Raw genomic sequence first — 57671 nt, 5'->3', positions numbered from 1 at the left:
AGAGTATCTTGGCCTTTTCTTCCTGAATCTCGTTGCTAACGGTGCGGCCGCAGTTATCTGTAGTAAGGCGGTAATGATCCAATGGGTATTTAAACCCCTTCAAAGTAAGACCTTCAACCGTTTCACCGGCTGCGAAAAAGGAAACATATTTTCCGAATTGACTGTCTTTTCGAATAATATGGCCATTTTCCACAAGACAGATGTAATTCTGAGCATCTGCCAGGATCACATTGACACCCTTTTGTCTGCCATATCCCAAAAGTCCCATGTTTCCAATAAAATGATCCAGTCTTCCACCAGTTGCGCCAAGAATAAGAATATTCTTTGCCCCTCTTCTTATTGCCAGATTTAAAGTAGACTGGGTATCTGTATCATCCTTTTCAGGATTCAGTCTGACAATTTCTGTATGGTCAAGACTCTCCAGATATGCCTTTCCAGCACCTGATAAACTGTCAAAATCACCGTCCACAATATCCGGGACAAGACCTGTTTCCAGAAAGAAATCCAGTCCTCTGTCAGCCGCCAGCAAAAGCAGCTTCTTTCCTTTTCGCTCTTCTTCTATTTTTCTTATAAAATCGAGGGCAAAATCTTTCTGGATCATGCCCCCGCTTACGATTACTGTATCTATCATTCTATCTCTCACTCAATCCTGTCACCAATCTCTTCGATCTGTTTCTGAATATGGCGGACATTCTGGGCAATATCACCGCCGAATACCCAGGATCCGGCAACAAAGATATTGGCACCAGCTTTCATAACAGTCTCTATGGTACCTTCATTGATTCCACCGTCAACCTCAATATCCACATTCAGATTCTCTTTGTCGATCAGTTCTCTCAGTTCCTGAATCTTCTCTGTACACTCGTCCATATATTTCTGTCCGCCAAAGCCAGGCTGAACAGTCATTACCAAAACCATATCCACATCCTCAAGCATATGGCTGATATCATTTACCGGAGTTGCAGGCTTGATGGAAACACCAACTTTCACTCCTGCATCCTTGATACGCTCTATAGTACGTTCCAGATCCTCACATGCCTCAGCATGAACGGTGATGGAATCCGCACCACAATTTACAAAATCCTGAATGTATCTTTCCGGCTCTGTCACCATAAGATGAACATCAAAAAACATCTTGGATTCTTTACGGATGGATTTGATCACCGGCATACCAAAGGAAATGCTCGGTACAAAATCTCCATCCATAACATCAATATGGAGCCATTCAACTCCTTCGTTTTCAAGAATTTTAATCTGTTCGCCCAGACGGTTAAAATCCGCTGATAAAATGGAAGGGCATAGCTGATACATAGTTTTAGTATCTCCTTTTCTCTTTTAATTCCTCATATAAAGCCAGATAGTTGTCATACCGCTGCTGACTAATTTTACCTTCAGACAGAGCTTTCTTCACTGCACAGCCCGGTTCATGAATGTGCATACACCCCTGAAACCGGCATTGCGGCTCATACATTACAAATTCCGGGAAGTAATCCCGAAGCTCCTCTTCCTTCATATCGGTAAGATACAAAGAAGAAAATCCCGGAGTATCCACCAGGAAAGTATTCTTCTCCACCGGGATTACCTGGGAATGTCTGGTGGTATGCTTGCCGCGCTTCAGTTTTTTGCTGATCTCGCCAGTCTCCATCTGCACTTCACCCTGCATACAGTTGGTAATGGAAGATTTCCCCACACCGGAAGGTCCTGCAACTACTGTTGTTTTTCCCTTCAGTATCTCGCGGATCTCGTCCATTCCCTCTCCCTCATAGGTACTGGAAAGCACTACACAATATCCACATCCAGTGTATATTTCGTAAAGCTTTTCCATTTCTTTCTTCTCTCCCACATCTTTCTTATTGAAGCAGATAACCACGGGAATTTTCTGCTGCTCCATCATGATCAGAAAGCGGTCCAGAAGAAGGAAATTAGGCTTTGGATTCTCCATGGCAAAAATCAAAAACGCCTGATCTACATTGGCTACAGCAGGACGGATAAGCGAATTGCGGCGGGGAAGAATGGAAGTTACACTGCCTTCCTTCTCCTCCTCATTCAAAACGGTAATCTCCACATTATCACCTACCAGAGGCTTGAAATTATCCTTTCGAAAAATTCCTTTTGCCTTACATTCGTAAATATTGCCGTCTTCCGCATAGATATAATAGAAACCTGCAATTCCTTTAATGATCTTTCCCTGCATGGATTACTCAACCTTCTCAAAAGTAAGAGGATAATGGCCAAGTTCCTGATAGCTTCCATCAGATTGCTGCTCAGACAGATATAAAGTACCCTCAGCAACTCCTGGTGCACCTGTAATATCCAGCTGATATGGGAAAGTAAGCTGCTGTCCTTCTACCACAGAGCTTGCTTTTGGAGCGCCGCCTACATTCTGAACAAGCTCCAGTCTGATCAGACCTCCATTATATCCGATAGGCGTCTTCAGTTTCTGTGTACATTTCCATACTTCGCCATTTGCTACTGCTGCAGTAGTATCAGAGGAACTCTGATCCTCAGTATTCTGTGAAGAAGTATCCTGACTTCCACTGCTTACAATAAGAGTGATCGTATCGTTATCCGGATCTGCATATACCGGGTTGTCATCTGTATATCCTATAGGATCCTGAGAGATAACAGTTCCCTCTGCAACGTCTGTGCTCATCTGCATTTCCACATCAATATTAATGAATTTGCCAAGCTTGGCAATTGCATCATTCTTCTCCATTCCGGTTACATCTGGCACCTGTACACTGTCACCATAATTAATACCACGGCTGATGGTAAGAGTAACTGTATCGCCTGCCTTGACAGTAGTTCCTGCTGCAGGCTCAGTATCAAGGACACATCCAATGTCTACCATAGAAGACTGACTTTCATCCGGGTAAATCTTATTGATCTGAACCGTTAAGCCCTGGCTTTCCAGAGTTTCCTGCGCCAAAGCGCCATTCTGACCGAACATATCTGTAAGGGTAACGGACTCAGAACCTTTACTTAAATAATAGTTAACAGTTGAATTTTTAGCTACCTTTGTTCCCTGTACAGGATCCTGTGAAGAAATCTTGCCTTTTTCCTGTGTGGAAGCCTCTTCACCTTTGTAGGTCATTCCGATATTTACAGAAGCGCAAAGTTCCTGTGCCTCAGCCTCTGTCTTACCGATAAGATCAGGTACTGGTACCATACCATCATCTTCGTCAGCAGCCTGGGTAACCTGTGCCTGCTGATTCTGCTGATCCAAAGAAGAATCCTTGCTGTCTCCGATCAGACCTGCTGCCTTTCCCACAACAAGAATTACCGCGATCAGAACTGCGGCACCTATGATCAAAGCAATAATACTTCCAGCTACACTGACGCCTCTTTTCTGCTTTTTGATACGTCTTTCTCTCTCTTCCCGCTCTCTGCTTCGTTCACGATCCCGGTTCTTTCTGGAGCCTTTCGAGCTCTCTTCCTTATTATCATACTCGAAATCGTCATCATCATCGTAGTTTGTCTCATTCAGTTCTTTTTCCAGAGTTTCTATATCCGGCTTAAGAGTCTGCTTCGGAGTATGCTTGATCTCTCCAAGCTCTTCATCAGAAATTACAACCGTCTTAGCATCTGTATCTACAGATGTAAGCTTCACAAAATCTCCCTGCGGGTCAATAAGAGAATGCTTCAGATCCTCGATCACATCCTCCATCTTATTATATCTGCGATCCACACTCTTCTGGGTACATTTCATAATGATCTGTTCCAGACTGTACGGCAGATCCGGGGAATAAACACTTGGCGGTACCATCTCTTCCTGAAGATGTTTGATTGCAATGGCAACTGTAGTATCTCCGTCAAAAGGGACACGTCCTGTTACCATTTCATATAAGGTGATACCAAGTGAGTAGATATCACTCTTCTCATCGCTGTAGCCGCCTCGTACCTGCTCCGGTGAGCTGTAATGTACAGACCCCATAACATTGGAGCTGATGGTATTGGAAGAAGCAGCTCTTGCAATTCCAAAGTCTGTTACCTTTACTTTGCCGTCTGTGGAAATAATAATATTCTGAGGCTTCACATCACGATGTACAATGCCGTGGCTGTGTGCTGCCTCAAGTCCCATAGATACCTGAATGGCAATACTGGTAGCTTCCTTTACCGAAAGCTTACCTTTCTTGGAAATATACTCCTTAAGAGTGATTCCCTCGATCAGCTCCATTACGATATAATAAACACCCTCATCATCGCCTACATCAAATACATTTACTATGTTTGGATGGGTAAGACCTGCTGCTGCCTGCGCTTCACTTCTGAATTTCTTTACAAAAGTTGCATCTTCCCTGAATTCCGGCTTCAGAACCTTAACTGCCACAAAACGGTTCAGTTTATGGTCCATTGCCTTATATACGTCCGCCATTCCGCCGGTACCGATTTTACTTACAATTTCATAGCGTTCTGCTATAATCATACCTGTCTTTAACATGTTTCCACCTCATTCGTGAATGGTTCTATCAATATGATTGCAATGTTATCCTTGCCGCCGTTGTTGTTGGCTTCCTGGATAAGAGTATTTCCCTTCCAGGTGATATCCTCATCAGAATTCAATATGATTTCTTCCATTTTTTTGTCTTCCACCATATTGCTGAGACCATCGGAACACATCAGGATCGTACTTCCCGGTTCCAGACGCATATCAAAGAAATCCACGTCTACAGTTTTTTCTGCTCCCAGAGCTCTGGTGATAATGTTTTTATCCGGATGATTTCTTGCCTCCTCAGCAGTGATTTCACCCATTCTTACCATTTCCTGAACCAGTGAATGATCCCTGGTAATCTGCCTCAGCTGTTTATCCACCACATATAGTCTGCTGTCTCCCACATTGGCAACATAAGCATACTGACCTACAATGGTGGCTACTACCATAGTAGTTCCCATTCCACGAAGCTTCTCATCCTTCTGCGCCTGTTCTATAATTTCTGTGTTCGCAGTCTCAATGGCATGACGGATTACCTTTACAGGATTATAATCCGTATCCTCCCTGATTTCATCTACCAGTATCCTGACCGCGTGAGAGGACGCATAATCACCTGCATTGTGTCCTCCCATTCCATCAGCAACAGCAAAGAGGTTCGGGAGATTTCCAACTGTGTCCTGGGAAGCGAACACATAATCCTGGTTCATCTTCCGCTTCATTCCTATATTCGTAGCTGAATATACCCTCATGTCACTTCTCGCTTTCTGTCCTTTTCGTACTGTTGTTCAACATAGAAACACCAGTTTTTCGTTACTGCGGATCGTAACTTTTTTCTATATAACTTTTTCGTAATTGTCCACAGGCACCGTCTATGTCACTGCCCATTTCCCTTCTAATAGTAACATTAATTCCGCATTTTTCAAGTTTTATTTTAAAATTCTCTACAGCCTGATGCGTAGAACGCCTGTAAGAACGCTCCTTAATAGGGTTTACCGGAATTAGATTTACATGACAGTTAATATCATGGATTCTGCTGCTCAGCTCTCTTGCATCTTCGTCACTGTCATTAACACCAGCCACAAGACTGTATTCAAAAGTAATTCTCCTGCCAGTCTCCTGAAAATAATTGCGGCATGCATCCAGGACTTCGTCCATACTGTACCGCTGTGCAATAGGCATAAGTTCCTGTCTTTTTTCATCATTTGGTGCATGCAGAGACAGGGCAAGGGTAATCTGCAGTTTTTCCTTTGCAAGCTCATAAATTTTTGGAACAATTCCGCAGGTCGATACGGTGATATTCCTCTGGCTGATGTTAAGACCATTTTCATCGGAAAGCAGATGTACAAAGCGTACAATATGATCATAATTATCCATAGGTTCGCCAGTTCCCATTACTACTACATTAGATACCCGCTCTCCCGTTATGCTCTGGATCCTGTAAATCTGATCCAGCATTTCCGAAGGAAGAAGGTTTCTTGTCCAGCCTCCAATAGTGGAAGCACAAAAACGGCACCCCATTTTACAGCCTACCTGTGACGAAATACATACGGAATTTCCATGCTTATAACGCATAAGAACACTCTCGATCACATTTCCATCAGAAAGGCGGAACAGATATTTTCTTGTGCCGTCAATGGCAGAAACCTGTTCATCCACCATTTCCAATGCCGCTATGGGATAGTCTTTCAGTTTTTCTTTTAGTTTTCCTGGTATGTTTCCCATCTCATCATAAGAGGTTACCAGATGTTCATGTAACCAGCTGTAGATCTGCTTTGCCCGAAAGGGTTTCTCTCCCAGTTCGGTCATCAGATTTTTCAGTTCGTCTTTCGTCATCGACTTAATGTCTGTCATATTTATATTCCTATTTTCTTCTGAATTTCGCAATAAAGAAACCGTCTGTCTTATGTACTCCCGGGAGCAGCTGCAGATATCCAAGTGCAGTTGTCTCTGAGTGCAGCTCCTCTGGAAGATAAGGATCCAGGCTCTCCAGCTTAAACGGATAATTATTCAAAAACCACATCATGTTCTCTTCGTTTTCTTCTTTTGCAATGGTACAGGTACTGAAGATCAGCTCTCCTCTTGGCTTCACATAGTTTGCTGCGCGATCCAGAATGGTTCTCTGCAGAATCACTATTTCATCCTGTTTCTGTGGCGTAACACGGTATTTGATTTCCGGCTTCTTGCCGATCACTCCATACCCGGAACAAGGTACATCTGCAATTACAACATCTGCAAGCAGTTCTGAATCCTGATCAAAAATAGTAGCATCCTGCACTCTTGCCTGTACATTAATAGAATTGGTACGTTGGATATTTTCCTCGATCAGATTGACTTTATACTGGCTTACATCTCTTGCATCTACCGTTCCATATCCCTCCATCTTGTCTCCCATATGAAGACTCTTTCCACCTGGCGCAGCACACACGTCAATAACGTAATCGCCCTTCTTCGGATCTGCAACCTCCGCAACCAGCATGGAACTTACATCCTGCACGACAATTTTTCCTTTGATAAAAGCATCCAGCGCAAGAATATGGTTAAATTCAGAAATGCTGTATGCATAAGACAGATATGGTGCAGGTGCTACATGAACGCCCTGACTTTCCAGGCTTTTTATAATCTCTTCCTTGGAATTCAGATAAGTCCGGCATCTGATGGTAAGAGGATGTTCCGTAAGAAAATCCGCCAGTATCTTCTCTGTTGTTTCTTCTCCATAGGCTTCCAGCCACCTGGTTACCAGTACCTCTGGCATGGAATACTTTACGGAAAGATATTTCAACAGATCATCTTCTTTTTGAGGGAACCGGACCTGATCCATTTCCCGGGCTATAGTACGAAGAACACCATTTACAAAAGGCTTCAGATTATAAAAACCTTTTCTTTGTGCCAGCTTCACAGCCTCATTGCACACTGCGCTGTCTGGCACACTATCCATGTATTTCAGCTGATATACTGCACTTCTTAAAATTTCCCGGATTGCAGGCTTCATCTTATCAACTGTCACCTTGGAAAAAGAATTGATAATGTAATCAATCTGGATCCGGTATTCCAGCGTTCCTTCACAGACACGGGTGATAAATGCCCGGTCCTGTTTGGGAAGGAACTGATATTTGGAAAGGGCATTCCGAATTGCCACGTGACTGTGCTCGCCCTCTTCGATTTCAAGTAAAATTTCCAGGATCATCTCCCTGGAATTGATTCCGTTAATCATCCCGTCTTCTACCTCCGGAAAGTATGATCAGTCTCAGAAGCTGTAAAATGGAAGAAGCAAGAGCTGCTACATAAGTAAGGGCTGCCGCTGTAAGAACCTTCTTCGCACCTTTGTTTTCCTCGTGGCTTAAAATTCCTGTGCTTTCCAGCATTTTTAAAGCTCTTGAGGAAGCATTGAATTCTACCGGAAGTGTTACAAGCTGAAACAGTACCGCCAGTGAAAACAGCACAATTCCTACAGTTGTAAGTGCCGGTATGGAAAAGATCAGTCCCAGAAGAAAAATCGGCCAGGAAAGGGAAGATCCGATATTTGCCACCGGAACAATAGCTGAACGGATATTCAGCGGTGCATAATTTATATTGTGCTGAATGGCATGACCACACTCATGGGCAGCGACACATACAGCTGCCACAGAAGTTCTTCCATATACGTCCTGTGAAAGTGCCAGCCTCTTTGTTCTCGGATCATAATGATCTGTAAGGCTTCCGGAAATTGGAACAATCGTTACGTCGTAAATTCCGGCTGCATTTAAAATCCTCTGGGCAGTCTGAGCTCCTGTAAGACCTGAATGGCTGCGCACCTGCTGATAACGTGCAAAAGTGCTTTTCATCTTTCCAGATGCAGCCAGTGCCAGCACCATTCCAATGATCAGCAATACATAAGTAGGATCAACATAAAATCCATAAGGATATCCATATCCGTACATAAGATCACTCCTTTTTATCTGTGAATCTGCTTCCGGTTTCTATATGACATCCTCGAAGGAATGCATCCGCATCCATTCTCTTTTTTCCTTCTAACTGTACCTGTGAAAGTACCAGAACATCCTCACCGCAAGCCACGTAAATTCCTTTTTTGTCCGTTTTTACTACTGTTCCAGGTTCTGGCTTTTCTGTGCCAGCTTCTTCACTTTTTACTACAAAGCTTTCCCATACCTTCAAAGTTTTTCCATTCCAGAAGGTAAATGCGCTTGGCCACGGGTTTAAACCTCGCACCAGTCTTTCCAGTTCCGCGGCTGATTTCCCAAAATTGATCAATCCCATCTGTTTGGTGATCATACCGGCATATGGAGTAGGGCTTTCCTCCGGCTGTTTCTCGTAAACAGCTGTGCCATCAAAAATGTGAGGCAATGTCTCAACAAGAAGCTTCGCTCCTGCTTCTGCAAGCTTATCAAACAGAGTTCCGCCCGTCTCATCTTTTGCAATCGGCACTACGATCCTTGAGATCATATCTCCTGTATCAAGACCTGTTCCCATTCTCATGATCGTAACACCTGACTCCTTTTCCCCATCAATAACTGCCTGCTGAATAGGAGCTGCACCGCGGTATTTCGGAAGCAGGGATGCATGGATGTTAATACATCCGTATTTCGGAAGCTCCAGAATGCTTTTGGGAATGATCTGTCCAAAGGCAGCTACCACAATAATATCGGGATCCAGTTTCTCAAGAACCTGTAAAAATTCCGGATCGCGTACCTTCACAGGCTGGTAAACCGGGAACCCATGTTTCAATGCCTCTTCCTTTACAGGAGTGGGAAGCATGCTCTTTCCCCTTCCCTTCGGCTTATCCGGCTGGGTCACAACACCTGTCACCTCATAGCCAGCTTCAGCCAGTGCATGAAGGGGATTAACTGCAAAATCCGGCGTTCCCATATAAACAATTTTCATTTATTCCTCTTCCTCCTCATTGTCATAACTTACATGATGTAATTCACCTTCAACCAGACGTGTGTACATTTTTCCGTCAAGATGATCCAGCTCATGACAAAATGCACGGGCAAGGAGTCCTTCTCCTTCATATATCTGCTCATTCATATCCATATCAAGAGCTTTTACCTTCACATAATTTGGGCGGGTAACCTGACCGGACATTCCCGGAACACTTAAACATCCCTCCTCGCCTGTCTGCTCACCGGATGTCATAAGAATTTCCGGATTGATAAGAATAATTGGACCATCTCCAATATCGATCACTACGATTCTCTTTAATATACCCACCTGGGGAGCTGCAAGGCCAACACCGCATGCGTCATACATGGTTTCCAGCATGTCTCCTACCAGATCCTTTGTACGTTTGTCGATTTTCTCTACTGGTCTGCAGATTTTTTCCAAAACGGAATCTCCCTCTGTTCTGATTGTTCTAAGTGCCATCTCTGTGTTATCTCCTTTATCTTTGAATTTGGAAATACCCGTTGTTTCAAAGCCCTGCACCTTAACGCAGCCCTTTATTTCCGGTATTTCGCCTTATGAAAAATCAAATTGTATATTAACTTTTCTGAAGCCGGAATTGATTTCTATATATTCCTCCAGCCTGTCCTTTATTCGGACAAGCAGATCATAATTCTCATGTTTCAGATAAAGTACTCTTCTGTATACATCCTTTACTTTCCCTACAGACGCAGGGGCGGGACCGATCACATGAAGATCTTTTCCCGCATATATTTTTCCTGTAAACAGACCAAGATAGTGCATGGCTGTCTCAAGAAGCTTCTCATCCTCCGAAGAACCAAGCACTGCCATCATATGGGCAGCCGGGGGATAATCCATAAGAAGACGGTATCCCATCTCTTCCTGGTAAAATTCTTCGTAATCCTGCTTTGCAGCTGTCTGTATGCTGTAATGATCCGGACTATAAGTCTGGATCAAGGCATGGCCTTCTTTCCTTCCTCTTCCTGCTCGTCCCACCGCCTGGGTAAGAAGCTGAAAAGTGCGCTCACCACTGCGATAATCATCAGCATTCAGGGATAAATCTGCAGCAAGGATCCCCACAAGAGTAACATCCGGGAAATCATGTCCCTTGACGATCATCTGGGTTCCAATCAAAATATCGGCCTCATGCCTGGAAAAAGCAGACAGAATTTTTTCATAGCTTCCCTTAGCTCTTGTAGTGTCGTAATCCATTCGAAGAACTCTTGCCTCTGGAAATTCTTTTTCTACCACCTGCTGGATCTGCTGGGTTCCCGCTTTAAAACCGCCTATATATGGGGAAGAACAGACTGGACATTTGTCCGGTTTCACAGTTTCATAACCACAATAATGACAGATCAGCTTTCTGCCATTATGCTCACTTAAGGAAACGTCACAGTGAGGACATTTCATTACATGACCGCAGGAACGGCATGAAACAAACCCTGCGTAGCCACGGCGGTTGAGAAACAACATGGCCTGCTCCCCTTTTTTCAGGCACTGGCTCAGGTCTTCTCTCAGTTCCAGACTGAGGGCAAGGCGGTTTCCTTTTTTTAGTTGTTCCCTCATGTCAATAATTGATACCCTGGGAAGAGGTCTTTCTTCAAATCTGGCTTCCAGCTTTACAAGGACATATTCTCCTTCTTTCGCCCTGTAATACGCTTCCATAGATGGAGTTGCAGAACCAAGAATTACTCTTGCGCCTTCCAGCTTTGCTCTGTGGATAGCCGTTTCCCGGGCGTGATACCTTGGACTGTTTTCACTTTTATAAGAAGATTCATGCTCCTCATCAATAATGATCAGCCTCAGCTTTCCAAAAGGAGTAAAAAGTGCTGAACGGGGTCCCACCATAACCTGCAGTTCTCCCTGTTTGGCTCTTTTAAACTGGTCATAACGCTCTCCCAGGGAAAGTCTGGAGTTAATTACCGACACCTTATCACCAAAACGACCATAAAATCGCCGTACAGTCTGATAAGTCAGCGCAATTTCCGGAATCAGCACGATTGCCTGACCGCCTTCCTTTATCACCTTATCGATCAGCTCCATATATACTTCCGTTTTTCCACTGCCGGTAACTCCGTGAAGAAGAACCGGTCTCGGATCCGGGTGTTCCCATTCTGATAAGATCTGATTCACAGCCATTTGCTGGGATATACTTAATACTGCTGGTGCCACATGCGGAATATTCTCTGCATCTGCAACTGCATTTCTATACACTTCATCTGACTCCACAGAAGCAATCCCCTGTTCTTCAAAATATCTCAGGACAGAAGCCGTAGTGCCAAGCTCCTTTGAAGCCCAGGCAGTCTCAATTTTCCCATTTTCATTCTGCAAGAGTGCTTCCAGAAGGCGGATACGTGCTTTAAATCTGGTCATGCTAAGCTCTTCCAGAAGCTTTTCCCCATCTTCTCTGGAAATCAGAAGGGTTATCCACCTTTTTTCCTGGGCTTTCATCTTTTTCTGAATAGGAAGAACTGTTTTCAGAGCCTGGATCATGGTAGAGCCGTAATTTTCTTTCATCCACCCTGCCAGCGCGATCAGCCTGGATTCTGTGGTTTCCTGATCATTTTCAATACCGGCAACAGATTTGAGCTGGATTCCCTTTACTTTAGGCTCACCAGAAATCCCCACTACATATCCCTTGCGCACATGATTTCCTCTTCCAAATGGAATGGAAACCACCATTCCCACCTGTATCTCTTCCTTCAGTTTCTCCGGAACCAGATATTGAAAGCTTTTATCCAGCTTCTCATGGGAAATGTCTACAATAATATCTGCATATGTCATGTTTTACTTTCCAGCAAGAATATCAGCGATCAACACACGCTCATCCATAGGATATTTTTTGCCTTTGATTTCCTGGTAATCTTCATGACCTTTACCAGCCAGCACCACAATATCCCCTGGTTCTCCGTGATGGATGGCATAAGCGATTGCTTCCTTGCGGTCTGGAATCTCCACATATTTACCTTCTGTCTTCGCCATGCCAACCTTGATGTCATCAATAATAGCCTGAGGCTCCTCATCTCGCGGATTATCAGAAGTAATGATGGTCAGATCTGCCAGACGACCGGAAACTTCTCCCATCTCATAACGGCGAAGCCTGGAGCGGTTTCCGCCACAACCAAACAGGCAGACCAGTCTGTGTGGATGATACTCACGCAATGTAGTAAGAAGACTTTCCAAAGCCATTGCATTATGTGCATAATCAATCATCAGAGTAAATTCATCAGATACTTTCACCATCTCAATACGGCCTTTTACTTTTGCTACCTTCAGAGCCTTCAGGATATTTTCCTGGGAAACCTTAAAATGACGGCAGATTGCAATAGCGGTAAGAGAGTTGTAAATACTGAATTTACCTGGGATGTCGATTTCAACAGGGAAATCCATAAGCCCCTTCAGCTGATAGGAAATTCCAAGATAACCTTTTCCGCCAATCAGTCTGGCATCCTCAGCGCGAAGGTCTGCTTCTTTTGAAAAGCCATAGGTTTCCAGAGTACAGGTATGTCCCTCTACAATTCTGTCAAAATGCTCATCATCACGGTTTACAATTCCTACGCGGCACTGCTTGAGAAGCATAGCTTTACAAGACAGATAATGGTCAAAGTCCTTGTGCTCGTTTGGACCAATATGATCTGGTTCAATATTTGTAAAAATTCCAAAATCAAACACAAATCCCTGAGTACGATGCAGCATCAGCCCCTGTGAGGAAACTTCCATAACCACACAATCACAGCCAGCTTCCACCATTTCGTGAAAATACTCCTGAACTACATAGGATTCTGGTGTGGTATTAGAAGCAGGTATTATCTTATTTCCGATAATTGCCTCAATAGTACCGATCAGACCAACCTTGTATCCGGCATTTTCCAGAATGGATTTTACCATATAGGTAGTGGTAGTTTTTCCCTTAGTTCCGGTAATTCCGATTGTTTTCAGCTTCTCTGCCGGATGTCCGAACCAGGCTGCTGAAATAAATGCCATAGCATATCTGGTGTCTGTCACCTGGATAACCGTAACATCCGACGGTGCAGAAACCTCCTCTTCTACTACCAGAACTTTAGCCCCTTTTGCTGTCACATCCGGGATAAATTTATGTCCATCTACAACAGCACCTCTGATACAGATAAACAGAGAGCCGTCTGTTACCTTTCTGGAATCATAAACAACACCAGTGACTTCCTGCTCTGTGCTCCCCTGCACGCAGGTGTATTCTAACTTCTCTAATAAGGATGATAATTTCATAATATATGCCTCCCTATATTGACGTTGCTTTAAAATCACGCCAGAGCTTGTTTGAAAAAGACTTTCTGCAAGATTTGTGTCACAATTTGCGGGAATGATTTTTCAAACACGCTCTAATCTAATGACATCATACAGCAACGCATACTCTTTTATAGAATATCACACACAGAATTTGTTTTCAATCTTTCCTGTTAAAAAACAGTAACCGTTCACCTCACATTATAGTTTCCATTCACGGGTCATCTGTGAGCATTGTCTCCAAACATTCTTCTGGCGGCTACAGCGGAAAAAAGAAACGAAAGCAGAATCAGTACCTGAAACAGCTCTTTGTGGGAAGTATCCCCTGTTTTTGGAGAGGTGGACGCAGCCATTGTGCTGCCATCATTATTCCCACTGCCTATGCCAGTTCCATCTCCATTTCCACCCCCATTTCCGTTTCCGCTTCCATTTCCATCCTTCTCCTTATCTTCCACACGGATGGTTGCCTGATCCCGCACTGCGCTTTCCTCACCAGTCTCGTCAGTAACTACAATAATCTGATTCATCAGATTCTGGTCTTTCAGATCTTTTGGAAGTACAACTTTTGCCTTTAAATTCACACAGCCACCAGGTGCGATTTCCTGGATTTTCGCCTGAGTCCTGCTTTTATTCAGGGTTATACCTCTCTGTTCCTGAAAAGTAGCTGTTACTCCGGCAAGCCCGAAACGTTCTGTAGTAACTACGGAATGCAGAGTCACCTCCCCGGTATTGTGAATACTGATCTGATAAGTCACAGTCTCCCCAGGGCTGGCGTTGTCGCAGTCAGCTGTTTTCTTTACCGTAAAAGAGGCTTTTCCCTGCTGTAATGTTAACTGTTTTTCTGCTGCTTTCTCCAACGAAACCGGATTTTCTGTTTTTGCAAAAAGCTCCAGCTCCAGATTACTTTTCTGATCCATGTCCGGATCTATATAAAAAGACAGGATTCGTGTTTCCCCTGCGGAAAGGCTTTCCAGCACTGCACCACTTTCCGAAACTTCAAGGCCAGGCTCCTTTTCCCACACAGGTACCAGTTCCTGTTCTTTTACTTTGGCCTGAAGGGAAATTTTATAAAAAGGTACCTGACCATTATTTGTCAGATTCACTGCCATATGAATGCGTTTTCCAGTATAAAGCGCCTTTTCCTTGGCTTCCATCTCCACTGAAAAATCCATGTGTGCAGCTGGTATCTCCAAACTCTTAGATAAGGCTTTACACAAAATGTTTTTTTCATTTTCCACTTTTTTTACAATGTAAACTCCGCCTCCATTTTCTTCTCCGCTTATAGCACCATTTGCATGCAAAATATCCTGACAGGTAGGAACTGTATGTTTTTCTGCTGGAAAACGATATTCATCCCGCAAGGTAACCGGAATTTTCAGCTGTTTGCCCTGTTCTCCCGAATTTATTTTCCAGCGGAATCCGGTTATACTGCTGGATCTTCCGTCAGCAGTCTCGATAGGAAGCTCCTCTTTCAGGCAGCCTTCAGGTGCCATAAACGAAGCATCTGGCTGAAAATATTCAGAAAGCCAGACTACCAGTTCGTAAGATGTTGGATGAGATATTGTTTCATCCGAAAAATCATATTGATCATTTTCCAGGCTCCCGTCCTGATTTCCACTGCTGAATAAATTTTCATCGCCACTTTCATATTCCTGGTTTTCATTTTCCCACGTAAGTGACGCCAGCCCATCTGCCTTTACAGAAATCACCGCCTGAAATTTCTGTAAATCTGTCCATGCCGCATCTTGGACAACAGATAACCCGCCTTCCATTTCTGCTCCATATGCCACTGCCGGCTGCGCCGTGCATCCAACCAGCATCCCAGCTTCTGCAAGCAGACTTACTCCCACTGCCAGTATCTTTTTCCATATTCTGTTTTTCATTATAACTTCTCCTTTTCTACCCCTATTTTTCACTAATCTCTGTTATTAAACTACTATTTTACAAAACGGACTTGCCGCCTACTGGCGACATCACCATATAAATGAGTCACTGACAGCACATGGGAATCACACCTTTCTCACTTAAACAGATCCTATTCACAGCATTCCGAAGCAAATTTGCCTTGCCATTGTATGCATCCATTTTCAAAAAAGCGTATAAAACGCCCAGGTTAACAGGTTTCCTTCAAAAAACGGGTTATCTTGCGCCGAACCGGCGCGGTAGAAATTCTTTTCTGCAGAATGCAGAAACAAGATAGGTTTACTTTACCACACTTGGTCTTTAAATGCAATAAAGGGTCGGATTTTATTTTCATTTCATATTTTTTCGATTTCTTTTAGATTTGAGACACATTTTCCTCACAAATTGCCGATATAATGAATTTCGGATAGATGAAAAACCACTCTCTATCTCCCCCCTCAAAAATATAGGAAATGAGCCATCTGCCTGATGCGGATGGCTTTTCCTGTTTCAAGGACTTTTCTATTGCAATTCCCACCCTTAGCTTTTATAATGGAAGATATTACACAAGGATGTCCGGAGAAATCATTCATGTTGCTGTGAATACTTTCACAGTAATCCACTTAACTCTGATATCCGCATTATATTCTTGACAGAAACGAGGTATCTCCTATGAGTGAAAAAATCGTAGTAGTTGCATTAGGTCACAGAGCTCTCGGCACCACACTTCCAGAGCAGAAAGTAGCCACCAAAGCCGCAGCAAAAGCAATCGCAGATCTTGTTGAAGAGGGTGCCAAGGTGGTAATCTCCCACAGCAATGGCCCACAGATTGGCATGATCCACACTGCAATGAATGAATTTGGAAAGACACACCCGGATTATACATTCGCTCCTATGTCAGTCTGCTCCGCAATGAGCCAGGGCTACATTGGATATGACCTTCAGAATGCGATCCGCTCTGAATTTATCAGCCGCGGAATTTACAAACCTGTTGCTACCATTCTTACCCAGACTGTTATTGATCCATATGACGACGCTTTTGCAGATCCGGAGAAAATTATCGGACGTGTTCTCACTGAGGAAGAAGCTGAAGCAGAGGAAGAAAAAGGAAACTTTGTCACCAGACTTGCTGATGGCGGATACAGACGAATCGTAGCAGCTCCGAAGCCACAGAGAATCGTAGAGCTTGAGACTATACGAGCACTTCTCAATGCAGACCAGGTTGTTATCGCAGCCGGCGGCGGTGGAATTCCAGTGCTTGAGCAGGGCATCAACCTTCACGGTGCCAGTGCCATCATTGAGAAAGATCTTGCCGCAGGACTTCTTGCAGAAGAATTAAATGCCGATACTCTTCTGATTCTCACAAGTGTAGAGAACGTAAGTCTGAACCACGGTCAGGTAAATGAGCAGAAGCTTGGCAGCATCACTGTAGCGGACGCTAAGAAATACATTGAAGAGAACCAGTTTGCTTCCGGTTCCATGCTTCCCAAAATCGAAGCAGGTATTTCCTTTATCGAGAAAGGGGAAGGCCGGAGCACTGTGATTACTGATATAGCTCATGCCAAAGAGGGCTATGAAGGAAAAACAGGAACTACCATCCGCTAGAGCCTGTTTGCAAAAGGCTTTCCACAATATGTGCGTCACAATTTGTGGGAGATTTCACCCGGATAAGGGCGCTGTAGCGGGCTGCGGCAACCGAATTCGGGTGAAATTTCCCGCAAAGTGGGGCGTGCATATTGCGGGAATGATTTTTCAAACACGCTCTAAACATACAAAAAGAAACCTCCGACGAAATAAGTACTCATCTGACGAGGTTCCTTTTTTTACTATTTTTTACTATTATTTCCCCAATCTTAACGAGCAGTAAGCATCAATGCGGAATCTTCTGACTCTGTATTTATGATTCCGATCAGATCTCCCTCTTTCAGGGTAATCTTACGCTCCACGCCATCTGTCACTGTCATGCTTCCGTTTTCACCCTCTTCTCCCATGATCATAAAACTTACAAAACCATTTGAACAGGAAGCAATGTAATATCCTGGGACAATGCCTCCATCCACATTTTCTCCAACCTCCAGCACATCTCCTGCCATCAGTTTATAAGAGGCTGAATCAGCCCCAGAACTGAACATATCTCCAAATTCTTCTTCAAGTATCGGAGCAAGGCTGTCCTTCAGGGAATCCCGGATTTCCGGTAAGCTTGCGCAGATGATCACCAGGACCATGAGCCATCCAAGAAGGGATCCTTTTTTCTTTTTTACCGGTTTCTGGGTGTAAACACTGCTTTTTTTAGCTGTAGTGCTGTAAGTTCCAGCTGTACTTTGTCTGCTCTTGGAATTATAATTCCCAGCAGGGACAGAGACCTTATTTCCATTCTTAGCAGCGCCAGTGCTGCCTCCATATGTACTTCCTGCTTTCACACTTCCCTTATTATAAAAATTCCCTGTGCCTGCACCAGCCAGTGACTTAGAACTTCCAGTTCCCGTTTTCTGATCATATTTATTTCCGGCTCCTGCCACGCCTGTTCCAGTCCCGGTCTTATATGCAGCACTTCCAGCCTTCTTATCTCCCAGCGGGATTTCCTCCTGGCGCATGATTGCCCGCGCCCGGCTGGTAGCATGACGGTAATGGTCACTTCTGTTCTCATTCAGATGATACAAAGTCTCATCATTTCTATAAGGCATTCCACACAGCTTACATCTGCCATTTACAACAGGCCCGTCGCAGACCTGGCACCTCTTTTTCTCCATAGACATCCTCCCGGTTCTCTGGTTATTCTGTTTCACTGCAACCTGTAATTCCTGTTTTTGCTCCAACAGGGAAAAATCATCACATTCTTTGTCTTTTATTGTATCTTTTTTGCATATTTCTTGCAAGGTCTAAATTGCCAAGCGGGAAAATACCTGTTATAATAAACCAAGATTGTTCCTGTTCACGGTCTGACTAGAAATTATCGTGAACAGAAAACAGAGATTAACACAATCAACAAGGAGGATTCCCATGGAACAATTAAAAATTCCTATGGGCTATCATGCAGACCTTAATCTTCATGATACTCAGGTAGCAATTAAAACTGTGAAAGATTTTTTCCAGCAGACACTTGCACAGAAGCTGAACCTTCTGCGTGTCTCCGCACCTATATTTGTAGATCCAAGTTCCGGCCTCAATGATAACCTGAACGGCGTGGAGCGTCCGGTAAGCTTTGACATCAAAGGCATGGACTGCAACGCTGAAATCGTACATTCTCTTGCAAAATGGAAGCGTTATGCACTGAAGAAATATGGTTTCTCTGTAGGTGAGGGCTTATACACCGATATGGTTGCCATCCGCCGTGATGAGGATGTTGACAACATCCATTCCATCTATGTAGACCAGTGGGACTGGGAGAAGATCATCACCAAAGAAGAGAGAAATGTAGAAACTCTCATTAACACTGTCCGTACTATCTACAGCGTACTCCGCAAGACAGAGAAATACATGGCAGTACAGTATGACTACATAGAAGAAATTCTTCCAAGAGAGATTGCATTTGTCTCCACAGAAGAGCTTGTAGACATGTATCCGGATCTTACCCCTAAGGAAAGAGAATACAAGATCGTCAAAGAAAAAGGCGCTGTTTTCCTTATGCAGGTAGGTAAGAAACTGACAAATGGCGAGCGCCACGACGGACGTGCTCCAGACTATGATGACTGGGAATTAAACGGCGATATTCTGGTATACTATCCTGTACTGGACATTGCCCTTGAACTTTCTTCCATGGGTATCCGTGTAGACGAGACAGCACTTGACAAACAGCTTACAGAAGCCGGCTGTGACGACCGCAGAGAGCTCCCGTTCCAGAAGGCCATTCTGAATAAAGAACTTCCATACACAATCGGCGGCGGTATCGGTCAGTCCCGTATCTGTATGTTCTTCCTGCGCAAGGCTCATATTGGAGAAGTACATGTTTCCCTGTGGCCTAAGGAAATGCAGGAAGAAGCTGCTAAAGGCGGTATTCCACTTCTGTAAAATAGAATCGAGGGATCAAATTGAATATACTTTTTTTCTTAACACCGAAAAGTGATATTGCCTACATTTTCGAGAATGAAACTTTGAGGCAGACTCTTGAGAAAATGGAGCACCGGAAATTTTCCTGTATTCCTATTCTGAATCCAGATGGAAAATACGTAGGTACTATTTCTGAGGGTGACCTTCTCTGGGGAATGAAAAATCTGAACATCACGGATATGAAAACAGCCGAGGAAGTACCGGTTATGGCTATCTCCAGAAGAGCCACCTACAAACCAGTACACGTTGACTGCGACATGGAGGATCTCCTGGACCGCGCAATCAACCAGAACTTTGTGCCGGTTATAGATGATCAGGATCACTTTATCGGAATTGTCACAAGGAAAGAAATCATCAAATATTGTTATAAAGAAATGAAGAAAAACGCATAGGATTTTAAATCACCGCATTTTTTCACACAAAAAAAGACAACCTCTGTCCCATTTAAACCAATGGAAAAGGTTGTCTTTTTTCTTTTTACAGAACCTTAGACAAAAATTCCTTCAATCGCGGATTCTGCGGATTTTCAAAAAACTCCTTCGGCGCATTCTGTTCCTGAATTTTGCCGTCATCAATAAATAAAACTCTTGTTGCAACCTCTCTTGCAAATCCCATCTCGTGAGTAACTACAACCATAGTCATGCCGCTCTTTGCAAGCTCTTTCATCAGCTCCAGAACCTCTCCAACCATCTCCGGATCCAGTGCAGAAGTAGGTTCGTCAAAAAGCATAACATCCGGATTCATGGCAAGGGATCTTGCAATGGCAATACGCTGCTTCTGACCACCGGAAAGCATATCCGGATAAGCATTTGCCTTATCTGGAAGTCCCACACGGGCAAGAAGCTCGTCCGCACGTCTGGAAGCCTCTTCCTTTGTCATCAGTTTCAGTGCAACCGGTGCCATCATAATATTCTGCTTTACCGTCTTGTGTGGAAACAGATTAAACTGCTGGAAAACCATTCCGATCTTCTGACGATGTCGATTTATGTCAACCTTAGGATCTGTGATATCTGTTCCTTCAAACAGGATTTTACCTCCTGTAGGCTCCTCCAGAAGGTTGAGAGAACGAAGGAAAGTGGATTTACCAGAGCCAGATGGTCCGATAATGGCAACAACCTCGCCCTGACAAATATCTGTGGAAATTCCATCCAGAACCTGATTGGATCCAAACGCTTTTTTCAGATCCTGTACCTGGATCAAAACTTTACTCTTATCAACGCTCACTGGTTCTCAGTCTCCTCTCCAGTTTATTCATAAAGAAGGTCAGTACCATGACCACGATCAGATAAATTGCAGCTGCTGCCAGAAGAGGCATAAAAGCATTGTAGGTACGGCTCTGGATCAGCATTGCACCCTTGGTCAGGTCCATCATTCCGATGTAACCGATAATAGAAGTTTCCTTAATCAGCACGATAAACTCATTTACCAGTGCAGGAAGCACATTCTTAAACGCCTGTGGAATGATAATAAGACGCATGGTCTGGGTAAAATTAAGTCCCAGGCTACGTCCTGCCTCTGTCTGTCCCTGGTCAATTGACATGATTCCGGAACGGACGATCTCCGCTACGTAGGCACCTGAGTTGATACCAAATGCCAGACTTCCTACCAGAATCTCATTGACGCTTACAGAACCAAAAACTACAAAGTTCATGATCAGAAGCTGGATCACAGTAGGTGTTCCACGGATCACAGTCAGATAAACTCTGCAGATGGAGTTGGCAATTTTAAAATTCCCGGATTTATCGTGGGAAGAACGGATAATTGCCACCAGAAAACCGATACAGATACCGATCAACAGGGCGAAAACTGTGATGATCATGGTATTTTTCAAACCATCCAGCAGCCAGGTGTATCTGTCATCTTTTATAAAATTGATATAAAAATCGTGTCCAAATTTTTCAAACATATTATTTCCCTTTTTATTTGCTTATCTAATGGTGCAGTGCCTGCTTCTCTTTCGGCACCATTCCATATAGGAAAAGCTGCCAGAACTGTATGCTGGCTGTTTTCATTCTTTCAGTCAGTAACATTAGTATGAGTCACCTTGATCTGCATGTATCCAAAGCTTATACATTCCAAGCTTTTCCCAAACAGCATTCATCTAGGTGACTCACACTTCTCTGACAGCTTATGCTGTATTATTTCTATCAGTCAGCTTTTACAATGATAACCTGGCTTGCATTTGCATAGGTGTCTGTGAAATCAACGCTCTCCAGACGATCCTCTGTAACGGTCATTCCGGCAGCACCGAAATCAGCTTTTCCAGACTGTACTGCGGCAAGGATTGCATCAAACTCCATATCGTCGATCTCAAGCTCATATCCAAGCTTATCACAGATTGCCTGTGCAATATCAGCGTCGATACCAACAACCTCATCACCTTCACGATACTCATATGGCTCGAGCTCAGCGTTTGTTGCCATTACAAGAGTTCCGTTGGAACGGTCTACATCTTCCGGAGACTCATATGGTGTCTCGCCAATGTTATCACCGATGTAGTTGTTCATAATATCATCAACAGTTCCGTCCTCTTTCAGTTCTTTTAATGCGCCGTTGATCTTGTCAAGAAGCTCATCATTGCCTTTCTTCAGGCAGATTGCATACTCTTCTTCAACGAATGGCTCGTCCAGGATCTTCAGTCCGTCTGCATTCTCAACGAATTTCTGAGCCGGCTGTGAGTCGATGATCACACAGTCGATCTGACCTGCCATAAGTGCCTGGATTGCTTCGCTTCCTTTGCTGTAACGCTTAACAGTTGCTCCGTCAGCCTCATATTCACTAGCTTCAATATCACCGGTTGTACCAAGCTGTACACCGATTGTTGCATTCTTAAGATCATCCTTTGACTCAACAGTTGCAGCAGATACGCCAGCAGTCATGGAAACTGCCATTACTGTGCCAAGTGCAAGAGCTACCAATTTTTTCATATTCTTTTCCTCCTCTTAATCTCATATACAGAACCAGTTCCTTATATCTTCATCCACATAGTAAGCTGTTGCTATTTATTTCTTCCACAACAACCGACTTCACAAGATGGGGACATAATTATTCATGCTTTCTGCATATTCATTCATCTATCTTTTCCTCATTTTATCAGCTTTTGGGAAAAATGCAAGAGTTTCCATAAATTTCCCCAACTTCTTTGTCATTATTTGGAAAAATTCACTTTTTGATAACAGATCTGTGTTATGATATGATTTGTGTGGAGTAATTAAATAATTGAATGACCAAGGCGTTAACCGCCCAAACAGGAGGTATTTATTATGAAATTTACAAAAATGCATGGTATCGGCAACGATTATGTATATGTGAACTGTTTTAAAGAAACTGTGAAAGATCCATCAGCAGTTGCCAAATTTGTGAGTGACAGACATTTTGGAATTGGCTCAGACGGACTGATTCTGATTAAGCCGTCTGACATTGCAGACTGTGAGATGGATATGTACAACCTGGATGGTTCCCAGGGTGCTATGTGCGGCAATGGCATCCGCTGTGTAGCCAAGTATGCTTACGATTACGGCATTGTAAACAAGACCAGTATCAGCGTAGCGACCAAAAGCGGCGTGAAATATCTGGATCTTTCTATCCGTGACGGAAAAGTCAGTATGGTAAAGGTCAATATGGGCGCTCCTATTCTTCAGGCTTCTCTGATTCCAGTTGTATCTGAGTCTGAGCAGGTCGTAAATGCCCCTATTGAAGTAGACGGACAGATTTATCACTTTACAGCTGTTTCCATGGGAAATCCTCACGCCATCGTATACATGGATGACGTAGACGGACTGGAAATCGAAAAGATCGGTCCATCTTTTGAAAACCATATAAATTTCCCGGACCGCGTCAATACCGAATTCGTAAAAGTCATCGACCGACACACTGTCCAGATGAGAGTCTGGGAGCGCGGTTCCGGTGAGACTCTGGCTTGTGGAACAGGTGCCTGCGCAGTTGCAGTTGCTTCTATTTTGAACGGGCTGGTTGACCGTGATCAGCCGGTTACCGTGAAGCTTCTTGGTGGCGATCTTAATATTTTCTGGGACGAAAATGACGATCAGGTTTATATGACTGGTCCGGCGACTACTGTATTTGATGGGGAAATTGATCTGGGATTTCTTGGAGAATGACTCAATAAAAAGGCCCTTGCGGACCGTAGGCATTTTGTAATGCTTACACCGCAAAGGCCATTATTCTTTCTACAATAAATACTGCACCACAGGCAAGAAGCGCCACAGTCAGCAGACTCTTCTCTTTGTACGCTGCAATCAGCGCCACTACAAATCCCACTACAGCTGAAATTACACTTGCCGTTGCCGACAAAATCGCCGGAAACGTCATAGCTGCCAGACAGGCATAGGGCACATAAAACAGAAATGATTTTATAAAAGGATTGGTAATCTCCTTCTTCGCCAGTGCCAATGGCAGCATACGGATCAAATATGTAACGCCAGCCATAACCAGGATATAAATATAAACATTAGGCTTCATGAGCTTCCTCCTTGGCATTTTCTTCATCAACCGGGCAAAGCCATGCTGCCAGTCCGGCTACCAGAATTGTAGTAATAATAATCACAAATCCGGATGAGACTTTCGATAATACAGGAACCCAGGCAAATAATGCGCTCACTGCCATTGCTCCAAGAACAACCAGAAGCACTGCTTTGTTTTTCTTGGATGGCGGAATAATGACAGCCAAAAACATTCCATAAATGGCAACTCCAAGTGCACTCATAATAAAATCAGGAAGAATACTTCCTGAAATAGCTCCAAGCAGGGTTCCAATGGTCCATCCCGGGATTGCTACACTCATTACACCATAATTATAAAACGCACTGACTTTCCCCGGTTTACTGGCACTGACTCCGAATATCTCATCTGTTACGCCAAATGCAACTCCGTAACGATGCCCCCAAGTTTCATCACGTCTTAGCTTCTGTGAAAGGGAAAACGACATCAGACAGTATCTCAGATTGATAATCAGCTGAGTAAGTGCCATTTCCCATAAGGAACCTCCTGCTATGATAATATCAAGACCTGCAAATTGTCCCGCTGACGTAAGATTCGTCAAAGAAATCAAGACCGCCTGCCAGATAGACAGTCCGCCCTGCACCGCCATCATACCAAACGTAAAGGAAACAGCCAGATACCCCAGGGCAATGGGGATTCCATCTGTAATTCCTTGTTTAAAGCTCTCTTTTTTCATGAGAGATTTCCTCCGGTTTCTTCTGTAGTCACGCAAAGAGCCTGGGAAACAGTTTTGGCCTCCCAGGCTCTCTCATTGTAGCACTTTACACTAATAAATTCAACTATTATCCCTTGTATTCTCACTTTCTCTCTACAATCTTGTAATAAACCTTCGCTGTCAGCCCATAAATCACGCCATAAACCAAAGCAAACACCAATAATGTCACCACCGTGCATCTGGCAAACAAACCGCTGTTTGTCATGCTAAACAGCGCCAGCAGTCTCTTTACCATAGGAAATGCCATAGCAATATGCAGTGCTGCCATTCCAAGAGGAAGGAAAAATACCATAAGGATCTGTCTGTGAATGGAAGATTTCACCTCTTTATGAGTCATGCCCACCTTCTGCATGATCTCGAACCGTTCCTTATCCTCATAGCCCTCTGAAACCTGCTTGTAGTAAATGATCATGGCCGCCCCCATCAGGAACAGCAGTCCAAGGAAAATTCCAAGGAACAAAATTCCACCGAACATACTGTAAAAACTGTTATACAGATCCTGTTTTATAGTATTGTAGTTCATTCCCACTTCTATAGTTCCAGCTGCTTTTTCGGAATCCAGAAGCTCCGTTGCAAGATCGCTTACTTTGGTGGCAGATGCATATTTTTCTTCTTCACTTCCAGACAGATACACATCCGTTTCCAGTTCCATCAGAGACATTGCACTTTGATAAACTTTCTCCTGCTGCAAAAACAAAGCAAAAAAGTCTTCGTCATTTACAACCAGCTTCAAAGAATCCATAGAAGAAAAATTATCTCCCACATACTGGTAATTTTTCAGCCATTCTTTCACCTGGTAAACCTTGTTATGAATCTCCAGAGTCTCACCGTCTGTTTTTCCATTGTGGTAAGCAAGAACTTCACCTGGCGCAAGGGAAATCTCTTCTCCCGTAACCCTGGCATACTCTTCCTGTGGAACCACGGTAAGGGTTTCCAATGAGGCTGGCATTGCCATAAGGGAACTCCCATCAACATTTGCAAATTTCCAGCTCCCATCTTCGCTTCCCACAAGCGTAGATGAAAAAGCAATTTCGGTGTTAATTTTCTCATAAGAAACCTGGTTTTCAATTTTTCCCAGTAATTTCTCTCTCATTTTTTCCAGATCTTCATAAGAATTTCCCCGGTACAGCACATTCACATCCGCCGGACAGCGTTTGTTCATAATATCATCCAGTCCGGAATTCAGGCACACCGTAGAAGAGATCATCAGAAGTACGCCTGTGCTCAGAATGCAGATACTTGCAAGTCCAACTGCATTTTGTTTCATGCGGTACAGCATACCGGAAACAGCAGTAAAATTCTTGGTTTTATAATAAAATTTCTTATTCCAGCGCAGAACTTTGAGCACCACAATGCTTCCTGCTGTAAAAAGAAGATACGTTCCTGCCATTACCAGAACCACTGCCACAAAGAACAGCGCCAGCGCCGAAAGAGGTGACTCTGTGGTAATGGCAATATAATATCCGATAAACAGACAGATAAAACCAGCAACCGCCATCAGCCATTTTGCTTTTGGTTCCTTTTCCCCTGCATTTTGTGCCTGAAGAAGCTGAATCGGGTTTGTTTTGTAAACCTTCCTGATATTTACCAGAAGGATCAAAACAAAAATAGCTCCAAACACTTCCAGGCATATTCTGATTGCCGGAACGCTGACTTCGAACCCAAAGGACGCCGGAACCTTGATCAGTTTCAAGAGCAGCAGAAGCGCCAGCTTGCTTCCCAGAATTCCCACAAAGATTCCGCCAACAAAACTGATCAAGGCACTAAACAGATTCTCCAGCATCATAACCCTGCTGATATGCTTCTTTTCCAAACCGAGAATGTTGTAAAGTCCCAGTTCCTTTTGTCTTCTTTTCATGAGGAAACTGTTGCTGTACAACAGGAAAATAAAGGAGAAAATAACAATAACGCCAACTCCCATAGTCGTGATCATCAACACGTCACCACTGTGACGGATCGTTTTCATTCCTGCATTATGATTGATAAAAAGCATCATATACAGCATTGCCACATTGAACAGACACGCCAGAATATAGGGCACATAGATCTGTTTGTTTTTTCGGATGTTTACAACTGCCAGCCTGGCAAAAAATCCCTTACGCATGATACTCACCGCCCGTCATCAAAATGGTTAAGGTATCGGAAATCATCTGATACATCTCCTCTTTTGTTTTCTCGCCGCGATAGATCTGGTGGAAAACTTCACCATCTTTTATGAACAGAACCCTGGATGCCCGGCTAGCTGCCTGGGCGCTGTGAGTAACCATGAGAATGGTCTGTCCCTGTCTGTTTATCTCTCCGAAAACGTCCAGAAGAGCATTTGCAGCCTTGGAATCGAGAGCCCCTGTGGGTTCATCCGCAAGGACCAGGCGCGGCTGTGTAATCAGAGCCCTGGCAACTGCACATCTTTGTTTCTGTCCTCCAGAGACCTCATAAGGATATTTTTCCAGCAGTTCATAAATATGAAGAGCCTGTGCAATAGGGCGGATTTTCTGCCCCATTTCCCGGTAATCTTCACCAGCCAGCACCAGCGGCAGATAAATATTATCCCTCAGGCTGAAGGTATCAAGAAGATTAAAATCCTGGAACACAAAGCCCAGATTTTTTCTTCGAAATGTAGAAATCTCCTTATCAGAAAGGTGTCCCAGGCTTTTTCCATCCAGAAGTACGTCTCCGGAAGTAGGTTTATCCAGTGTTGCAAGAATATTCAGAAGTGTAGTTTTTCCGGAACCGCTTTCTCCCATAATTGCAACAAATTCACCTTTTTCCACAGAAAAATTCACATTGTTCAATGCCTGCACCTTATTTCCGCCAAAACGAGTGGTATATATTTTTTTCAGATTTGTAACTTCAAGTAATGACATTTTTTACTCCTCTCCTTTATCAATGAGCTTTTTCATACGCTTCCTTGCAAAAAACAGTATACTTAAAAAAGTCACTTGCTGCCATCGAATCAGATTACAAAATGCAGGCAGAATCTTACAATGTTGTAAGGTTGTCACATAAAGTTTGCAAGAAAAAAATTTCATCTGGCAAAACTCTTTATGATATAGAAGATTTGGTCAGTATTTTTTGCAATATAAAAAGGCCGCTGACATATACGACCTTTTTTATATTATAATCCCCTATTGGGCATATATCTTCTCTGGCGTCATTCCGGCAGCCAATGTAAGATAATACACCGCGTCCGCCGCCACACACACTACGTTTTCCTCATGCATAAACTCCGTGATTTCCGAATCAAAAAGCATGTTTGCCTGTGCTTCAAATTCCTCATCCTTATCCCAGAACAAAACTGCAATATTCAAAAAAGGAAATACCGGAAGCACATACCCCACATCTCCCTGAGGAAGCAAAGTTCCCCCAAGAGCCTCACAGGCTTTTCTTAATTCTTCTGTTTTCCCGGCGAAAAGCTCCTGCAGCCTAAAAATAATCGTCCTTCTGTAAGCAGCCTCAAAAGGATACACTCTCTTCACCTGGCGAAAAGCCACCAGATTGCCCGATGCCACAGGATGAGCTGCTGAATAGTAAAACGTATTATAAATATTCATCACCGTATCAAATCCAGGGCTTTTCCCATCTTCTGTAATGAATCCGTTTTTTCGGTCAATTCGAAATCTTTTTGAAAAGTAGATGATATAAAGAAACTCCTCATCAGCTTCCAGCTGAAATTTGCGAATCAGTTCCTCCTGATCCATTTCCAGGAATTTCAATCTCCAGTTCTCGATTACCTGGTCATAATTAGACTGCCTGTTTTCTGGCATAATACATTCTCCTCTTATCCGCTATTTACCTTTAGCTATGCCATATAACTTGAAAGCTTCCTGTTTCAAGTATTTTTACCAGCTGCTCCACTTCATCGGAGTTCCAGTTTTGCGCAGTCTGTGCTTCCCCTGTGAATTTCACGCAGGTTCCGCAGGAAGAGCTTAAATTCCTTGGCACCGGCATGATCGTAGCTGGATATCCCTCTTTCTCACATTTTTTCTTGAAAGACATAGCTCCAAAATGGGAAAAAAATGTGGCTATGTAATCTCCCATTATTTCTCAAGAGTGAGGACAAAGTCTTCCCCATCCTCTTTTACAGACACCTTATATCCCTGATGCAGGGCGAAACGGGATACGTTTTCTTTGGCTGTTACGTTATCTACCATTACCGTATATGCCTTCTCACCGGATACCAGCGCATTCTTAGTACGGATCACAGGTTCCGGGCAGGAAAGACCTCTTGCATCTATTGTTTTCATACACTTAATCTCCTTAGATTTTTCATTATTTCAACTAAACGGAATTGTCTGTTTACACAGATATACTATAAATGAGCATCCTTAATCAACTTCACGCTTCATTCTTACGCATGGAATTTACTGTCGCAATCACGATCAGAACCACAAAACCGATCACAACAGCGATCTTGCCATTTGCAGTCGGGCCTTCTCCAGAAGATGCCAGTCCGAAATTATGTGCTACAGCTGCACCAGCCATCAGACCAAATACTGTGATGGCGGAGTCTGTGTTTCCTTCACCAGCCAGAACCAGCTGACGAAGCGGGCAGCCTCCAAGAAGGACACAGCCAAATCCTGCAAGCGCCATTCCAAGTGCATTCCAAAGACCATCTGTATGTGCGACAGGTTGTCCTGCAAATCCTGGATTAAAATATCCCAGGATCATGTTTCCGATCAACGCACTTACCAGAATTGCAATAAATCCAAGAAGCAGCTTCCACTCTCCAAACAGTACCACGTCACGGATTCCTCCAACCATACACAGGCGGGTTCTCTGTGCAAGTGCACCTACCAGAAGCCCTGCGATCAGGGAGATTGCAATTGCAGCATGCTTTGCTCCAGGACCACCGTCAGCTTCTGTGAAGTGGATGAATGCAGGTGCTGCAATAAGAAGCAGAAGAATTCCGATTTCCACTACTGGGAAAATGCCGCCTTCAACCGGCTGCATTTTATAGGAACGTTTCAGAGTATAGCCTTTTTTCAGGAAAAATACTCCGGCAAGGATTCCAGCAATAAATCCGATCAAACCAAAGATGGCGTTGAAATCGCCGCCAGCCAGACGAAGGATCATGCGGAATGGGCAGCCAAGGAACATCAGGCAGCCGATCATAACGAACATTCCGATCACAAAACGGGTAACAGGTGCGGAGCCGCCTCTTGGCTTAAATTCTTTGGTTGCAAGAGCAAGAATGCAGGAGCCAAGTACCAGTCCTACAATTTCCGGGCGGATGTACTGAACCGCAGCTGCACTGTGGAATCCCAGTGCTCCTGAAGTATCACGCAGGAAGCAGGCAATGCAGAAGCCCATATTTGCAGGGTTTCCGAAATATACCAGAGCCACTGCAATGATTCCGATGATGACACCGGCTCCGATGATTATGGGTGTTTCTTTCTTTGACAATGTTTCTTTCATACTCTTTCCTCCTTAGATAACTGTCAAATCTTTCCTCTATTTTAGCATTTTTTGTAAGAAAACTCTAATTGATTATGTGGGATTATTTTAAGTATTTATAGATATTGTCGATAAATCGTGGTATTATAGATATATTAAATAACCATTTTCCAAGCGAAAGGATATAATCATGAACCGAATTTACCTCGACCAGGCCAGCACCTCTTTTCCAAAGGCTCCAGGTGTGGCACAAGCTATGATGGATTACCTGACTATGAACGGAGTTAACGTGAACCGCGGCTGCTACTCCAGTGCTTACTCAGCAGAAGAAGTTATTTATGAGACACGCCAGCTGCTGGCAGAACTTTTCCACTTTTCCAAATGCAAAAATGTAATTTTTACACCGAATGTCACCACCAGTCTCAATTTTATTTTAAAAGGATTCTTAAAACCAGGAGACCATATTCTGGTATCCGCCATGGAGCACAATGCAGTTATGAGACCTGTAGTACAGCTGGCTTCCTTAGGGATTTCCTTTGACCGGATTCCTTGCAGAACGGACGGCTCTATGATTCTGGAAAAAGTAGAAGAACTGATCCGCCCTGAGACGAAAGCTATTGTCACTTTACATGCTTCCAATGTATGCGGAACCAGGATGCCCCTTGATGCCCTTGGGGAAATCTGTCAGAGGCACCAGCTTTATTTTGTTGTGGATTCTGCACAGACGGCTGGGATCGTACCAATTAATATGGACAAAATGCATATTGACGCGTTAGCTTTTACCGGACATAAAGGACTTCGGGGACCACAAGGGACAGGTGGTTTCCTGGTTTCCCAGGAATTGGCAGAACAAATGGAACCACTGATTTCCGGCGGTACCGGAAGTGTATCTCATACGGAAGAAATTCCGGATTTTATGCCGGATCGCTTTGAATCCGGGACACCTAATCTGCCTGGAATTTATGGACTGCATGAAGCACTTTTGTTCTTGAAAACGCATTCTTTGCAGGCGATAAATGAAAAAGAATTGTCTCTCACTGGTTATTTTCTGGAACAGCTGCAGGCACTGGACGATACTGGCAGACATATCCGTATTATTGGAAAAAAAGATCTCACTGACCGAAATGCAGTTGTTTCGATCCAGACACCAGAAATCGACATGTCACAGGTGGCGTGGCAGCTGGACAATGAGTATGGTGTTATGACCAGAGTCGGACTCCACTGCGCTCCAAACGCCCACAAGACGCTTGGTACTTATCCTGCCGGAACTATCCGGTTCTCCTTTGGACCGGAAAATACAAAGAATGAGCTGGATTTTGCCATCCAGGGATTAAAGAAAATTTTAGACTTATAAATTCAGCATTAGTAACACTTAATTAGTCTTTGAGAAAGGAACCAGTATTTTTACCCTATGGAATTTAAACAATTAGAGGCCTTCGTAGCTGTTGTAGAAAATAAAAGCTTCTCCGAAGCAGCCCGTCAGCTGAACCTGACTCAGCCCACCATCAGCGCCCACATCAATTCTTTGGAGCAGGAATTGAACTCTCGTTTACTGATCCGTACCACCAAGAAGCTGACTATCACACAACGAGGACTGCAGCTTTACGACTGCGCTTCCAATATGCTGAACATGCGCAGCAATATTATAGAAGAATTTACCGGACAAAATAAAAAAATCATTGACCTGGCCGTTTCCACCATTCCCTCTTCCTATCTTTTGCCGGAAATCCTCAGTGCCTTTACCAGCCAGATTACGGACGTATACTTCCACTCCTGGCAATCTGACAGTCTTGGCGCTGTGGCAAGGGTTCTGGACGGCAGCGTGGATATGGCCCTCATTGGAAATACCTTCGACGAGCCAGACTGCTGTTTCATTCCATTTTGTCAGGATAAGCTTGTGATCGCAACACCTGTGAATGAGCACTATCTCCAATATGAACAAAAAGCAACCTCCGGTACTCTTAACTTTGCTGATTTTCTTCAGGAGCCTTTCATCATGCGGGAAACCGGCTCTGGTACAAAGAAGGAAATTGACCGGTATCTGGAAATTCATAATATTCCGGACACCGCCCTGCATATTGTCGCCAGAATGAATGATCTGGAAGCCATCCGCAAATCTGTAGCTGGCGGACTTGGCATTTCTATTCTTTCTGCCTGCTCCGCAAAGGATCTTGCTGACACACACCAGATTCTCATGTTTCCGCTGAATCATGAGACAGCCATGCGAACCTTCTACATCGCCTATAGTAAAAGCCGCATTCTAAAGCCACATGTAAAGCAGTTTCTAAAATTTGTAAAGGGTTTTTACCAGTAATATAACTGCTGTGTGCCTTTTTTGAAAAAATCTAAAGGCCTTTTTTTAAAAATTATTTTTTTAAGTTATTTTCAAAATCAAAAGAAGGAAGCTGCCCACCAATTTCCCAGTGAACAGCTTCCCATTTCATTCACACATATTCAAAATTCAATTTCAGCAACTGCCGCCAGCTTATTTCTCCTCAGCAGTCTCTTCAGCCTCTGTCTCAGTCTCCGGAACTACGTTGTGAACTGGTGTTACAGTTGCGACAACTGCTTCCGGATCAGTTGTGATGTGGATATTCTTATTCTTGGCGATTTCAAGGTCTTTCACACGAAGCGTATCACCAATCTTCATACCAGCGACATCAACCTTGATCTTGTCAACCAGATCTGCCGGAAGTGCTTTGTATGCAACCTCTTTCAACTCATCCTGCAGAACACCGGACATAACTTTCTCTTCATTTTCCAGAATGATCTCAGCAGTGGAATGAACCATCTCATTGCTTACCAGTGCCTGGAAATCAACTTCCTCTACTGTATGTGCAAGTGGATTATAATCAACTTCCTTGATCAGCGCATCATAGGTTTTACCATCCAGTTCCAGCATTACCTGGCTTCCTTTATTGTTGTTTTTCAACAGAACTTCAATTTCTTTCTTAGTAAACTTAAGGGGAATGGAACCTTCAATTTCTCTGCCGAACAGGTTACCTGTTACAAATCCTTCTCTTCTTAATTTCTTTGCTTTGACATCCATGCTTCTTTTTTCAGCTTTTAAAGTATTCATTTATCTTTTCCTCCAAAATTCTGAAACGCTTAGCAGCCTTCAACAAAGAGGTTTTGTTAAGTACTTCTTTTTTCTTTTTACGTCCCTTATTATAGTCACTTGTTTCAATTATGATTAACCAAACATAACTTTTTTTTAAGGGATTTTTTTGTTAAAATCTGCTCTTGTTTTTCTTGGAAAATGGAAGTATAAAATAAATGAATCACTCAAAATTTTCAGGCAGTTGTCTTCTCTGCCGTAAAAGGCAGTTTTCGCTCTGCAACCTGCTTCAATAATGCCTCACTATGAGATACCACGATCAACCCGATTTCCCGCCTTTTTACTTCTTCCAGCAGAAAATTCCAGATCTGGCTCTGCGTGATGAGATCCAGCATGGTACTGATCTCGTCTGCAATCAGAAACCTTGTCTCTTTTCCCAGTGCTCTTGCAATACAGAAACGCTGCAATTCCCCACCGGATAATTCCTGAGGATACCGGTTCAACCAATCTTCTTCTATCCCCAGCTCCTCTATGATCCGATTTTCAACCTGCCCTCCATCAGACAAAATATTTTCCATTTTCAGTCTGGGATTCACAGCCCTTTCCGGATGCTGCCAGATCATCTGCACCGGACAATACCCTTTCTTCGGCAAAGGCTTTCCATCCAGCAAAATCTGTCCTTTGCAAGGTTCCAGATAGCCAGCCAGAATTTTACACAATGTGGTTTTTCCATAGCCACTTGGTCCTGGCACCCACACTCTTTCGTTGTTTTCCACTTTAAAATTTATATTTGAAAAAAGTTCTGCACCTTTTCTCTCATAAGAAAATGAAATATCTCGTGCTTCCAGAATCATTTTATATCTCCTGTTATAACCCTTCAGTATGTACCATGCATTAAAGTCATCCCATATCAGACTTTACTATGAAAGTCCCGGATTACGAATGCTGCCTCCAGCTGTGGGAGTGCCACAGGCACACAACAGCTGATTTTCCTATATAGTGATGTCGCCGACAGGTGGTATTTCCGTTTTACATACAATACCGGATACACCTGACACTTCCGCATCCAGCCTCCACCATAGGTATTTCCCCCTTGCATTCTTCCCGATACCAGCTGCACCTTGGTCCAAAAGGACATCCCTGCGGCATGTCTTTCACATAAGGCTGGGTTCCGTCAAGAGGGGTAAAGCCATTCTGCGGAAGTGCCCGCCACAATGCTTTCGTATAAGGATGGCGCAAGGTCTCTTCTGAACGAAAATCCGAAACCGGGGCCTCTTCCACTGTTTTTCCTGCATAAAAAACAACGATCCTGTCAGCAACTTCCAGTGCCAGCTCAATATCATGAGTAATCAGAAGAACTCCATTTCCTTCATCTGCAAATTTTCTGAAATCCTCCATAGACTTTTTCGCAAGTGTCAGGTCCATGCCAGGCGTAGGTTCATCCGCAATAATAAGCTTTGGATTTTCCATTAATGCAGTAGACAGCAAAATTCTTCTGGTCATTCCTCCAGAACACTCGAAAGGATATTTCGTTTCCGTTTCCTCAGGCAGACCATACCTGCGGAACAATTCCGATTGCTTTTCTGCCCCTTTTCTCCCTCTTTTTCCCCGGACCTGTTTCCCCACTTTCATAAGCGGATCCAGATATAAGGTGCTCTGAGGTACGAAAGCAATTTCCTTTCCACGAAGTTCACTGATCTTCTTTTCGTCCATCAATTCACCCTGGAACTTCATAGTTCCGGATACATTTGCATTATAAGGCAGAATTCCCAAAATCGCATGTGCCAGAAGACTTTTTCCGGAACCGCTGGAACCGACTACAGCCACCAGTTCCCCTTCCCTCACTGCAACAGATAGGCCTGAAATCACTGGAAGCCAGCTCTGTCTGCTGGTTTTCCCTTTATATTGGAGAAAGGAAACGGAAAGCTCTTCTATTTCCAGTATTTTTTTCTTATTTGTACAACTCATATTTTTTCATACGCAGCTGTCTCTTACCGGACAGCCCCTCCTGCTATTCTCTATTTGTGCACACTTCCCGGATCCAGAAGCTGACGAATAGCTGTACCGCCTTTTTCAAACAGCACAACCGTAAGAACCAGCATCATTCCAGGAAATACAGCCAGCCACCATTTGCCCATGATCAGATAGCGCATACTTTCTGATAAAATAACTCCAATCGCCGGCTGCTCCGTGGAAAGCCCGAAGCCCAGAAATGTAATACTGGACTCATGAAGAATTGCGTGTGGGAAAAGCAATACCAGTCCAACAATAAACTGGGGAAGAACATGGGGAACTATGTGTTTTTTCGCAATCTCCCATTTGCCCAGCCCAAGCTTTCCTGCGATCTGAATATATTCACTTTCCCGAAGCTGCATAACCTCGCCTCGGATCAGCCTTGCCAGAGATGTCCAGTGCGTCAGCGCCACACCTGCGATCACTCCCTTCAGCCCTTTTCCCATAGCATAGGAAATCAGGATCAACAGCAGAATATGCGGAATTCCCATAACAGTGTCAATTGCAAAAGAGATGGCAGAGTCCACCTTTTTCCCAAGAGTTGCTGCACAAATTCCAAGAATCAGTGCCATAACTGCGCTTACACCTGCTGCCAGCACGCCAATAAGAATACTCATAGATAAACCGGTAAGAGTACGGTAAAACATATTTCTGCCCAGCCAGTCCGTACCAAAAGGATATTTCAGACAGGGAGCAATATTTTTTCTGGAAAAATCAGTCACCATAGCGGCATCATGAAGCACCACTCCAAGTATGGCTGTCACCGCCAGAAAAGCTACAGAAAAAATCAGCAAAAGCCTTGCTTTCTGCCGCTGATTCAGCCTTTTCCTCTGCTTTTCCACGGCTCCCGGGCTGCCCTTTGAACAATTGTTTTTCATTACACCTTCGCTCATAGTCCCAGCCCTCCCTTCCGGATTCTGGGATCAACAACTCCATACAGTACATTTGCCAGGAAATTTCCCCCAAAAACAATGGCTGCTGTTATTAATGTAATCCCCATAAGAAGAGGCACATCACTGCCAGTTCCCGCCGCTACAGCCGCCTGTCCCAGTCCAGGATAGGAAAATACCTGCTCCACAAGAACGGAACCTCCTATGATCTCACTGACAGATGCAAACTGCAGGGTCATGGCCGGAAGCAGCACATTACGAATGCCATGGTGAAAAATGATGCTTCCGGTTTTCTCTCCCCGCGCCTTTGCAAAAAGGATGTAATCGCTTTCCATTATATCAATCATTTTTTCCCTGGTATGTAATGTGATATTCGAAATTCCGGTTATGCTTAAAGTGACTGCCGGAAGAATGGCATGACGCACTCGGTCCAAAAAGGTAACACCGCTGGCTTCTACTCCAATAGGAACACTAAGTCCAATGGGAAGGATTTTCATCCAGACTCCAAAAATGATCAACAGCAAAAGTGCCAGCCAGAAAGAAGGAGTGCTGGCAATCACCAGCGAATAGCCTTTTATGATCTTATCCGGCAGCCTGCCCTGAAACACCCCTGCAAGTACTCCCAGAAGGAAGCCCACAAATCCGGAAACCACCCACGCCAGTCCCATAAGAAAAAGAGAATTTCCCAGCTTCACTGCAATGACCTTTGTCACCGGCTGCCGGTATAACAGAGAAATTCCTCCATCTCCCTTTATAAATGCATTCAGCCAGTTCAGATATCTCTGCACTGGCGGTTCATCCACGCCCCAGTAGGAGCGCAGCTTTTCTTTTTGTTCTTCACTCATACTGCCCAGGGCAGCCTGCCCCACATTGGCCTGTAACGGGTCAATGGGGGAAGCTGATACAAGGGCAAAGGTAAGAATGCTTACTGCAAAAAGCAGTAATATGATTCGTAGCAGGTTCTTTCCTGCGTAAATACCTATACGTTTCATCTTAATTTATCCGTTTCGTTTTTTCCTACTCTTCATACCTGATACATGTACAAAAAGCATTCCTTATTGCTTTCTTTATTCCCACTCCCACTGGTCAACATTGTTTACAATAGACCAGCCATGGCCATGAGGATGTAATTTCTGATCTGCCACTTTCAGACCGTCACGTACAAAATAAAGATGGTCAATATTGCACAGCCAGATCCACGGAATATCCCCTTCCTGTGTAATTCCTGTGTTTCCGTCCCACTGGGCTTTTTTCCAGAGATCGTAGGATTCTTCCAGATTGCTGCTTGCAAGTGCTTCGTCCATGTATTTGTCAACTGTCTCATTTGCATATGGAGAATATTCCGCACTTCCGGTATCTTTGATGGTGTGATAAATATTGTAAAGCTCCATAGGGCTATGTGCTCCCCATCCCCATATAAGCGGTTCTGACTGTGCCTGATCGTAGGCGGTATCCCAGCCAACACCAGAAGTAGTTACATCAATTCCAAGCTCACGCAACTGATTGGCAGAGTCTTCTGCAAGTGCCTGACGCACTGAATCTCCATTTGAAAACATAATGGTAAGCTCTGCTTTTTCTCCATCTTTTTCTCTTATTCCGTCATCTCCTTCAATCCAGCCTGCTTCTTCCATCAGAGCCTTCGCTGCATCAAGGTCATACTCTGTAACAGCTTCCTCGTTGTACCATGGCATTTTGTCGCAAACGCTATAGGCTACTGTTCCATAACCATTGAGTACATTTTTGATCATCTCTTCTCGGTCAATAGCAAGATTAATTGCACGTCGTACCTTCACATCGGAAGTCAGACTGTTTCCATATGTGATACCGTCCTTTTCTTCTGGTTCTGTACATGGAAGATTAAAACCACGGTTATCCACAGTTGCCACACTCAGGAGTTCATACCCGTCAATTTCCTGGTCACTGTAAGATGCTGCTGTGTGAGCTACATCTGCCTGTCCGGACATTGCCGCTGCCATGGCTGCATCTTCTTCCATAAACAGCACGGTCAGTTTTTTAATCTTTGGTTCTTCTCCGTAGTAATCCGGGTTTGCTTCAAAAATAACCTGCTGTCCTTTGTCCCACTGCTTCATAATATAACGTCCGGAACCAATTGGATTCTGTCCATAATTTTCATCATAGGCATGCTCTGGTACGATTCCTACAATTGCCATGGTGTATGGCCAAATGGAATATGGCTCATTCATATGAAACTCTACTGTCGTATCGTCCACTGCAACTGCTTCCTTCAGCATGGTAAAATCGTTTACAGAGCTTTCATCGCGACAGGTATTAAAGGTAAAAGCAACATCAGAGGCGGTCAATGGCTCTCCATCTGTAAACTTCACATCATCACGGATTTTTACTGTCCAGGTAAGACCATCGTCACTGCAGGAATACTCTGTGGCAAGATCATTTTCAATTCCAAGGTCCTTGGTGGTACGAACCAGGGTACTCTGGATCAATGGCTCATGAACATGCTCTCCGGCTCCCCATCCGTAAGCCGGATCAAAACCGGATTCCGGTTCTGATGTGGTTGGCATTGTAACTACCACAGACTGATCCTCCGCACCCGCATAAACATTCCCGGCTGGTACAGCCAGCAGCATGACCGCTGTACATAATAAACTGATTACTTTCTTGATTTTCATAGCAGTTCTCCCTCTTGTTTTTATTATCAGCAGAAATATTATTTTCTGAAGATTACTGATTCTTTTTTCTCCCATCCCTCATTTCTTCTCAGCGCGTGTATGAAAAAGGCTTTCTGCAAGATGTACATCACAATTTGTGGAGATTTTGCCCGAATCCGGGTGAAATATACCGCAAAGTGGGGCGTGCAGACTGCGGAATTTTTTCAAATACGCTCCAGATAAGAAAGGCAGTTATAAGCTTTTGTCCTATAACTGTCTTTCTATAGAAGGTCTGTATTTACATGTAATAATGAGTGGAGGTGTTACATGTAACTATGTATAAAAATTCGCATTTCAGGCGTTTTCTGCCTTGCTGCTGAAACCTATTGTACCAGAATCAACAGGTATCACAAGCTCCCCAGGGGGATATTTACCCATTCCAATTTTGCATATTTTTCTGCTTTTATGGAATATCTTACAAGGAAATTTCAAGAAAAAAAATCCTGCTTGCAGGATTCTCCGACTGCGGCGGGCTGCCTCGAACGGCAACTCCCCTTTCATCGCAGTGCAATCCTGCCCGGCAGGGCTTTCTTCTGTGCTTATTTTACTCAAATACTGCATCCACCAGCTTCTTTGTATACGCCTCTTTCGGCTCATTGATAATATCATCCGGCTTCCCGCTCTCCACCACTTTTCCGTCATACAGAACCAGCACCTTATCGCAGAAACTCTGTACAAGTGCAAGATTATGGCAGATAAATATAAAGGATAAGCCATGTGTATCCTTCAGCTCTTCCAGAAGCTCCATGATCTGCTTCTGAATGGTCACATCCAGTGAGCTGGTAGCTTCATCGCAGATCAGCACCTTCGGTTCTACGGCCAGTGCCCTTGCAATTGCGGCTCTCTGACACTGTCCTCCACTGACCTCATGTGGATATCTTTTTGCTAACTCTCCATCAAGGCCACACTGTTCCAGAAGCTCTTTTACCCTTATTGCGATATCAGTCTTCTTCATGCCACGATTTCGAAGGCTCTCTCCGATTCCGTCCCCCAAAGTTCTTCTTGGGTCAAAGGAACCTGCCGGATTCTGAAAAACCATCTGGATATTTCCATATACGTCCCTTAACTGGCTCTGTTTCAATTTCGTAATGTCTTTTCCCTGGAATTTCAAAGTACCATCTGTAATGTCTGTCAGCCTTGTGATCATCTTCGCCAGTGTACTTTTTCCGGAGCCGGATTCGCCGACGATTCCAAGTGTTTCTCCAGCCTGCAAAGAAAAGCTTACATCATCCACGGCTTTAAAAGGCTCTTTTCCCCTCTGCGCAAATACCTTCGTTAAGTGTTCAGCTTCCAAAAGTGTGTTCATGATCTTTCCTTTCTCTTAAGCCTTGGAACTGCTGCCAGCAGCTTCTTCGTATAGGGATCCTGTGGATGGTTCAACACCTTTTCCGCTTCTCCATATTCCACCATTTTTCCATTTTTCAGAACCAGAACAGTATCTGCCATTGCACGAACTACACCAATATCGTGGGTGACAATTATAATTGCAGTTCCAAACAATTCCCTGAGCTTTAGCATTTCTCTTACTACCTGGCGCTGAACCGATACATCCAATGCACTTGTAGGTTCATCAGCCAAAAGAATCGGTGGATTCATCAGCATGGAAATGGCAATCCCTGCTCTCTGGTTCATTCCGCCGGATAATTCAAAGGGATAGCTGTCCCACACGCGCTGGCTGTCTTTAAAATTCAGCTTTTCAAACAATTCCATGGCATGATCCTTTGCTTCATTTCTGCTCACTTTCTTATGGGCGCGCATACTCTCATAAATCTGGTCACCAATCGTACGGATGGGGCAAAGCGAGGCTCCTGCATCCTGAAAAATCATGCCGATTCCTGCTCCCCGGATTTTTCTTTTTTCCTTCTCTGAAATATCCAGAATATTCTGTCCCATATAACAGATGTTGCCTCTGGTTACCAGGCCTCCTGAACCAAGAAGTCCCATAGCAGCTTTGATCAGTGTACTTTTACCACTTCCGGATTCTCCTACAAGCCCCAGGATTTCGCCCGGTGTAAGCGAGAAGCTTACATCATGGACTACCGCTTCCCCATCAAAGGATATCTCCACCGAATCATAGATCAGTATTTTATTCTCCATTGTCGCGCAAACTCCTCCTTGATATCCCAAAAATATTTCTGCCAGCTGCGTGTATTATCCATACAGGGCAGCTGGCTCTCATTTGCACCATAGGCAGGTCAGACTCACAAAGCGTATTTTTCCTTAGTTAATATCCAGATCTGCTGTCAGCTCATAATAATCACAAGGATGGGCCACAAGACCGGTTACATTTGACTGCATGATCATACTCATTTTAAGATGAGAACAGAACACATAAGCGTTATCATCCAGAACGGTCTGTTGCATCTGAATTCCCAGTTCAGAACGTTTTTCCACATCAAATTCTTTTCTCAGCTCTTTTGCAAGCTCTTCCAGCTTATCACTGTGATAATGTCCATTATTGGAAACAGAGTTATCCAAAGCACAGGTTGTGAAGAAATTCTCCGGATCTCCTGTTGGGGCTGTTACCATGGCACTTGCGTATACGTCCCACTGCGCAGGATCTTTGCGGATGGTATTGCTGTCAGATGTGCAGTTAACCTGAACATCCATACCAATCTCTTTCAGAGTTGCCTGAGCTGACTCAGCCAGCAGCGGAAGCTCCTGACGGCTTGGATAGGTAAGCCAGCGGATCACAAGCTTCTCGCCATCCTTTTCACGGATTCCGTCACCATCTGAATCAACCCAGCCTGCATCCTCCAGAACCTTTTTGGCTCCATCCGGATCATAGCTCTCTGTAGTCAGATTCTGTCCGCCAAATGAAAAAGTATCCGGGAATGCACCAACTGCCGGATATCCGTATCCATTCAGAAGTACGGATACGAAGCTCTCTTTGTCAATTCCCATGGCAATTGCCTTGCGGACTGCCGGATCAGAAGTTACCGTACTTTCAAAATTCATCCATGCATAGAATGCGCGGCTTGTTGCAGCACTGGAGAACGTAAAATCATCATTCTCAAATAAAGGATAGCTTGCATATGCCATACCATAGGCAGCATTGATTTCACCTGCCTGAAGTGCAAATGCCAGTGTATCTCCATCGGAAATGGTTCGAACCGTGATTTCATCCACATTTACATCCCCATTCCAGTAGTTTTCATTTTTTACAAGTGTAAGATGATCGTCCGTTACCAGATCTGTAGCCACATAAGGACCCGTGCCGATTACAATTCCATTGTCTGTAATTCCGGCCTGTACATCAATGATACAGCCATAGGGATCACTTAAATAGTTAATCAATGCCGGTTTCGGCTCTGTGGTCTTAATGGTAACCACATTTCCATCTGCCTCAATACTGTCAATGCAAAGGTCCCCCGCTGCTCTTTCATGATTTTCAACCAGAGACTCCAGGCTTTCCTTTACCGCCTGTCCATCACAGACACGCCCATTGGAAAATACAACACCATCGTTCAAAGTAATTTTCCAGGTCAGCTCATCTACATTTTCATATTCTTTGGCAATCCATGGTTCAATTTCCATGGTATCAGAATAGCGGAACAGGGTTTCGCCGACACCATAGCGGATGCAGGCCCAGCCGGCGTAGGTGTTCTGTGGATTGATATCCGCTTCTTCATTCTCCGCATTAAAGGTGGTATCACCAAATACAAATGTTTTCTTATCTTCCGCCATTGCGGGCACTGTAGTTAATCCCATTGTCATACAGACAGCCAGTGCAATTCCAAGAATCTTCTTTGTTTTCATTTACATTCCTCCTCGTGTTTATTCATACTCTTATATTTAACATGCTTTTTTCCAAAGCTTACATATTTCATTTCCGCTTTGACAGCACAAAAGAGTCCAAAATTGTGTTTTGGAAGCCGCGTATTTCAGCCTCTGACTGTCTCGCATCACTTGATCCGGCTATTCTTCGGATCCAGGTAATCCCGGACGGTATCTCCCAGCAGATTAAAAATAACCACCGATATAAAAATCGCAATTCCCGGCGACAGAACCACCCATGGATATGTCTGGATCATACTTCGTCCACCGCTCATCATGCTTCCCCACTCAGCCATTGGAATCTGCGCTCCAAGACCCAGAAAGGAAAGTCCTGCAAGCTCCATCATCATGGTTCCAATATCCAGCATAGCTGTTACCAGAACCGGTCCGATCATATTGGGAAGAACATGTCTAACAAGGATCTGAGCAGAGCTGTCCCCAGCCAATATCGCCGCATGGATGTAAGGTTCCTCTTTCAAAGCCAGTGTCTGACTTCTGGCTATACGTGAATACTTTGGCCAGCTGACCACTGCCAGCGCAATAATAGCATTTTGGATACCTCCCCCAAGAATGGCCGCGATCGCCATTGCAAACACCAGCCCTGGAAATGCCAGACAGACATCAGAAATTCTCATCATAACAGAATCCAGAATTCCGCCATAATAGCCACAGCATAATCCCACAATCGTACCAAAGATGGAAATCACAGCCACCAGTATAAAAGTGGAAAAAATACTGGCTCTTGCTCCGCTGATCACCCTGGACAGCATATCCCTGCCATAAGTATCTGTCCCCATTGGATGCTGAAGACTGGGTGCCTGAAGGGCGCTGGAAAGATCCTGGGCGTAAGGGTCATAAGGACAGAGATGGTCTGAAAAAACTGCCAGGACTACAAGACAGACAGCCAGAACGCTGAAAATTATCAGCTTTTGTTTTATATGGATCTTTCTAATCCTCTGCACACGCACGGTTACGTGCTTTCCATTATCTGTGCTTTGCCCATTTTTCAGCACTACACTTTCTTTTTGACATCTACCTTGTTCTTTCTTACCCATCTTTGCCAGTATTTTACTTTCCGTTTTCTTTTCTGGCACTTCGTCCATTTTTTTTACACTCACTGCTTCGCACCTCCCAGACGGATTCTCGGATCAAGGAACCGGTAAGACAGGTCTGTGAGCAGATTCACCAGCACATAAATGATCGCCATCCACATAACATACGCCTGAATAATGGGATAATCGCGCATGGAAATAGCATCTACTGCCATTTTTCCAACACCGTCCCACATAAAGATGGACTCCACAATTGCCGTACCGCCAAGGAGGTTTCCCACTGACAGCATTAACAGGGTAATGACCGTAACCAGGGATGCTTTCATAATACTTTTCCATAAGGTAACAGAAAACTTCACCCCACGGGCACGGGCGCCTGCTACATAATCCTTACTCAGCTCATCTAACACAGTAGCCCTTACCTGCCGCAGATATTTCGCAGACATGGCAATGGCCAGGGTTATGGCCGGCATTGCAACACTTTTCAGACTCACATCCTTGGCAATAACAGGGAAAATCCTGACCCGGATTGCAAGAAAATACATAAGCAAAAGTGATACAAAGAAATTAGGAAGACTGTTTCCTATAAAACTGCAGAAACGAATCAGATAATCAACAATTGTATTCTGCTTCACCGCTGACAGAATTCCCAAAGGAATCGAAATAATAATAGTAAGCAGAATGGAAGTCACCGTAAGAAGCAGGGTTGCCGGCAGTTTTGATATAAAAGTATCAAAGACCGAAAATCCTGATACATAGCTGTTCCCCATATCTCCACAAAGCAGTTTTCCAAGCCATACAAAATACTGGGTTAAAAATGGCTTATCCAGCCCCAGCTCTTCTCTTGCCGCATCCAGTGCAGCCTCTGATACTACCCCTCCTGTATTCTCCATTTTCCGCGTTACAACATCACTTCCTGCAATACGCATCATTCCATAAGAAAGAAAAGTAATTGCAAACAGAATGGGAATCAGCTGAAGGATACGTTTGATTGCATATTTCTTCATTTGGGTATCTCCATTTCATACTGTACAAGTAGGTTTTTACTCATTCTTTCATTCCACGGTGTAGTTTAGCAAAATAAAAAACAGCCTACAACCCGCCCGGGGGGTTATAAGCTATTCTTATTTGGAATATATTTTCAATTTTCAGGAATACCTTTTCTCTATTTTCGAAGACCGGCACACATTCCTTTAGCCGATTCTGCTTCGTTTTTCTTTTATCCCTTTCATATTCAGCTGCCATTCTCCAGCTTCAATTTTTCCCTTAAAAATCCCAGCAATTCCTCCATCAGCTCATCCGTCTCGTCATTCTTTCTTCTGATGTATCCGAAAACCACCTTATTCTTTTTGAATTCCAGCGGAATGCCTTTGTTTGCTGCCTTTTTATCATTGGAAAGATAACTGCCGCTGATATTGCAAAGTCCGGTCTCTTTCAACATCTTTTCCATAATGTAGTCGCTGTTTGTAATAATGGAAACATTCAGATTTTCCCAGCTGAACACACTACGTTTTTCTTTCTCTCCCAATTCCAGAAACTCATCACGGAAGTTCTGGATAAATCGGAAGTTCTTCATCGCTTCCATATTTACGGTCTGTGCTTTCTCTCTGTCAGCTGCTTCCTGATCCAATATATTCAACTTTCCCGGATAAAATGTCGCCGTACTTTCCTGCATAACGGTAAAAACCAGCTTGTTTTTCGCCAGCTCATACTGGAATTCCTTTTTTTGCTGTTCCATCACGTATACAAAGCCAATGTCTGAAAGGTAATCCCGAACACGTTCCATGACCGTGCGCACACCGGCTGTATAGATTTCAAAATGATAATCCTTGTCATAATTTTCCTTATAAAACTCCACAAACTGATTCGTAAACCAGGAACTGGGATTCAATGAAATCCGTAGATATTTTGCCATATTCCCATGGCTCATCTCTTCCAGTATCCGGGAATCATTTATGATCCTGCACGCATATCGGTATGCCTCCCGGCCTTTCGCCGTAAGCGCAATACCCCTTGGCATACGCTCAAACAATACAATCCCCATTTCTTCCTCCAGTGCTTTGATTGCCTTGCTCACACTGGGCTGAGTCGTATAAAGAAGCTTGGCAGCTTCGCTGATAGAGCCAGTTTCAGCACACACTATAAAATATTTCAGTTGCTTCAGATCTAACATAGCTATTCCCTCTCTGGCGAAAACTTCAGTCTTTTTACATCTGCTTTCGTTCTGTTTTTATGTTTCCTCATCTACATCCAGTGCAAACCTGCAAAAATCCCCTCCACTGACTGCGAGATCAATGTCACTCGTCCTTTTGAAATCTCCACGCGCCCTTGCCCCAAAGAGAATTATCAAGCCTCACTCCCACCAGATTTCTTTCTTCCACTTTACCATATCTTCCTATTAAGTCAAGCTGTGTACTTTCAATTTAAGCAGGTTATAGGAATTCCCTATAGCCAGCTATCTTTATTCCATATTAGACAAGACCAGATTTCTATGCTATCATTCAATTCATATTAATCCTAGTTACTAAATAGGAAACTAAATAAGAGGAGGATACAATTATGAGAAAAAGCATCTTGACTTTAGGAATTGCAGCAGTATTAACAGGAGTTCTGGCAACATGCAGTATGGCTTATGCAGCTGATGACGAGCTTGCACAGATTCAGGAATCAGGAAAACTGAAAGTCGGTGTGGAAGGAACCTATCCTCCATACACCTATCATGACGACAACGGAGAGCTTACCGGATTTGACGTGGAGGTAGCAAAGGCAATTGCAGACAAGCTTGGTGTGGAAGCAGATTTCACAGAATCTGACTGGGATTCCCTTCTTGCAGGAATCGACAGTGGACGTCTTGATACAGTTATCAATGCAGTAAGTATCACACCTGAGCGTGAAGAGAAATACGATTTCGCAGGACCATATTTCTACATCACACAGCAGATCGTAGTAGCTAAGGATAATGATGATATCGTAGATATGGCTTCTCTGAATGGAAAAAAAGTAGCAAACACTGCCACAACCGCTTACCTTGATATTCTGGAAGACGCCGGTGCCTCTCTTGTACAGATCAGCACAGCTGACGAAGCGGTTTCCCTGATTGAATCCGGACGTGCCGACTTCACAACCTTTAACTCTGTTGTATTCAATGAATACCTTCAGCAGCACCCGGATGCAAATCTGAAAGTTGCTTTCGTAATTCCGGACGTTGTAGATACCTACGCTGTCCCGATCAAGAAAGGAGAAACAGCTTTATATGATGCAGTTCAGAACGCCATTAACGAACTGAAAGAAGACGGAACTTTAAGCAAGCTTTCTGAGGATTACTTCGGCACAGACTTCACACAGCCGCAGGATGAAAATGCAGCAAATACAGACACCGCTTCTGAGGATGCAACAGCAGAAAGCACTGATGAAAACTAATTACTTTTCCACAGCTGTTGTCCAGAACAACAGACAATCATCCAACAATTGAAAGTAAAAGGAAACAATTATGAGTGAACGTTTAGCAGGGATTCTGGTATCTTCTTTCACCAGAATCCTCATACCCGGAATAAAAGTTACAATCCCCCTTACCTTATTATCCTTTGTTTTTGGCTGCATCATCGCCCTTTTTCTGGCCCTGGTACAGATTGCCAATGTAAAAGGACTGAAGCAGTTCGCAAGATTTTACATATGGGTCTTCCGCGGAACCCCACTTATTGTACAGCTGTTCATCATCTTCTTTGGCCTGCCGTCTGTCGGAATTATCCTGGACGCTTTTCCATCCGCTGTGATTGCCTTTGCCCTGAACCTTGGCGCTTACAACGCTGAGATTTTCCGATCTGCAATCCAGGCGGTACCAGAAGGACAGACAGAAGCTGCTTATATGGTGGGTCTGAGTTACCGCCAGACCATGACCAGGATTGTAATGCCCCAGGCATTCCGAATCGCTTTTCCACCACTGTTTAACTCACTGATCGGACTTACCAAGGACACTTCCCTTGCCTCCAGTATCACAGTTGTGGAGCTGTTCACCACCGCACAGCAGATTGCCGCCAGAACCTACGAGCCCTTCGCCCTGTACTGCGAGGCTGCTGTTATTTACCTTATGATCTGTACCGTACTTACATGGGTACAAAACTATTTTGAGAAAAAGCTGGTATGGAATGCTCCAGCACCAGTGAAAGGAGAATAATCATGTCTTATATTTCAAAAATTGACCCGGAAACAGCAGGCGAAAAAGAGAAAGAAGTAATCAGGAACCATCTTGCACAAGGATACAGGCTCACTAATGAAAAGCTTACTCTTCTCCATAATGCAGAAGCCTTTAAAGCCATTGAAGACAGCTCCTACTCCCTCGACCGGGAACTGCAGAGACTGATTGGAAAAAGAGCCGGTGACTTCTTTGAATATGCAATTTCCGAAGAAAATGACTGCCTGGTATGCAGTACTTATTTCAGAAAGCTTCTGAAAGATAATGGTATTGATTTCGACAATTTTCAATTTACAAAGAAGGAAGAATTACTTATTTCTTTTGGCCGCGCTCTTGCAAAAGATCCGAAAAACATTCCGGATGAAATCTATACTGAATTAAAAGAAGAATTTACAGAAGAAGAAATCGTAGTTATCACAGCTATGGGTGTGCTGATGGTTGCCAATAACTACTTTAATGATATTTTAAAGGTCGAAGTATAATCAATGTCGCCTTCGGCAGCATCACCATATGTGAACAACTCGTATTTTATATCATTTACTACAGAAGAAAGACTTTTAAAGAAGAAGAAATCGTAGTTATCACAGCTATGGGTGTGCTAATGGTTGCCAATAACTACTTTAATGATATTTTAAAGATCGAAGTATAATCAATGTCGCCTTCGGCAGCATCACCATATGTGAACAACTCGTATTTTATATCATTTACTACAGAAGAAAGACTTTTAAAGAAGAAGAAATCGTAGTTATCACAGCTATGGGTGTGCTAATGGTTGCCAATAACTACTTTAATGATATTTTAAAGATCGAAGTATAATCAATGTCGCCTTCGGCAGCATCACCATATGTGAACAACTCGTATTTTATATCATTTACTACAGAAGAAAGACTTTTAAGCTTCTTCATAATACCCTGTTATCAATTACCAAATTTCTATATAAGAATGTGAGAAAAAAATATGCTGGAAGTAAAAAATATCCATAAAAAATTCGGATCAAACGAAGTATTAAAAGGTGTTGATTTCAAAGTTGAAAAAGGTTCTGTGATCGCAGTTCTAGGAAACAGCGGTTCTGGAAAGACAACCCTTCTCCGCTGTATCAGCTTTCTGGAGCAGGCAGATAAAGGAGAAATCACCTTCGATGATTTCCACAAAGATATCACTGCTGTTACCAGGAAAGAGATCCGGCAGTTACGAATGAAAATGGGCTTTGTCTTCCAGGGATACAATCTTTTCCGCAACAAAACAGCACTTGACAATGTACTGGAGGGTCTTACCATTGCCCGTAAGAATTCTCCGGAAGAAGCGAAGAAAAAAGCTATGGAAATGCTGGAAAAAGTAGGCATGGCAGACCGCGCCAACTTCTATCCGGACCAGCTTTCCGGTGGGCAGCAACAGCGTGTAGCTATCGCAAGAGCCATCGCCTACAATCCGGAAGTAGTTCTCTTCGACGAACCAACCTCCGCCCTTGACCCAAGACTTACCAGCGAGGTTCTGGATGTTATGAGAAAGCTTGCCGAAGAAGGAAGCACCATGGTCGTAGTCACCCACGAAATGGATTTTGCCAGAAAAGTTGCCAACTGGGTAGTCTACATGGAGGACGGTGTTATCGTAGAAGAGGGACCATCCAAAGAGTTCTTCTCACAGCCCAAGAGTGAGAAAACGATGGCATTCCTCCATATGACAAGTTCGGATTATGTGATTTGATAACTTTCTTTTATTTTGATATCCCTTTTTCCAAAAAATGTGCCTGGGAAATAAATTCCGGGCACATTTTTATGTCACCATATATTTTTCAGGCTTGTATAACTATGATACCTGCGGATTGTTTCGTCCGTTGCACTCCCATAACCTACTCAATTCGCATATCGTGAAGCATACGCTCCGCTTTTATGCTTTCTTTGCTGCAATGGCAAACATCGGAGTTGGATTATAAAATTCATCCTTCTCTTTATAAACCCGTCTGCTCAACCCCAGATCAATGGAAATCTGCTCCATTCCTGTTTTTCCAAGCTCTTCCACGTCCCAGGCAGGGCGGAGGTAAGAACTGATGGGCAGCTGACGTTTAATATCTTCGCACTCCTGCATCAGGGAATTTCCAAGCTGGTTGTGGGCATGGTTTTCCGGGAGATCGGAGGTTTCGGCGAAGTTTGTGGCGCCGTAGTTGGCATCAAAATTCAGGAGAAGTCCGCCTGGTTTTAATACTCTGGACCACTCTTTGTAAGCCTGGGCTGCTTCTGGTAAGGTCCAGGTCAGGTTTCGGGAAATGACTACGTCGAAGCTCTCGTCCTGGAAAGTTAAATGCTCCGCATCCATCACCTGGAAGTCGCATGTTACCTGCTCTTCTTTGGCAAGGATCCGGGAGTTTGTGATCATATCCGGAGTAAGGTCGGTGCCTGTTACCTGGTGTCCCTGTTTTGCAAGAAGGATTGTAAAGAAACCGGTTCCACAGCCCACATCCAGGATTTTAAGTTTACCATTACCAGTCTCTTTTTCCTTAATTTTTGCAACTGCATCTTTTCTTTCCTTGCTTTCATCCTCAATTTTTTTTTCAGGACTTAATGCCTTTTTAGGTAGGTATTTCTCAATTTCTTCCAGCCATCTCTTTGCCAGCGGACTATGTAACTCTGCCCTTCTCTGCTCCAGAAAGCTGTCGCTTCGCTTGGTCCAGTAGGCCGCAATCTTCTCTTTTCGGTCGTCTTCCTCATAACTGATCCGGCCATAAGCTACCATCGGACCATCCTTAATCACCTGCAGGGAACCAGTCTGATACAGGATCACTCCATCCCCATAGGAGGTACAGGTTTCCAGAATATTGTCCTCGTAATCCTTTACATATCCAAGGATTTCCCCTTCTGTAAACAGGTCTCCTGCCCTCTTCTGGGGATACCAGAGTCCCGTATAAGAGGCAGATTGATACTGCACATCCGTTACGTTTAACGGATAATATTTCCGCATACTTCTATGACCGTCATAAATACCGAGGAACCGTAAAATACTGCGTACATCACGCTTCATAGAACGCACTTCTTCTGTCTCCCAGGCTCCCATTCCGCCCCGCTCCAGAAGAACGGAAGGAATGCCGCAGGATGCTGCATAATTATAGCTTCCACCAGACGATACCTCAGATTTTACCATGTAAGGAACATCCACCTGCTCTGCCATCTGACGGGAAATTTTCATCACTTCCGGGGCTGCTTTACCTGCATAATACACATAGGGAGTCAGTTTCTCATAGTCGTCACCGCTGTGAAGATCAATATAAAAATCTGCCACCTTCTGCAGCTCTTCAACTACTGCATAAGCCAGTTTTTCGTATGTGGTACCTTCTTTTTTTCCTGGAAAAAGGCGGTTCAGATTCTCACCTGTCGCTCTGCAAAGAGAACCGTGACGGTTTTCAAATTCTTCCCTCGCCACTACCTTTACAATAATCACTGTTCCTGTCATTTTCTCAATTTTCAAATCTCTTCCAAGCTCTACGGCACTCTGGATTCCCACATATTCTCCAGCGTGGATACCAGCTGTGATAAGAGCTGTTTTACCTGGTTTTTCGCCCCTGACAATTGTTGCAGGAAGAGAAAATCTACCATTTCCAATGGAAATAAAACCATGGACACGCTGCCCTGGTGCCGCACTTAAGCCACCTATATTTATTATTTCACTCATTATTTTCTACCTTTTCCAATAATATCTTTACAAATAATTTTCCTTACGATTCAATAAAAACTTATCCTATTTTTTAAATACTCTAATACTTCATTCTTACAACCAACACCGCTTTACTTATCTTTAAATTCGTACAAATTTCTGTATATCACTGATAATATCTTTTTCTATTTTACAGCCTCCACCATAAACATGGGTGTAGATCCATAATTCAGCTTCTCTTCCTCGCTCCATACCTGCTGCCAGATGTCCTCATTCACCTGAATCTGCGCTGCTCCAAGCGCTTCCAGTACCTTCACATCCCATCCCGGACGCTTGGTCTCCGACAACGGAACCTGCAGCGCAATTTTCTCCATTCGGTCAATATCTGTGCACAGATAATGGTCATCCAAGCTTCCTTTTTCCACATTTTTACGGTCGTTCTCGTAAGCCTCACGCTTCTTATCATCATAGAGATATCCATACCAGTTGGCATCAAAATTCAAAAGCTTTCCACCTTTTTTCAGAACCCGAAGCCACTCTTTATAAGCCATTTCCGGATGGGGCAGATTCCAGGTCAGGTTTCTGGAAATGATCACGTCAAAGCTCTCATCTTCAAACTCCAATGCCTGGGCATCCATTCTTTTAAATTCAATATTCCGGCTCTTTTCTCCGATAAATTTCGCTGCATTTTCTGCAGCCTTTTCCAACATTCCCGGAGTGTAATCTATGGCTGTTACATGATATCCTGCTTCCGCAAGGATCATAGGGAAAAAGCCTGGGCCAGTACCGATATCCAGAATTCTCAGGTGGTCCTTATATTTGTCTGTATGTTGTTTTTCAGAAAATTCTTCTTCGAAAACTTCTTTTTCCACAGAATTGTTTTCTGAATCCTCATTTTTCCCAGACCTTTTTCCAAAAAATCCGCGTTCCAGAGTCTCCAGCCATGCCTTTTTCTGCATTCCCTTCAATTCTTTTTCATTCACCTCAGAATACCCTTCCGTCCGGGTGCTCCAATAACTCTCTATTTCATCCAGTAATTTATCCAATTTCAAATCCTCCGCATTAAACTCCAATGTTAAAATATTATCAAAACCAGTTTTCTTCCGCAAGCCCCCCGGGGGGATGGAACTCTATATAAAAAAAGCAGACAAATCTGTATCTCTACAAACTCGCCTGCTCTTTTTTCTTTAAAAAGCTGTCTAAATTAAGGGAATTTCAACTATTACAAGTGCTTCTCCAACAACACCAGCTGCACATCCGGTATCCCGTTAAATTCTGTAGGCACAATCCCGATTTCCTTATATCCAAGCTTCTTATACAGCCCTCTTGCAACGGCATTTCTTGCATTAGTATCCATTCGAAGCTCCGGACAGCCATGGCTTAAAGCGTAATCCTCATAGAACTTTACCAACTTCTTTCCATAGCCTTTTCCAGAAGCGGAAGGGGAAACTACCAGAGTGTGAAGGACGCAAACCTCCTCATCCCTGGCTGCGAATTCCCAATCGCCTTCTGCATAAGAATCCACCTGCGCTTTATTGATTCTGGCCGCTCCCAGGAGCTTACCTGCATCCTCCAGAACAAACAAGTCCTTGGCATCTAATGCGGCCTGTGCCGTAGCTCTTGTAGGATACACACCACGGATCCAGCCAATGGTCTGCTGACCTGTTTCTTCTGCCGTATGAATGTCATTGTAAAGCTGTTCCACAGACGCAAGGTCAGCCTGCGTTCCCTTTCGAATTATCATTTTCTGTCACTCTCCTTATGCAAAATATAATGTTTTTCTTCGTCTCGTAAAAAGCCCTATCTGCTTCTTTTTAATACTGTTCATAGCTGTCAGACTCCTGGATATATCTGGGATTTCATGATCATACTGGCTGTATTTTTTCAGCCGCAATTTCATCAATTCTCACAATCTCTTCCTCCGTAAATGGTGCACAGTGGATTGCTTTTATGTTATCAAGGATCTGCTGTGGTCGTGATGCTCCAATGAGTACACTGGTCACCTCCTGCTGTGCAAGCAGCCAGCCAAGAGCCATCTCCGAAAGCTTCTCGCCACGCCCTGCAGCCATATCATTCAGCTCCCGGATCTGTAGCAAACGCTCTGGAGTCAGATTGCTTTCCTTCAAAAATCTGCCATCGGTACGAATTCTGCTGTCCTCCGGAATGCCATTAAGATAGCGGTCTGTAAGCTGTCCCTGTGCAAGAGGACTGAAAGTGATCAGACCTTTTTTCAGAATTCCTGTGGTCTTTTTTAGTCCATTTTTCTCCACAGTTCTGTCAAAAATAGAATAACGATTCTGATTAATTACAAAAGGACAATGCATTTCCTGCAAAATCGACGCTGCCTGTGAAAGTGTTTTTCCATCGTAATTGGAAAGTCCCACATACAAGGCTTTTCCGCTCTGCACTGCACTGGCCAGCGCTCCCATGGTCTCTTCCAGAGGGGTCTCCGGGTCCATTCTATGATGGTAAAAAATATCTACATATTCCAGTCCCATACGCTTCAGGCTCTGGTCAAGACTTGCCAGAAGATACTTGCGGCTGCCCCAGTTCCCATAAGGACCATCCCACATTTCATATCCTGCCTTGGTAGTAATGATCAGCTCGTCCCTGTATTTTCCCAGATCTTCTTTCAGAATCCTGCCGAAATTAATCTCTGCACTCCCCGGCTCCGGTCCATAATTATTGGCCAGATCAAACTGGGTAATTCCATTGTCAAAAGCAGTAAAGCACAGCTGTCTCATATTCTCAAAATTCGCTGTATCTCCGAAATTATGCCACAATCCCAGTGACACCTTCGGCAGCATAAGTCCGCTGTCACCACAACGGTTGTATTCCATTATGGTGTAACGTTCCTTTGAAGCAATGTACATAATAAAAACCTCCCTGAAAACGATAATTAGTTTTAGTATACTACCCGGAAAATAATTTGTCATTGGAAAATATGACTGTTTATGGTATTACTGTTCGGAACGTGTTACTGTTCACTGGTAATATTCCGCGAGGTGTTTTTGAGAACAAAGTTCACAGAAAACCCGAGAATTAAGTTTGCGCAGCAAACGCTACTTCTTGTGCTTGTCACAAGAAGGTTCGTCTTTCTGTGCATTGCGAAGCGCGTTACTGGTCACGGAGTGAACAGTAACCGGAACGTTACCAATAAGCAATAACAAACAACTGGCAGATTGTTGACTACAAACCGCAACACAGAATTGAACAGCAGGGATTATTTCAAAAAAATAATTGCCCCAAACGGTAAACTATGGTATTCTATAGGTATTATACTTGTACTGCTACACAAGCAAGAAATTGAGGTGATTTATCGTGAAATCTAATGAATCTGCTGAGAACTATCTGGAGACCATTCTTATTCTCAGCAAAAAGAAACCTGTTGTGCGTTCCGTTGATATTGCTGATGAACTTGGATTTAAGAAGTCAAGCGTCAGTGTTGCTATGAAGAACCTTCGTGAAAAGAACCATATCACTGTCACTCCAGAAGGATATATTTATCTTACCGAATCCGGACAGAAGATTGCAGATATGATTTATGAGCGACATGAATTTTTATCCTCCTGGCTGATCAGTCTGGGTGTTGATCCGGAAACTGCAACCTCCGATGCATGCCGTATCGAGCATGTCATCAGTCCAGAGAGCTTTACCGCTATCAAGGAGCATCTTTCTCCTGGTAAATAAATTATACGCATTGCGTTTTTGCATTGCATTTTCTTACAATTACAGAAGCTCATTGACTGCTGTACGCAGCAATCATAAAGACCTGTACTCCAGATAAAACCAATGACAAGATTCCATCATTGTAGAATTTTATCCGGATACAGGTCTTTTTTATTTATATACTTTTCCTTATTTCACCAGATAATATCTGGCAGAAAATGGTCCCATTTTAAATACTGCTTTTCCGCCTGTAATTACCTTTTCTTTTTTCGTGTAGCGCTTTTTACCGCCATATTTCACCATATCACTTGCAAGGAGAAGCTCATATCCGTCATAATCTTTTTCCAAAGTATATTCCTGGATTTCGTCGGAGAAATTGAACACAGCCAAAATTTTCTGATCCCCACTGATTCTTTCAAACAGATACATGCACTTCTGCTCCTGATGGCAATCCACCCATGAGAAACCATCCTGGCTGAAATCTCTCTGGGAAAAAGCACTGTTCTTCAGATAGCATTGGTTCAGATCTGCCATGAATTTATGAAATGCTTCATGAACAGGGAATTTCAGCAAAATCCAGTCCAACTCATCCTTTTCGCACCATTCTTTCAGCTGTGCCAGCTCATTTCCCATGAAATTCAGCTTTGCACCCGGGTGCGCATACATATACATATAGAAAGCTCTTGCCTGTGGAAATTTCCCATCATAACCACCGTTCATCTTCTGGGCGATGGTTGCCTTTCCGTGGACAACCTCATCATGGGACAGCGGCAGGATATAGCGCTCATTGTAAAAATACATCATAGAGAATGTCAGCTTGTGATATTTTTCCTGTCTTTCTTTTGCATCTGCCTGAAAATAAGACAGAGTATCATGCATCCATCCAAGATCCCATTTGTAATCAAATCCAAGTCCGCCCTCCCATACCGGCTTTGTCACACCCTGATATGGAGTGGAATCCTCGGCAAAAAGGAGGCAGTCAGGGATTCTTTCCTTTAAGCCCTGATTCATGGTACGGATAAATTTCAGAGCTGCCAGGTTTTCTCCACGGCTTGCGTCCCCCTGCCAGTAAATCAGATTTCCTACTGCGTCCATGCGAAGGCCATCGAAATGGAATTCATTCATCCAGTAATAGGCAGAGGACTGCAGAAAACTGCAAACTTCTCCTCTGGAATGCATAAAATTGCAGCTTCCCCATTCGTTGCGGCCAACTGCCATGTTTGGATATTCATAAAGGGCTGTTCCGTCATATTCTGCCAACGCATAATCATTCACTGCAAAATGCACTGGAACAAAATCCAGAATGACCCCAATTCCAGCCTGGTGGCACTGGTCTACAAATGCTTTCAATTCTTCCGGCTTGCCATAGCGGGAGGTTGGACTGAAATATCCTGTATCCTGATATCCCCAGGATTCGTCGCATGGGTACTCACAGAGAGGCATGATCTCCACATAATTATAGCCGTGTTCCTTCAAATAGGTGATAAGGATCGGTGCCAGTTCCTCATAGGTGTACCAGTCTTCCTGTCCTTCGCCTCGTTTTTTCCAGGAGCCAAAATGCATTTCATAAATGTTTACTGGTTTGTCGTAGCTTGCTTTGCGGTTTTTCAGCCATTTGCTGTCGCCAAATTCATAACCGCCAAGAGCATAGGTCTTTGAAGCAGTGCCTGGACGCATCTCGCTATAAAAAGCATAGGGGTCTGCGTGGTCCACGAAGGAGCCGTCCTGACGGTAAATTCTGTATTTATACATCAGGTCAGAGCCTACATTATTCATGGTGCATTCCCAGAAATTGCCATCATGAACGCGGTTCATAGGAGTCTCTGTCCAGCCGTTGAACTCACCAATTACAGATACTCGCTGCGCTGCCGGGGCAAATGTACGGAAGGTGGTTCCGCCATCCCATACGTGAGCACCAAGGTACTGATATGCTTCAAATTCTTTTCCTGTATAAAAGTTGTAAAAATCCATGTTTTTGCTCTCCCATTCATTATAAAAAGATATTAGACAGTAGTTGTTTTTCTCTGTATAATAAGTATAATTGTGTAAATAAAAAATTGCTACCGACGAAAAAAGACATTAGTTGGATTTCCAACGTTTTTTGAAATGTGTCGGATTTCTTTATAACCTATTTAGTGTGTTGAAAGTTGTTCAAGGCGGACGCACTCGGACAATGGTGATTGCTCACTCGCCGGCGCAACGCTCCAGCGAACTAACTGCTAACTGCGACTAAATCGTTCAGGAGAGCCTTCACGATTAAGTCGACCTAAGCAGTGGATTTCGCCTACGCTAAAACCGCGCCTGAAATGGCTCGCTGGAGCAATCACCATTGCCCGAATGCTGTGTACTGGCTGGACTTATTTGTACATAGTAACTTTCAACAGGTGGGGTGAGTGAGTGATTGGTTTCCCTATACTGTATCGGAAACGAAAGTTTATGGAAATCTTGCCGGAAATTAGCGGCTTTTATAATTTCTATGAAGTATTTGCACATTCTTAGGGCTGTTTTGCAAACAAAG

The 57671-nt window shown here is 43.7% G+C and carries 56 protein-coding genes and 1 pseudogene (1 of these 57 running past the window's edge); 13 read left to right on the top strand and 44 right to left on the bottom strand.

Translation table 11 applies throughout. The features are described from left to right. The 13 genes from I2D69_RS00270 to I2D69_RS00210 form a co-directional block, all read right to left on the bottom strand. Positions 1 to 631: the 5' portion of a thiamine diphosphokinase gene (locus I2D69_RS00270; RefSeq protein WP_173716056.1), read on the bottom strand. It extends 47 nt beyond the left edge of the window; the window shows 631 of its 678 coding nt (coding positions 1-631); it begins with the start codon at positions 629 to 631; the stop codon falls past the left edge of the window. A gap of 8 nt (positions 632 to 639) precedes the next feature. After that, positions 640 to 1311 (bottom strand): ribulose-phosphate 3-epimerase, encoded by a 672-nt coding sequence (gene rpe / locus I2D69_RS00265; protein WP_118578194.1) that lies wholly within the window; start codon positions 1309 to 1311, stop codon positions 640 to 642. Positions 1312 to 1315: 4 nt separating this feature from the next. Beyond that, on the bottom strand, positions 1316 to 2194 hold the full coding sequence (rsgA, locus tag I2D69_RS00260) for a ribosome small subunit-dependent GTPase A (protein WP_173716055.1): 879 nt from the start codon (positions 2192 to 2194) through the stop codon (positions 1316 to 1318). A gap of 3 nt (positions 2195 to 2197) precedes the next feature. Beyond that, the gene (gene pknB, locus I2D69_RS00255) at positions 2198 to 4441 is read right to left on the bottom strand and encodes a Stk1 family PASTA domain-containing Ser/Thr kinase (protein WP_195379205.1); all 2244 of its coding nucleotides are present in this window, start codon (positions 4439 to 4441) and stop codon (positions 2198 to 2200) included. Further along, the gene (locus tag I2D69_RS00250) at positions 4435 to 5181 is read right to left on the bottom strand and encodes a Stp1/IreP family PP2C-type Ser/Thr phosphatase (protein WP_118578191.1); all 747 of its coding nucleotides are present in this window, start codon (positions 5179 to 5181) and stop codon (positions 4435 to 4437) included. Before I2D69_RS00250 ends, pknB begins: the two co-directional genes overlap by 7 nt. 61 nt (positions 5182 to 5242) lie before the next feature. Then, positions 5243 to 6283 carry a 23S rRNA (adenine(2503)-C(2))-methyltransferase RlmN gene (gene rlmN / locus I2D69_RS00245; RefSeq protein ID WP_148461129.1) on the bottom strand — a complete coding sequence of 347 codons (1041 nt, stop codon included), beginning with the start codon at positions 6281 to 6283 and terminating at the stop codon, positions 5243 to 5245. Positions 6284 to 6293: 10 nt separating this feature from the next. Beyond that, entirely contained in the window at positions 6294 to 7643 is a 1350-nt protein-coding gene (rsmB, locus tag I2D69_RS00240; protein WP_195379204.1) for a 16S rRNA (cytosine(967)-C(5))-methyltransferase RsmB, read from the bottom strand. Next, positions 7636 to 8349, bottom strand: coding sequence for a zinc metallopeptidase (locus I2D69_RS00235; protein WP_195379203.1), 714 nt, complete (start codon positions 8347 to 8349; stop codon positions 7636 to 7638). The genes rsmB and I2D69_RS00235 overlap by 8 nt, the downstream gene beginning before the upstream one ends. A 4-nt stretch (positions 8350 to 8353) precedes the next feature. Then, complete coding sequence (fmt, locus tag I2D69_RS00230) at positions 8354 to 9310, bottom strand: methionyl-tRNA formyltransferase (protein ID WP_148461126.1); 957 nt, start codon at positions 9308 to 9310, stop codon at positions 8354 to 8356. Beyond that, on the bottom strand, positions 9311 to 9793 hold the full coding sequence (gene def / locus I2D69_RS00225; protein ID WP_118578240.1) for a peptide deformylase: 483 nt from the start codon (positions 9791 to 9793) through the stop codon (positions 9311 to 9313). It lies immediately after the preceding gene. 93 nt (positions 9794 to 9886) lie between these two features. Further along, positions 9887 to 12115 carry a primosomal protein N' gene (gene priA, locus I2D69_RS00220; protein ID WP_173716053.1) on the bottom strand — a complete coding sequence of 743 codons (2229 nt, stop codon included), beginning with the start codon at positions 12113 to 12115 and terminating at the stop codon, positions 9887 to 9889. A 3-nt stretch (positions 12116 to 12118) separates the two neighbouring features. Next, positions 12119 to 13576, bottom strand: coding sequence for a UDP-N-acetylmuramoyl-L-alanyl-D-glutamate--2,6-diaminopimelate ligase (locus I2D69_RS00215; RefSeq protein WP_148461124.1), 1458 nt, complete (start codon positions 13574 to 13576; stop codon positions 12119 to 12121). A gap of 239 nt (positions 13577 to 13815) precedes the next feature. Beyond that, positions 13816 to 15477 (bottom strand): DUF11 domain-containing protein, encoded by a 1662-nt coding sequence (locus tag I2D69_RS00210; protein ID WP_148461123.1) that lies wholly within the window; start codon positions 15475 to 15477, stop codon positions 13816 to 13818. Between the two features lie 691 nt (positions 15478 to 16168). Here I2D69_RS00210 and arcC point away from each other — a divergent pair. Further along, positions 16169 to 17101: a carbamate kinase gene (gene arcC, locus I2D69_RS00205; RefSeq protein WP_195379202.1), complete on the top strand. Its 933-nt coding sequence runs from the start codon at positions 16169 to 16171 to the stop codon at positions 17099 to 17101. Here arcC and I2D69_RS20550 read toward each other — a convergent pair. Then, entirely contained in the window at positions 17088 to 17231 is a 144-nt protein-coding gene (locus I2D69_RS20550; protein WP_306467718.1) for a DUF6783 domain-containing protein, read from the bottom strand. The genes arcC and I2D69_RS20550 overlap by 14 nt on opposite strands. Here I2D69_RS20550 and I2D69_RS20545 point away from each other — a divergent pair. Next, positions 17169 to 17363, top strand: a pseudogene (locus I2D69_RS20545) (DUF6783 domain-containing protein); the annotation flags it as partial. The gene I2D69_RS20550 and the pseudogene I2D69_RS20545 overlap by 63 nt on opposite strands. On the opposite strand, the gene I2D69_RS00200 reads toward I2D69_RS20545, so the two are convergent. After that, on the bottom strand, positions 17350 to 18246 hold the full coding sequence (locus tag I2D69_RS00200) for a hypothetical protein (protein ID WP_195379201.1): 897 nt from the start codon (positions 18244 to 18246) through the stop codon (positions 17350 to 17352). The pseudogene I2D69_RS20545 and the gene I2D69_RS00200 sit on opposite strands and share 14 nt — an antisense overlap. A 250-nt stretch (positions 18247 to 18496) precedes the next feature. Here I2D69_RS00200 and asnA point away from each other — a divergent pair, with 250 nt between their 5' ends. Further along, entirely contained in the window at positions 18497 to 19504 is a 1008-nt protein-coding gene (gene asnA / locus I2D69_RS00195) for an aspartate--ammonia ligase (protein ID WP_118578181.1), read from the top strand. A 20-nt stretch (positions 19505 to 19524) separates the two neighbouring features. Further along, positions 19525 to 19935, top strand: coding sequence for a CBS domain-containing protein (locus I2D69_RS00190; protein WP_148461119.1), 411 nt, complete (start codon positions 19525 to 19527; stop codon positions 19933 to 19935). An 85-nt stretch (positions 19936 to 20020) separates the two neighbouring features. Here the strand turns inward: I2D69_RS00190 and I2D69_RS00185 are convergent, their stop codons facing one another. From I2D69_RS00185 to I2D69_RS00175, 3 genes are all read right to left on the bottom strand, one after another. After that, positions 20021 to 20767: an amino acid ABC transporter ATP-binding protein gene (locus tag I2D69_RS00185; RefSeq protein ID WP_270413264.1), complete on the bottom strand. Its 747-nt coding sequence runs from the start codon at positions 20765 to 20767 to the stop codon at positions 20021 to 20023. Beyond that, complete coding sequence (locus I2D69_RS00180) at positions 20757 to 21449, bottom strand: amino acid ABC transporter permease (RefSeq protein ID WP_118578179.1); 693 nt, start codon at positions 21447 to 21449, stop codon at positions 20757 to 20759. The genes I2D69_RS00185 and I2D69_RS00180 overlap by 11 nt, the downstream gene beginning before the upstream one ends. Positions 21450 to 21690: 241 nt before the next feature. Next, positions 21691 to 22470 carry a transporter substrate-binding domain-containing protein gene (locus I2D69_RS00175; RefSeq protein WP_195379200.1) on the bottom strand — a complete coding sequence of 260 codons (780 nt, stop codon included), beginning with the start codon at positions 22468 to 22470 and terminating at the stop codon, positions 21691 to 21693. A gap of 336 nt (positions 22471 to 22806) precedes the next feature. On the opposite strand from I2D69_RS00175, the gene dapF reads away from it, so the two are divergent. After that, positions 22807 to 23661 (top strand): diaminopimelate epimerase, encoded by an 855-nt coding sequence (dapF, locus tag I2D69_RS00170; protein WP_187565067.1) that lies wholly within the window; start codon positions 22807 to 22809, stop codon positions 23659 to 23661. Between the two features lie 43 nt (positions 23662 to 23704). On the opposite strand, the gene I2D69_RS00165 is transcribed toward dapF, so the two are convergent. The 8 genes from I2D69_RS00165 to yedE all read right to left on the bottom strand — a co-directional run bounded on the left by I2D69_RS00165 (position 23705) and on the right by yedE (position 30191). Next, entirely contained in the window at positions 23705 to 24022 is a 318-nt protein-coding gene (locus tag I2D69_RS00165) for an AzlD domain-containing protein (RefSeq protein WP_118578176.1), read from the bottom strand. Continuing rightward, positions 24012 to 24737: an AzlC family ABC transporter permease gene (locus tag I2D69_RS00160; protein WP_118578175.1), complete on the bottom strand. Its 726-nt coding sequence runs from the start codon at positions 24735 to 24737 to the stop codon at positions 24012 to 24014. Before I2D69_RS00160 ends, I2D69_RS00165 begins: the two co-directional genes overlap by 11 nt. 121 nt (positions 24738 to 24858) lie before the next feature. Then, positions 24859 to 26880, bottom strand: a complete 2022-nt coding sequence (locus I2D69_RS00155) for an ABC transporter permease (protein ID WP_195379199.1) — start codon at positions 26878 to 26880, stop codon at positions 24859 to 24861. Beyond that, the gene (locus I2D69_RS00150) at positions 26873 to 27640 is read right to left on the bottom strand and encodes an ABC transporter ATP-binding protein (protein ID WP_173734844.1); all 768 of its coding nucleotides are present in this window, start codon (positions 27638 to 27640) and stop codon (positions 26873 to 26875) included. The genes I2D69_RS00155 and I2D69_RS00150 overlap by 8 nt, the downstream gene beginning before the upstream one ends. Positions 27641 to 27901: 261 nt before the next feature. Continuing rightward, a complete protein-coding gene (locus I2D69_RS00145) occupies positions 27902 to 28540 on the bottom strand; it encodes a DUF3786 domain-containing protein (RefSeq protein ID WP_173718159.1) in 639 nt (212 codons plus the stop codon). A gap of 31 nt (positions 28541 to 28571) precedes the next feature. Then, positions 28572 to 28814: a DUF3343 domain-containing protein gene (locus I2D69_RS00140; protein WP_148461113.1), complete on the bottom strand. Its 243-nt coding sequence runs from the start codon at positions 28812 to 28814 to the stop codon at positions 28572 to 28574. Beyond that, positions 28814 to 29020 carry a sulfurtransferase TusA family protein gene (locus I2D69_RS00135; RefSeq protein ID WP_195379198.1) on the bottom strand — a complete coding sequence of 69 codons (207 nt, stop codon included), beginning with the start codon at positions 29018 to 29020 and terminating at the stop codon, positions 28814 to 28816. The genes I2D69_RS00140 and I2D69_RS00135 overlap by 1 nt, the downstream gene beginning before the upstream one ends. Positions 29021 to 29111: 91 nt before the next feature. After that, positions 29112 to 30191 (bottom strand): YedE family putative selenium transporter, encoded by a 1080-nt coding sequence (gene yedE / locus I2D69_RS00130; RefSeq protein ID WP_118578170.1) that lies wholly within the window; start codon positions 30189 to 30191, stop codon positions 29112 to 29114. A 169-nt stretch (positions 30192 to 30360) separates the two neighbouring features. Between yedE and I2D69_RS00125 the strand changes: the two genes are divergently transcribed. After that, positions 30361 to 31524 (top strand): aminotransferase class V-fold PLP-dependent enzyme, encoded by a 1164-nt coding sequence (locus I2D69_RS00125; RefSeq protein ID WP_195379197.1) that lies wholly within the window; start codon positions 30361 to 30363, stop codon positions 31522 to 31524. A 57-nt stretch (positions 31525 to 31581) separates the two neighbouring features. Continuing rightward, a complete protein-coding gene (locus tag I2D69_RS00120) occupies positions 31582 to 32484 on the top strand; it encodes a selenium metabolism-associated LysR family transcriptional regulator (protein WP_195379196.1) in 903 nt (300 codons plus the stop codon). 171 nt (positions 32485 to 32655) lie between these two features. Here I2D69_RS00120 and I2D69_RS00115 read toward each other — a convergent pair whose 3' ends face one another. The 6 genes from I2D69_RS00115 to I2D69_RS00090 form a co-directional block, all read right to left on the bottom strand. Further along, positions 32656 to 33249: a 50S ribosomal protein L25 gene (locus I2D69_RS00115; protein WP_118578167.1), complete on the bottom strand. Its 594-nt coding sequence runs from the start codon at positions 33247 to 33249 to the stop codon at positions 32656 to 32658. Between the two features lie 215 nt (positions 33250 to 33464). Beyond that, entirely contained in the window at positions 33465 to 34082 is a 618-nt protein-coding gene (locus tag I2D69_RS00110) for an ATP-binding cassette domain-containing protein (protein WP_195379195.1), read from the bottom strand. Positions 34083 to 34257: 175 nt separating this feature from the next. Next, entirely contained in the window at positions 34258 to 35196 is a 939-nt protein-coding gene (locus tag I2D69_RS00105; protein WP_148461110.1) for an ABC transporter ATP-binding protein, read from the bottom strand. A 50-nt stretch (positions 35197 to 35246) separates the two neighbouring features. Beyond that, entirely contained in the window at positions 35247 to 36134 is an 888-nt protein-coding gene (locus I2D69_RS00100) for an ABC transporter permease (RefSeq protein ID WP_243243741.1), read from the bottom strand. Continuing rightward, positions 36131 to 37123, bottom strand: a complete 993-nt coding sequence (locus I2D69_RS00095; protein ID WP_195379194.1) for an ABC transporter permease — start codon at positions 37121 to 37123, stop codon at positions 36131 to 36133. Before I2D69_RS00095 ends, I2D69_RS00100 begins: the two co-directional genes overlap by 4 nt. A 75-nt stretch (positions 37124 to 37198) precedes the next feature. Continuing rightward, complete coding sequence (locus tag I2D69_RS00090) at positions 37199 to 38779, bottom strand: ABC transporter substrate-binding protein (RefSeq protein ID WP_195379193.1); 1581 nt, start codon at positions 38777 to 38779, stop codon at positions 37199 to 37201. A 99-nt stretch (positions 38780 to 38878) separates the two neighbouring features. On the opposite strand from I2D69_RS00090, the gene I2D69_RS20540 reads away from it, so the two are divergent. After that, a complete protein-coding gene (locus I2D69_RS20540) occupies positions 38879 to 39001 on the top strand; it encodes a DUF6783 domain-containing protein (protein ID WP_347708370.1) in 123 nt (40 codons plus the stop codon). Positions 39002 to 39362: 361 nt separating this feature from the next. Here the strand turns inward: I2D69_RS20540 and I2D69_RS00085 are convergent, their stop codons facing one another. From I2D69_RS00085 to I2D69_RS00055, 7 genes are all read right to left on the bottom strand, one after another. Beyond that, positions 39363 to 40124 carry an ABC transporter ATP-binding protein gene (locus I2D69_RS00085; RefSeq protein WP_173718166.1) on the bottom strand — a complete coding sequence of 254 codons (762 nt, stop codon included), beginning with the start codon at positions 40122 to 40124 and terminating at the stop codon, positions 39363 to 39365. Further along, positions 40121 to 40915, bottom strand: a complete 795-nt coding sequence (locus I2D69_RS00080; RefSeq protein ID WP_173718167.1) for an ABC transporter ATP-binding protein — start codon at positions 40913 to 40915, stop codon at positions 40121 to 40123. Before I2D69_RS00080 ends, I2D69_RS00085 begins: the two co-directional genes overlap by 4 nt. Before the next feature lie 123 nt (positions 40916 to 41038). Then, on the bottom strand, positions 41039 to 42577 hold the full coding sequence (locus I2D69_RS00075) for an ABC transporter substrate-binding protein (RefSeq protein WP_195379192.1): 1539 nt from the start codon (positions 42575 to 42577) through the stop codon (positions 41039 to 41041). Between the two features lie 146 nt (positions 42578 to 42723). Then, positions 42724 to 43713, bottom strand: coding sequence for a nickel transporter permease (gene nikC / locus I2D69_RS00070; protein ID WP_226814808.1), 990 nt, complete (start codon positions 43711 to 43713; stop codon positions 42724 to 42726). Further along, positions 43710 to 44654 (bottom strand): ABC transporter permease, encoded by a 945-nt coding sequence (locus I2D69_RS00065; RefSeq protein WP_195379191.1) that lies wholly within the window; start codon positions 44652 to 44654, stop codon positions 43710 to 43712. Before I2D69_RS00065 ends, nikC begins: the two co-directional genes overlap by 4 nt. A 227-nt stretch (positions 44655 to 44881) precedes the next feature. After that, positions 44882 to 45820, bottom strand: coding sequence for a LysR family transcriptional regulator (locus I2D69_RS00060; protein ID WP_195379190.1), 939 nt, complete (start codon positions 45818 to 45820; stop codon positions 44882 to 44884). Positions 45821 to 45877: 57 nt separating this feature from the next. Next, a complete protein-coding gene (locus I2D69_RS00055) occupies positions 45878 to 45997 on the bottom strand; it encodes a nucleotidyltransferase domain-containing protein (RefSeq protein WP_173769342.1) in 120 nt (39 codons plus the stop codon). Positions 45998 to 46206: 209 nt separating this feature from the next. On the opposite strand from I2D69_RS00055, the gene I2D69_RS00050 reads away from it, so the two are divergent. The 4 genes from I2D69_RS00050 to I2D69_RS00035 all read left to right on the top strand — a co-directional run bounded on the left by I2D69_RS00050 (position 46207) and on the right by I2D69_RS00035 (position 49543). Next, positions 46207 to 47067: a transporter substrate-binding domain-containing protein gene (locus I2D69_RS00050; RefSeq protein WP_195379189.1), complete on the top strand. Its 861-nt coding sequence runs from the start codon at positions 46207 to 46209 to the stop codon at positions 47065 to 47067. 70 nt (positions 47068 to 47137) lie between these two features. Beyond that, the gene (locus tag I2D69_RS00045) at positions 47138 to 47821 is read left to right on the top strand and encodes an amino acid ABC transporter permease (RefSeq protein WP_148461103.1); all 684 of its coding nucleotides are present in this window, start codon (positions 47138 to 47140) and stop codon (positions 47819 to 47821) included. A gap of 2 nt (positions 47822 to 47823) precedes the next feature. Beyond that, entirely contained in the window at positions 47824 to 48321 is a 498-nt protein-coding gene (locus tag I2D69_RS00040; protein WP_195379188.1) for a hypothetical protein, read from the top strand. Positions 48322 to 48796: 475 nt separating this feature from the next. Next, positions 48797 to 49543 (top strand): amino acid ABC transporter ATP-binding protein, encoded by a 747-nt coding sequence (locus tag I2D69_RS00035; RefSeq protein WP_148461101.1) that lies wholly within the window; start codon positions 48797 to 48799, stop codon positions 49541 to 49543. A 183-nt stretch (positions 49544 to 49726) separates the two neighbouring features. Here the strand turns inward: I2D69_RS00035 and I2D69_RS00030 are convergent, their stop codons facing one another. From I2D69_RS00030 to I2D69_RS00015, 4 genes are all read right to left on the bottom strand, one after another. Next, a complete protein-coding gene (locus I2D69_RS00030; protein WP_195379187.1) occupies positions 49727 to 51502 on the bottom strand; it encodes a methyltransferase domain-containing protein in 1776 nt (591 codons plus the stop codon). A gap of 167 nt (positions 51503 to 51669) precedes the next feature. After that, positions 51670 to 52530 (bottom strand): class I SAM-dependent methyltransferase, encoded by an 861-nt coding sequence (locus I2D69_RS00025; RefSeq protein WP_202017079.1) that lies wholly within the window; start codon positions 52528 to 52530, stop codon positions 51670 to 51672. A 176-nt stretch (positions 52531 to 52706) separates the two neighbouring features. Further along, positions 52707 to 53228 (bottom strand): GNAT family N-acetyltransferase, encoded by a 522-nt coding sequence (locus I2D69_RS00020; RefSeq protein WP_173770986.1) that lies wholly within the window; start codon positions 53226 to 53228, stop codon positions 52707 to 52709. Between the two features lie 121 nt (positions 53229 to 53349). After that, positions 53350 to 54357, bottom strand: coding sequence for an aldo/keto reductase (locus I2D69_RS00015; protein ID WP_207741776.1), 1008 nt, complete (start codon positions 54355 to 54357; stop codon positions 53350 to 53352). Between the two features lie 448 nt (positions 54358 to 54805). On the opposite strand from I2D69_RS00015, the gene I2D69_RS00010 reads away from it, so the two are divergent. After that, entirely contained in the window at positions 54806 to 55174 is a 369-nt protein-coding gene (locus tag I2D69_RS00010) for a metal-dependent transcriptional regulator (protein WP_118578152.1), read from the top strand. Positions 55175 to 55342: 168 nt separating this feature from the next. On the opposite strand, the gene glgB is transcribed toward I2D69_RS00010, so the two are convergent. Then, entirely contained in the window at positions 55343 to 57124 is a 1782-nt protein-coding gene (gene glgB, locus I2D69_RS00005) for a 1,4-alpha-glucan branching protein GlgB (protein WP_173734835.1), read from the bottom strand. Positions 57125 to 57671 lie beyond the last annotated feature (547 nt).

The organism is Ruminococcus sp. D54t1_190329_F1 (genome assembly GCF_015551645.1).
Lineage (GTDB): Bacteria > Bacillota > Clostridia > Lachnospirales > Lachnospiraceae > Blautia_A > Blautia_A faecis.
The sequence above is the reverse complement of the archived record's forward strand: the minus strand, read 5'-3'. Positions and strand labels throughout refer to the sequence as shown.

What these genes read in the sequence shown, in the direction of transcription:
- I2D69_RS00105 (WP_148461110.1), bottom strand. Translation starts at nt 35,196, where the DNA reads ATGAGTTGTACAAATAAGAAAAAAATACTGGAAATAGAAGAGCTTTCC.
- I2D69_RS00215 (WP_148461124.1), bottom strand. Translation starts at nt 13,576, where the DNA reads ATGAAATTATCATCCTTATTAGAGAAGTTAGAATACACCTGCGTGCAG.
- I2D69_RS00165 (WP_118578176.1), bottom strand. Translation starts at nt 24,022, where the DNA reads ATGAAGCCTAATGTTTATATTTATATCCTGGTTATGGCTGGCGTTACA.
- I2D69_RS00235 (WP_195379203.1), bottom strand. Translation starts at nt 8,349, where the DNA reads ATGTACGGATATGGATATCCTTATGGATTTTATGTTGATCCTACTTAT.
- def (WP_118578240.1), bottom strand. Translation starts at nt 9,793, where the DNA reads ATGGCACTTAGAACAATCAGAACAGAGGGAGATTCCGTTTTGGAAAAA.
- fmt (WP_148461126.1), bottom strand. Translation starts at nt 9,310, where the DNA reads ATGAAAATTGTTTATATGGGAACGCCGGATTTTGCAGTTAATCCCCTT.
- I2D69_RS00115 (WP_118578167.1), bottom strand. Translation starts at nt 33,249, where the DNA reads ATGAATACTTTAAAAGCTGAAAAAAGAAGCATGGATGTCAAAGCAAAG.
- rsgA (WP_173716055.1), bottom strand. Translation starts at nt 2,194, where the DNA reads ATGCAGGGAAAGATCATTAAAGGAATTGCAGGTTTCTATTATATCTAT.
- I2D69_RS00040 (WP_195379188.1), top strand. Translation starts at nt 47,824, where the DNA reads ATGTCTTATATTTCAAAAATTGACCCGGAAACAGCAGGCGAAAAAGAG.
- I2D69_RS00175 (WP_195379200.1), bottom strand. Translation starts at nt 22,470, where the DNA reads ATGAAAAAATTGGTAGCTCTTGCACTTGGCACAGTAATGGCAGTTTCC.
- rlmN (WP_148461129.1), bottom strand. Translation starts at nt 6,283, where the DNA reads ATGACAGACATTAAGTCGATGACGAAAGACGAACTGAAAAATCTGATG.
- I2D69_RS00200 (WP_195379201.1), bottom strand. Translation starts at nt 18,246, where the DNA reads ATGGAGAAAAAGAGGTGCCAGGTCTGCGACGGGCCTGTTGTAAATGGC.
- I2D69_RS00135 (WP_195379198.1), bottom strand. Translation starts at nt 29,020, where the DNA reads ATGAAAACAATAGATGCAAGAGGTCTTTCCTGCCCGGAACCTGTGATC.
- I2D69_RS00155 (WP_195379199.1), bottom strand. Translation starts at nt 26,880, where the DNA reads ATGCGTAAGGGATTTTTTGCCAGGCTGGCAGTTGTAAACATCCGAAAA.
- I2D69_RS00140 (WP_148461113.1), bottom strand. Translation starts at nt 28,814, where the DNA reads ATGGGAGATTACATAGCCACATTTTTTTCCCATTTTGGAGCTATGTCT.
- pknB (WP_195379205.1), bottom strand. Translation starts at nt 4,441, where the DNA reads ATGTTAAAGACAGGTATGATTATAGCAGAACGCTATGAAATTGTAAGT.
- I2D69_RS00125 (WP_195379197.1), top strand. Translation starts at nt 30,361, where the DNA reads ATGAACCGAATTTACCTCGACCAGGCCAGCACCTCTTTTCCAAAGGCT.
- I2D69_RS00075 (WP_195379192.1), bottom strand. Translation starts at nt 42,577, where the DNA reads ATGAAAACAAAGAAGATTCTTGGAATTGCACTGGCTGTCTGTATGACA.
- I2D69_RS00090 (WP_195379193.1), bottom strand. Translation starts at nt 38,779, where the DNA reads ATGAAAATCAAGAAAGTAATCAGTTTATTATGTACAGCGGTCATGCTG.
- rsmB (WP_195379204.1), bottom strand. Translation starts at nt 7,643, where the DNA reads ATGATTAACGGAATCAATTCCAGGGAGATGATCCTGGAAATTTTACTT.
- I2D69_RS00045 (WP_148461103.1), top strand. Translation starts at nt 47,138, where the DNA reads ATGAGTGAACGTTTAGCAGGGATTCTGGTATCTTCTTTCACCAGAATC.
- arcC (WP_195379202.1), top strand. Translation starts at nt 16,169, where the DNA reads ATGAGTGAAAAAATCGTAGTAGTTGCATTAGGTCACAGAGCTCTCGGC.
- yedE (WP_118578170.1), bottom strand. Translation starts at nt 30,191, where the DNA reads ATGAAAGAAACATTGTCAAAGAAAGAAACACCCATAATCATCGGAGCC.
- I2D69_RS00100 (WP_243243741.1), bottom strand. Translation starts at nt 36,134, where the DNA reads ATGAGCGAAGGTGTAATGAAAAACAATTGTTCAAAGGGCAGCCCGGGA.
- I2D69_RS00250 (WP_118578191.1), bottom strand. Translation starts at nt 5,181, where the DNA reads ATGAGGGTATATTCAGCTACGAATATAGGAATGAAGCGGAAGATGAAC.
- I2D69_RS00150 (WP_173734844.1), bottom strand. Translation starts at nt 27,640, where the DNA reads ATGTCATTACTTGAAGTTACAAATCTGAAAAAAATATATACCACTCGT.
- I2D69_RS00060 (WP_195379190.1), bottom strand. Translation starts at nt 45,820, where the DNA reads ATGTTAGATCTGAAGCAACTGAAATATTTTATAGTGTGTGCTGAAACT.
- glgB (WP_173734835.1), bottom strand. Translation starts at nt 57,124, where the DNA reads ATGGATTTTTACAACTTTTATACAGGAAAAGAATTTGAAGCATATCAG.
- I2D69_RS00030 (WP_195379187.1), bottom strand. Translation starts at nt 51,502, where the DNA reads ATGAGTGAAATAATAAATATAGGTGGCTTAAGTGCGGCACCAGGGCAG.
- I2D69_RS20540 (WP_347708370.1), top strand. Translation starts at nt 38,879, where the DNA reads ATGAAAAAGGCTTTCTGCAAGATGTACATCACAATTTGTGGAGATTTT.
- asnA (WP_118578181.1), top strand. Translation starts at nt 18,497, where the DNA reads ATGGAACAATTAAAAATTCCTATGGGCTATCATGCAGACCTTAATCTT.
- I2D69_RS00160 (WP_118578175.1), bottom strand. Translation starts at nt 24,737, where the DNA reads ATGAAAAAAGAGAGCTTTAAACAAGGAATTACAGATGGAATCCCCATT.
- priA (WP_173716053.1), bottom strand. Translation starts at nt 12,115, where the DNA reads ATGACATATGCAGATATTATTGTAGACATTTCCCATGAGAAGCTGGAT.
- I2D69_RS00085 (WP_173718166.1), bottom strand. Translation starts at nt 40,124, where the DNA reads ATGAACACACTTTTGGAAGCTGAACACTTAACGAAGGTATTTGCGCAG.
- I2D69_RS00015 (WP_207741776.1), bottom strand. Translation starts at nt 54,357, where the DNA reads ATGTACATTGCTTCAAAGGAACGTTACACCATAATGGAATACAACCGT.
- rpe (WP_118578194.1), bottom strand. Translation starts at nt 1,311, where the DNA reads ATGTATCAGCTATGCCCTTCCATTTTATCAGCGGATTTTAACCGTCTG.
- dapF (WP_187565067.1), top strand. Translation starts at nt 22,807, where the DNA reads ATGAAATTTACAAAAATGCATGGTATCGGCAACGATTATGTATATGTG.
- I2D69_RS00210 (WP_148461123.1), bottom strand. Translation starts at nt 15,477, where the DNA reads ATGAAAAACAGAATATGGAAAAAGATACTGGCAGTGGGAGTAAGTCTG.
- I2D69_RS00095 (WP_195379194.1), bottom strand. Translation starts at nt 37,123, where the DNA reads ATGAAACGTATAGGTATTTACGCAGGAAAGAACCTGCTACGAATCATA.
- I2D69_RS20550 (WP_306467718.1), bottom strand. Translation starts at nt 17,231, where the DNA reads ATGCACGCCCCACTTTGCGGGAAATTTCACCCGAATTCGGTTGCCGCA.
- I2D69_RS00035 (WP_148461101.1), top strand. Translation starts at nt 48,797, where the DNA reads ATGCTGGAAGTAAAAAATATCCATAAAAAATTCGGATCAAACGAAGTA.
- I2D69_RS00180 (WP_118578179.1), bottom strand. Translation starts at nt 21,449, where the DNA reads ATGTTTGAAAAATTTGGACACGATTTTTATATCAATTTTATAAAAGAT.
- I2D69_RS00110 (WP_195379195.1), bottom strand. Translation starts at nt 34,082, where the DNA reads ATGATTCTGGAAGCACGAGATATTTCATTTTCTTATGAGAGAAAAGGT.
- I2D69_RS00050 (WP_195379189.1), top strand. Translation starts at nt 46,207, where the DNA reads ATGAGAAAAAGCATCTTGACTTTAGGAATTGCAGCAGTATTAACAGGA.
- I2D69_RS00145 (WP_173718159.1), bottom strand. Translation starts at nt 28,540, where the DNA reads ATGCCAGAAAACAGGCAGTCTAATTATGACCAGGTAATCGAGAACTGG.
- I2D69_RS00065 (WP_195379191.1), bottom strand. Translation starts at nt 44,654, where the DNA reads ATGAAGAAATATGCAATCAAACGTATCCTTCAGCTGATTCCCATTCTG.
- I2D69_RS00080 (WP_173718167.1), bottom strand. Translation starts at nt 40,915, where the DNA reads ATGGAGAATAAAATACTGATCTATGATTCGGTGGAGATATCCTTTGAT.
- I2D69_RS00120 (WP_195379196.1), top strand. Translation starts at nt 31,582, where the DNA reads ATGGAATTTAAACAATTAGAGGCCTTCGTAGCTGTTGTAGAAAATAAA.
- I2D69_RS00020 (WP_173770986.1), bottom strand. Translation starts at nt 53,228, where the DNA reads ATGATAATTCGAAAGGGAACGCAGGCTGACCTTGCGTCTGTGGAACAG.